The organism is Pseudobacteroides sp. (assembly GCF_036567765.1).
Lineage (GTDB): Bacteria > Bacillota > Clostridia > Acetivibrionales > DSM-2933 > Pseudobacteroides.
On the sequence record NZ_DATCTU010000031.1, the window covers coordinates 1 to 52,875 of the forward strand.

43 protein-coding genes are annotated in these 52,875 nt (G+C 35.9%); 14 read left to right on the plus strand and 29 right to left on the minus strand.

What is annotated here, in order from left to right; translation table 11 throughout:
- The 10 genes from VIO64_RS23040 to VIO64_RS04410 form a co-directional block, all read right to left on the minus strand.
- Positions 1 to 150, minus strand: a 150-nt coding sequence (locus VIO64_RS23040; RefSeq protein ID WP_414705235.1) for a WG repeat-containing protein, incomplete at its 3' end; no start/stop codon positions are given.
- Positions 151 to 252: 102 nt separating this feature from the next.
- On the minus strand, positions 253 to 1,185 hold the full coding sequence (locus tag VIO64_RS04370) for a WG repeat-containing protein (protein WP_331915542.1): 933 nt from the start codon (positions 1,183 to 1,185) through the stop codon (positions 253 to 255).
- A 41-nt stretch (positions 1,186 to 1,226) separates the two neighbouring features.
- On the minus strand, positions 1,227 to 9,317 hold the full coding sequence (locus VIO64_RS04375; protein ID WP_331915544.1) for a CARDB domain-containing protein: 8,091 nt from the start codon (positions 9,315 to 9,317) through the stop codon (positions 1,227 to 1,229).
- 510 nt (positions 9,318 to 9,827) lie between these two features.
- Positions 9,828 to 10,118 (minus strand): hypothetical protein, encoded by a 291-nt coding sequence (locus VIO64_RS04380; protein ID WP_331915546.1) that lies wholly within the window; start codon positions 10,116 to 10,118, stop codon positions 9,828 to 9,830.
- 185 nt (positions 10,119 to 10,303) lie between these two features.
- On the minus strand, positions 10,304 to 10,750 hold the full coding sequence (locus VIO64_RS04385; RefSeq protein ID WP_331915548.1) for a staygreen family protein: 447 nt from the start codon (positions 10,748 to 10,750) through the stop codon (positions 10,304 to 10,306).
- A 102-nt stretch (positions 10,751 to 10,852) separates the two neighbouring features.
- Positions 10,853 to 11,284, minus strand: coding sequence for a hypothetical protein (locus tag VIO64_RS04390; protein ID WP_331915550.1), 432 nt, complete (start codon positions 11,282 to 11,284; stop codon positions 10,853 to 10,855).
- Positions 11,285 to 11,430: 146 nt separating this feature from the next.
- Entirely contained in the window at positions 11,431 to 11,763 is a 333-nt protein-coding gene (locus VIO64_RS04395) for a L,D-transpeptidase (protein WP_331915552.1), read from the minus strand.
- 89 nt (positions 11,764 to 11,852) lie between these two features.
- Positions 11,853 to 12,758 carry a methyltransferase domain-containing protein gene (locus tag VIO64_RS04400; RefSeq protein ID WP_331915554.1) on the minus strand — a complete coding sequence of 302 codons (906 nt, stop codon included), beginning with the start codon at positions 12,756 to 12,758 and terminating at the stop codon, positions 11,853 to 11,855.
- A 117-nt stretch (positions 12,759 to 12,875) separates the two neighbouring features.
- Positions 12,876 to 13,979, minus strand: a complete 1,104-nt coding sequence (locus VIO64_RS04405; protein WP_331915556.1) for a U32 family peptidase — start codon at positions 13,977 to 13,979, stop codon at positions 12,876 to 12,878.
- 81 nt (positions 13,980 to 14,060) lie between these two features.
- Positions 14,061 to 15,851 (minus strand): flavin monoamine oxidase family protein, encoded by a 1,791-nt coding sequence (locus tag VIO64_RS04410; RefSeq protein ID WP_331915558.1) that lies wholly within the window; start codon positions 15,849 to 15,851, stop codon positions 14,061 to 14,063.
- A gap of 205 nt (positions 15,852 to 16,056) precedes the next feature.
- Here VIO64_RS04410 and VIO64_RS04415 point away from each other — a divergent pair, with 205 nt between their 5' ends.
- The 3 genes from VIO64_RS04415 (at position 16,057) to VIO64_RS04425 (ending at position 21,415) form a co-directional block, all read left to right on the plus strand.
- Positions 16,057 to 16,647: a flavodoxin family protein gene (locus VIO64_RS04415; RefSeq protein ID WP_331915560.1), complete on the plus strand. Its 591-nt coding sequence runs from the start codon at positions 16,057 to 16,059 to the stop codon at positions 16,645 to 16,647.
- 582 nt (positions 16,648 to 17,229) lie between these two features.
- Positions 17,230 to 20,211: a cohesin domain-containing protein gene (locus tag VIO64_RS04420; RefSeq protein ID WP_331915562.1), complete on the plus strand. Its 2,982-nt coding sequence runs from the start codon at positions 17,230 to 17,232 to the stop codon at positions 20,209 to 20,211.
- Positions 20,212 to 20,515: 304 nt separating this feature from the next.
- A complete protein-coding gene (locus VIO64_RS04425) occupies positions 20,516 to 21,415 on the plus strand; it encodes a cysteine synthase family protein (RefSeq protein ID WP_331915564.1) in 900 nt (299 codons plus the stop codon).
- Between the two features lie 74 nt (positions 21,416 to 21,489).
- Here the strand turns inward: VIO64_RS04425 and VIO64_RS04430 are convergent, their stop codons facing one another.
- Complete coding sequence (locus VIO64_RS04430) at positions 21,490 to 21,801, minus strand: late competence development ComFB family protein (RefSeq protein WP_331915566.1); 312 nt, start codon at positions 21,799 to 21,801, stop codon at positions 21,490 to 21,492.
- 403 nt (positions 21,802 to 22,204) lie between these two features.
- Between VIO64_RS04430 and VIO64_RS04435 the strand changes: the two genes are divergently transcribed.
- From VIO64_RS04435 to VIO64_RS04465, 7 genes are all read left to right on the plus strand, one after another.
- Positions 22,205 to 23,518 carry a hybrid sensor histidine kinase/response regulator gene (locus VIO64_RS04435; RefSeq protein WP_331915568.1) on the plus strand — a complete coding sequence of 438 codons (1,314 nt, stop codon included), beginning with the start codon at positions 22,205 to 22,207 and terminating at the stop codon, positions 23,516 to 23,518.
- Between the two features lie 34 nt (positions 23,519 to 23,552).
- Positions 23,553 to 27,110: a response regulator gene (locus tag VIO64_RS04440; protein ID WP_331915570.1), complete on the plus strand. Its 3,558-nt coding sequence runs from the start codon at positions 23,553 to 23,555 to the stop codon at positions 27,108 to 27,110.
- A gap of 18 nt (positions 27,111 to 27,128) precedes the next feature.
- Complete coding sequence (locus tag VIO64_RS04445) at positions 27,129 to 28,283, plus strand: protein-glutamate O-methyltransferase CheR (RefSeq protein ID WP_331915572.1); 1,155 nt, start codon at positions 27,129 to 27,131, stop codon at positions 28,281 to 28,283.
- Between the two features lie 462 nt (positions 28,284 to 28,745).
- Positions 28,746 to 30,686 (plus strand): endonuclease MutS2, encoded by a 1,941-nt coding sequence (locus VIO64_RS04450; RefSeq protein WP_331915574.1) that lies wholly within the window; start codon positions 28,746 to 28,748, stop codon positions 30,684 to 30,686.
- 17 nt (positions 30,687 to 30,703) lie between these two features.
- Complete coding sequence (locus VIO64_RS04455; protein ID WP_331915576.1) at positions 30,704 to 31,690, plus strand: ABC transporter ATP-binding protein; 987 nt, start codon at positions 30,704 to 30,706, stop codon at positions 31,688 to 31,690.
- A complete protein-coding gene (locus tag VIO64_RS04460) occupies positions 31,687 to 32,481 on the plus strand; it encodes an ABC transporter permease (protein WP_331915578.1) in 795 nt (264 codons plus the stop codon). Before VIO64_RS04455 ends, VIO64_RS04460 begins: the two co-directional genes overlap by 4 nt.
- Positions 32,478 to 33,275, plus strand: coding sequence for an ABC transporter permease (locus VIO64_RS04465; protein ID WP_331915580.1), 798 nt, complete (start codon positions 32,478 to 32,480; stop codon positions 33,273 to 33,275). The genes VIO64_RS04460 and VIO64_RS04465 overlap by 4 nt, the downstream gene beginning before the upstream one ends.
- A gap of 126 nt (positions 33,276 to 33,401) precedes the next feature.
- Here the strand turns inward: VIO64_RS04465 and VIO64_RS04470 are convergent, their stop codons facing one another.
- Complete coding sequence (locus VIO64_RS04470; RefSeq protein WP_331915582.1) at positions 33,402 to 34,145, minus strand: ferritin-like domain-containing protein; 744 nt, start codon at positions 34,143 to 34,145, stop codon at positions 33,402 to 33,404.
- A 165-nt stretch (positions 34,146 to 34,310) separates the two neighbouring features.
- On the opposite strand from VIO64_RS04470, the gene VIO64_RS04475 reads away from it, so the two are divergent.
- From VIO64_RS04475 to VIO64_RS04485, 3 genes are all read left to right on the plus strand, one after another.
- The gene (locus tag VIO64_RS04475) at positions 34,311 to 34,970 is read left to right on the plus strand and encodes a DUF4652 domain-containing protein (RefSeq protein ID WP_331915584.1); all 660 of its coding nucleotides are present in this window, start codon (positions 34,311 to 34,313) and stop codon (positions 34,968 to 34,970) included.
- Positions 34,971 to 35,037: 67 nt separating this feature from the next.
- Positions 35,038 to 35,331 (plus strand): hypothetical protein, encoded by a 294-nt coding sequence (locus tag VIO64_RS04480; protein WP_331915586.1) that lies wholly within the window; start codon positions 35,038 to 35,040, stop codon positions 35,329 to 35,331.
- The gene (locus VIO64_RS04485; RefSeq protein ID WP_331915588.1) at positions 35,306 to 35,557 is read left to right on the plus strand and encodes a hypothetical protein; all 252 of its coding nucleotides are present in this window, start codon (positions 35,306 to 35,308) and stop codon (positions 35,555 to 35,557) included. Before VIO64_RS04480 ends, VIO64_RS04485 begins: the two co-directional genes overlap by 26 nt.
- A 7-nt stretch (positions 35,558 to 35,564) precedes the next feature.
- Here VIO64_RS04485 and VIO64_RS04490 read toward each other — a convergent pair whose 3' ends face one another.
- On the minus strand, positions 35,565 to 36,755 hold the full coding sequence (locus VIO64_RS04490; RefSeq protein ID WP_331915590.1) for an ankyrin repeat domain-containing protein: 1,191 nt from the start codon (positions 36,753 to 36,755) through the stop codon (positions 35,565 to 35,567).
- Positions 36,756 to 36,943: 188 nt separating this feature from the next.
- A complete protein-coding gene (locus VIO64_RS04495; protein WP_331915592.1) occupies positions 36,944 to 38,419 on the minus strand; it encodes a protein adenylyltransferase SelO in 1,476 nt (491 codons plus the stop codon).
- 236 nt (positions 38,420 to 38,655) lie between these two features.
- Here VIO64_RS04495 and VIO64_RS04500 point away from each other — a divergent pair, with 236 nt between their 5' ends.
- Complete coding sequence (locus tag VIO64_RS04500) at positions 38,656 to 39,522, plus strand: hypothetical protein (RefSeq protein ID WP_331915594.1); 867 nt, start codon at positions 38,656 to 38,658, stop codon at positions 39,520 to 39,522.
- 2 nt (positions 39,523 to 39,524) lie between these two features.
- Here the strand turns inward: VIO64_RS04500 and VIO64_RS04505 are convergent, their stop codons facing one another.
- The 15 genes from VIO64_RS04505 to VIO64_RS22970 form a co-directional block, all read right to left on the minus strand.
- The gene (locus tag VIO64_RS04505; protein WP_331915596.1) at positions 39,525 to 40,463 is read right to left on the minus strand and encodes a UDP-glucuronic acid decarboxylase family protein; all 939 of its coding nucleotides are present in this window, start codon (positions 40,461 to 40,463) and stop codon (positions 39,525 to 39,527) included.
- Positions 40,384 to 41,781, minus strand: a complete 1,398-nt coding sequence (locus tag VIO64_RS04510) for a UDP-glucose/GDP-mannose dehydrogenase family protein (protein ID WP_331915598.1) — start codon at positions 41,779 to 41,781, stop codon at positions 40,384 to 40,386. Before VIO64_RS04510 ends, VIO64_RS04505 begins: the two co-directional genes overlap by 80 nt.
- Positions 41,782 to 41,863: 82 nt before the next feature.
- Positions 41,864 to 43,072 carry a glycosyltransferase family 4 protein gene (locus VIO64_RS04515; RefSeq protein WP_331915600.1) on the minus strand — a complete coding sequence of 403 codons (1,209 nt, stop codon included), beginning with the start codon at positions 43,070 to 43,072 and terminating at the stop codon, positions 41,864 to 41,866.
- A gap of 41 nt (positions 43,073 to 43,113) precedes the next feature.
- Entirely contained in the window at positions 43,114 to 44,331 is a 1,218-nt protein-coding gene (locus tag VIO64_RS04520) for a glycosyltransferase family 2 protein (RefSeq protein ID WP_331915602.1), read from the minus strand.
- Positions 44,328 to 45,551: a glycosyltransferase family 2 protein gene (locus tag VIO64_RS04525; RefSeq protein ID WP_331915604.1), complete on the minus strand. Its 1,224-nt coding sequence runs from the start codon at positions 45,549 to 45,551 to the stop codon at positions 44,328 to 44,330. Before VIO64_RS04525 ends, VIO64_RS04520 begins: the two co-directional genes overlap by 4 nt.
- A 9-nt stretch (positions 45,552 to 45,560) precedes the next feature.
- Entirely contained in the window at positions 45,561 to 46,820 is a 1,260-nt protein-coding gene (locus VIO64_RS04530; protein ID WP_331915606.1) for a lipopolysaccharide biosynthesis protein, read from the minus strand.
- A 5-nt stretch (positions 46,821 to 46,825) separates the two neighbouring features.
- Positions 46,826 to 47,527: a hypothetical protein gene (locus VIO64_RS04535; RefSeq protein ID WP_331915608.1), complete on the minus strand. Its 702-nt coding sequence runs from the start codon at positions 47,525 to 47,527 to the stop codon at positions 46,826 to 46,828.
- A gap of 22 nt (positions 47,528 to 47,549) precedes the next feature.
- Positions 47,550 to 48,506 carry a glycosyltransferase family 2 protein gene (locus VIO64_RS04540; RefSeq protein ID WP_331915610.1) on the minus strand — a complete coding sequence of 319 codons (957 nt, stop codon included), beginning with the start codon at positions 48,504 to 48,506 and terminating at the stop codon, positions 47,550 to 47,552.
- 267 nt (positions 48,507 to 48,773) lie between these two features.
- The gene (locus VIO64_RS04545; RefSeq protein ID WP_331915612.1) at positions 48,774 to 49,604 is read right to left on the minus strand and encodes an AraC family transcriptional regulator; all 831 of its coding nucleotides are present in this window, start codon (positions 49,602 to 49,604) and stop codon (positions 48,774 to 48,776) included.
- A 166-nt stretch (positions 49,605 to 49,770) separates the two neighbouring features.
- Positions 49,771 to 49,917: a hypothetical protein gene (locus VIO64_RS23045; RefSeq protein ID WP_414705236.1), complete on the minus strand. Its 147-nt coding sequence runs from the start codon at positions 49,915 to 49,917 to the stop codon at positions 49,771 to 49,773.
- Positions 49,884 to 50,129 (minus strand): hypothetical protein, encoded by a 246-nt coding sequence (locus VIO64_RS04550; RefSeq protein WP_331915614.1) that lies wholly within the window; start codon positions 50,127 to 50,129, stop codon positions 49,884 to 49,886. Before VIO64_RS04550 ends, VIO64_RS23045 begins: the two co-directional genes overlap by 34 nt.
- 204 nt (positions 50,130 to 50,333) lie before the next feature.
- Positions 50,334 to 51,380: an HD-GYP domain-containing protein gene (locus VIO64_RS04555; protein ID WP_331915616.1), complete on the minus strand. Its 1,047-nt coding sequence runs from the start codon at positions 51,378 to 51,380 to the stop codon at positions 50,334 to 50,336.
- Positions 51,381 to 51,768: 388 nt separating this feature from the next.
- Positions 51,769 to 52,107 (minus strand): hypothetical protein, encoded by a 339-nt coding sequence (locus tag VIO64_RS22960; RefSeq protein WP_333783859.1) that lies wholly within the window; start codon positions 52,105 to 52,107, stop codon positions 51,769 to 51,771.
- Positions 52,108 to 52,125: 18 nt separating this feature from the next.
- Complete coding sequence (locus VIO64_RS22965) at positions 52,126 to 52,398, minus strand: AraC family transcriptional regulator (protein ID WP_333783861.1); 273 nt, start codon at positions 52,396 to 52,398, stop codon at positions 52,126 to 52,128.
- The gene (locus VIO64_RS22970) at positions 52,347 to 52,505 is read right to left on the minus strand and encodes a hypothetical protein (RefSeq protein ID WP_333783860.1); all 159 of its coding nucleotides are present in this window, start codon (positions 52,503 to 52,505) and stop codon (positions 52,347 to 52,349) included. The genes VIO64_RS22965 and VIO64_RS22970 overlap by 52 nt, the downstream gene beginning before the upstream one ends.
- Positions 52,506 to 52,875: the final 370 nt, after the last annotated feature.

Sequence of the window (52,875 nt, forward strand, 5' to 3'; positions counted from 1 at the left end):
TCCATATTTATCATCAGTTGTTTTTACAAAGGCAACTTCATCACTAAAGTCATCCGCTCTTTTATACTGTGGTTCAATTAAAAACTTTCCATCAGCATTTATATATCCATACAGGCTTCCTATCTTCATAACAAAATATGCATTCTCCATACTTTTTCATATCCTTTACTTGTATTCAATTACAAACCACATGTAGACATAAATTCAACATGTGGTTTAATTGAATAACAAAACATTATTTAGGTATAGATCCTACCATAAGTCAAAACCTTTTGGCTTATATACAAACTCACCTTCTTTGTTTATATAACCCCATTCTCCTCCATAATTAACTTGTGCAAGTCCATTTTTAAATTCACTCGCTGGCTCAAAAACTGGCTTAACTATTACTTTTCCACTAGTATCAATATATCCTTGTCTATCCTTAACTTGGATTACTGCTAATCCTTCACTAAAATCACCTACATACTGATACTTGTTCTTAATTACTACCTTTCCTGACTTATCTATGAAACCATACTTACTCTTGCTATCCCTAAACCTTGCAAACCGTTCCTTAAAATCAAAAGCTTGGTAAAATTGGGGTTGGATTACAAAATTCCCTGTTTTATCAATATAACCATAACTTTCACCATCAATCGATGCTGTCGCTAATCCTTCTGAAAACAGGCTTACCTTGCTATATATACATTCAATGACAATATCACCTGTTTTGCTTATAAAGCCTAACTTTCCTTTATTTCTTACAGCAGCAAAGCCCTCAGAAAAAAGGGAAATTCCATCATACTTATCATGAAAAATATATTGGCCACTTAAGTCTATAACATATCTTTTCCCTTCATTCTCAACCATTGAGTAGCCATCTTGAGTATAATTATGAATTACCCAGTCAAATTCTGGATTAACTACGATATTACCATTCTTATCAATAAACCCCGATTTACCATTTATCTTAAAAAAAGCTCTACCGTTATTAAAATCTGAAAGACTCTCGCATTCCATTGATATAACAATCTCATTATCATAGTTTATATAACCCTTTATTCCATTTACTGTTTCAATTAAAGCAAGTCCATCACTATAATCATTTGCTCTTTTATAAATAGGTTCAATAATAAACTTCCCTTCATCATTTATAAATCCATACAGGTTGCCTATCTTCATTAGATAAAGAAATTCTTTCATTAAACTCCTCCTTTTATCATTACCTAAGTGGTAATAATTCTTTAATCCCAAATCCTACCTTTATATTTATACCAGTCTCGAGCCCAACCATTAATTGGATCTTTTGCAATTCGTGATAAGGGATTATATGTAATATCGATATCTGCATCAGGAATTCTAACTCTAACATAGCCATCTCCTAGAATATCAACTGTAGTAACCATACCTTTACAATTATCCCTCCTAAAAACTTCAAACGCTTTCATAAAGGGATCATTAACATCAGGCATCTGAGCAATTATATTAAATGGGCTGTCTTCTATACAGTTATCCTTTGCACCTTCAAATACAGATTTTATATGGCCCTTCTCTGCTCCCTTTGGAACAATTGCTCTGGAATATCCTGAACCTCTTACGCCTCCAGATCCTACGATATATTCGAACTTCGCAACCTTGCCATATTTATCTAAATATACTACCGTTCCTGTACTTGGCATAGATATTTTATATCTAATTCTAGTCAGATCAGTGACATTCTCAAGTGTATATGTTCCCGTTTTTATACCATCTAACAATTCCCTCAACATAACTCTTGAATAATTCTGTGCTTTTAGGAGGCTCGCCAAATCCGTCAGCTCTGCTACTGTCATTTTCCCTAATGCAGCTACATCATTTATCATGTCACCTATCTTGGGGCATCCTATATTATGCACCAACACAGACATCTCAGATACATAATATGTATGGTAATCTTCTATATTTAGATTATAAATCTTTTCGGGCTCTAAAAGCAATTCCTGTTTAACTGAAACTACCTTTTTAATATTACCATCTGCATCAAGAAGACTGTCCCCTGTTTTGAGAAGCCCTGCCATCTGCCAGCTGCCATCTGCCATGTAGAACAGGTGCCTTGGTGTTGTTCTTACAATCCTGCCTTCTATGTTCAATATGACCAATTCATTGCTGCTTCTTCTTTCAACCTGTAAAATCTTCTTATAACCACTTGCTCCTGTTTCTACATCCGTAGCAAATACGTAATCTCCCTTATTTAATGAATCTATACTTACAAGCCCATTATTGGTAAGTACTTTTGTTTCTCCTGTAAAACAGCCTGTTATACAGAATTCCAACATTGATTCTAGTATTCCTTGTGCCCTAATATATGCTTTTTCAATTAAGACTTCTATACCACTGCCATCCATTTTAAATAGTATCTTCGTTCCCTTCTCGGCGGTTTGTGATACTATATCAAATAACTCATCTCCTGTTTTTCTTAAGCAACTTATTATCTGTTTTACAGCCTCAGATGTCTTTAAAAACAACTCTGGACCTTTCGTTTTGCCTAATGTAACAAGCTTCCCCATTACTTCAGACAACATACCTGCACCCTTAAGTATATCCATGGATTCTACGAAAACAGATATGGCCTTTCCACCCGATATAAATAAGCTTAATATATTAGCTATTGCAGTTCCAATCATTTTACCTCTGTTATAGCTAGTCTCATTAATAAACTTATCAACATAGGCACTAATAGCACCTACTATTATTGTTCTAAGCATTTTTTGTTCTTCTTCATATATGGATAATCCGCTTAATGCTTTAAACAAGAATGCTAGAACTTCCACCGCCGCTTTTGGGTTATCCTTAATTGCGAACAAAGCACTCATTATCCCTGCTATAGTTTCTCTTGGATATCCTTCGAGGCTATCAAATATACCACCAAGAATTCCACCCTTATCCTGTTCAGATATTCCATAGGTTGTTTGAAGCCATAATGGAAACAATCCGTTTGGTGCATATATAGGTGCCATCCAATTCCTTATTTTATCTAAAGGTTCAACATATTTATGATAATACTCCCTAGCCTTATTACTATAATCCTTATTATTTTCCGTAATCTTTATGGGTGTAGTGCCGTTAAAAACATCCGTTACAGGTGGTTCAGGTATTTTCGCATACCAGTCTGCCGGTGCTGGGTAACAATAAAACATAACCTCTTTAAGTTCAATTCCTGTCCAGTGTTTTAAGAACATCGCCTGTATGTCCTTATTTTTAAATAATGAATATTCACTGTTTTTAAAAATACTGTATGATTCTGTTAATAGTGCAGCCCTTACATAATTATTTGCAGCTACTTCAAATTTATCATCCCAATATCCATCAATACTACCCAAACTATTTGTAATATCTGTTTTTACAAATACTCCTCTTGCCTTCATAGCATTGCCCATAAGCTTCAGCATGTTGACTTTCGTGTTGTATACTTCCTGGCTACAATAGACACTAGCATTAAATTTTTTATAAGCATATTTAATATTTCTTACCTTTGCATAGCATCTATTTTCCTTTCCACTAAAGTATAAATCAGGTATGAATATTAGCTGTTTTCCATTAGATGTGTCTTTTATATCTGTAATAACAATATTCTTGCCGTCATAGGATATATAATATCTGTTAGCAGATGTTAACTTATAGACATTTTCCAGATAAGCCCTCACATTAACACCTTTAGCTTTAAGATACGAAGGATTAATATTATATAAATATAAGTATTCATCAAGTGCTATAGCTGTTTCTTTATCTACTTTTCCATTTGCAGTTTTTTCAGATTTACCCATAAAATCGATCTGAAATTTTTTAACTGCTTCCATTGTGATAAACCCATATGCTCTGGAGCTATTCTGCATTTCTCTATATAGAGCTGCAATAACTTCATTTAAGCAACCTAATTTACTTAACACATTTTGAACCTTTTCTATGTTTTCTATATCATCAGTATTATAATTTAGACCCACTTCTGATATAACTCTCGGTACATCTCCAGGCTCTATATTTTCATCACTATCTCCTGGTGCCGAATATATTTCAGTTATGCCAAAAGCATTTAAGAAATCTTTAATATATACTACTACTTGTCCATTAACAAAATATATCTTGTTAAAGGTGTGAGTTTCTCCATTTATACTTACATCAACCGTCTTATTTGTAGAATTTTCAATATATGTGCCTTTCATTTCATATGCCAGCAGCTTAAGATATGCCTGATCAGGGCCAAGTTTTTCCTTTATAGGGTCACTTACAGTTATATAATACTCCCCTGTTCCATTCAAAAGGTCATGGTGATTTACCTCAAAACGGTATTTCTCTCCTTTCGAAAGGCTCATAAGTATGTAGAAGTTTTTGTCCCACATATTATCATCATTACTGTCACTTGATGTGAGCAGCTTACCTTTGCTGTCGTACACGCTTATTTCTGTGTCTGTTTCTCCAATGCTGCTTATACAATAAAGCTTTGTCTCTGTGGGTGTAAATTCGTAGGCATCAATGTCTCCTGCCCAATTTATGCAACCATACGTTTTATTTGGAATGGTTGAGGGAATTTTTTTAGCCGGACCTTTTTTCTCTTTTGGTTTATCTTCCTCGGATTCGATTATGTCCTTTAGCCTTTCTGCTATATCATTTATCTCAGTTTCAAGGTCAATACCTTTTAGACTTGTATCAAGAATAAAATAACTTCCCTCAGTTATGTCAGATATTTCAGATAAAAGACTGGAGTCATCACCCAACGATATGCAAAATACCCTTATGTTTTCCTGTGCCATCCTTCTAGCAGTATCGATAACTTCTGAATCAGGGTAACGATTATTTCCTCCATCTGATAACAATAACACATATCTTCTATTACTTGAGTTCATAAGAATCTTCTCACTTTCGAGAAGACCTCCTTTGATATCTGTGGCACCTCCACCTATACCCGTGTTCAATGCTGTGACAATGGCATTTTTATCGTTTGTTAAATTAATTAACCGCTTTACTATCTCGGTGAATTTTACAACTGCAAAATTGGAATCCTTTTCTCCGATATTGCCTACTATCTTGATTGGGATGCCTGTACGAGCCTTAACATCGTCACTTACATCCATACTTCCCGATTCATCAATTGTGAAAACTGTATCCTTTTTAAGGTTTATTCCACCCATATCCTTTTTGCCCGGTACATATGTACTAAAGTGGCTTACTCTTCCGGTGATGCAGTTATTAAATTTATCTACACTTACATCATAATCAGGCAGCGGCACAAGAACATTATTATCATAGTCCACCCAATAAATAGTCAGGTCGTCTTCAGATATTCCGTCAAGCTTTAATTCATTGTAGTTAAATGTAATAGTTGCCAGCTGCATATTATAGCCTTCAAGTGAGACCTCTACAGGATTACTGATTATTCCTTCAGTAGATTTGAAAATGAAATTATCCAGCTCATTAATCTTTATAGGACATGCTTCGAGGCTGCCGCTTCCATATACCTCCACTACTACACTATCTGACTGTGTACGTGCTTCTGCCAAAAACGGTGTATACTCATCCTTAACGATCGGAGATTTGCCCAGCTTTATTTCAGCACCATCGAAAACTCCATCTTCATCAGTATCTGGGTTAAGGGGATCCGTAACAAAACCCTTACCGTTTACTTCATCCCCGTCACTAATGGAATCATTATCAGTGTCCTGATTATTCCAGTCAGTTCCAATATTTTTTTCCACACCATTTTTAATACCATCGTTGTCATAATCATCTTCTTCGTCAAAAATTCTGTCTTTAGTTACTTTAACTGTCTTATCTAGCTTATTGTTTAATTCATCAATTTCACTTATCTCGTTATGCTCATCTACAAAAGCAGTTATCTTGAAACTTCCTTCGGCCATCGGCATCCATAATGATGAGTTTTTATCCCTGTCTGTTGCGAATGTATAAGATCCTTTTCCTTCTATTGTTCCTCTGAATGAATCCGCCCAAATTATATTAGCCCCATCATTAATTTTAAACCCAACCTTATGTAATCTTCCAAATGGGCTCCCACTATCAGAAACATTTATGACTTGTGCTCTAAGCACCACCTTCTCTCCTGCAATAGGATTTGGAGGATCAAGAATTATGCTTTCTACTCTAAGATCACATTTACCTTTTACCACAAACTTTTCGGTCAAGGTATTGTTTATCTCGTCACTTTCTGTAAAACAGCCAAGGTCATCAACAATTGCTGTAATTGTATGTTCACCATCCTGGGCAAACCATTTATCACTGCCTATTCCTTTATTGCATGTTAACTTTACTTCTTCTCCCGGCTTTAGTCCTGATGAATAATTGTCCGACCAATACACTGAATCTCCATCGTCAATTTTAAATCCTACCCTTATGACTTTGTTATTTCCAATTTGGCCTTCACCAATATTTTTAATATAGGCACTGAATTTAACCTCATCCCCCTGACTTAAGTCACTTGGGGTCATACGTATTTCTTTAACAGTCAGATCAGGCATTTTGTCAACCATTAGCTTTCCAAGAAGACTGTTGTTTTCCTTTCTTCCATCATCAGACTTGTCTGACGCAAAGACATCAGCCTTGATTTCATGCTCTCCAGCTACACCTATAACAGGAAGCATCTTGTTTGAATCGTATACTGCTAATGTCACAGATTCATAAGGCTTTATTTTCCCAATATATTCGTCAGTGTAATAGGTATTACCGTTCAATGTCACCACAGCTTTAATCGGCAACAAGCCATTAGTTTCTGCCAACCCGAAGTTTGCGACCTTAACCCTTAAATCCAATGGATTGTTTACGACGCTGTCATATGGGGTTATGATCTCTGACACTACAAGGTCAGCATTACCAACATTCAATGAAACATCAGTAGTATTGTTGGCATAATCTGTTTCAAAAAAATCCTTTTCCTTTTCAATACTCAAATGGAGATTGTAAGTCCCTTTCTTACTGCTAACTTCTTTATATAGACTACTATCAAGTGCAATATTAGCTACATCGCCTTTTCTCAAGGTATCTCTGTAATATTCTGTGTAAACTGTCTTGTTCAGTTCCTTAATATCAACCTTTACCCTGAAGCCGTTACCTTTGATCAAGTCTCCTAAACCTTCATTTTTTATGTACACATACGGCTGCGAATCGCTATTTAGCATTATATTTAAAGGACTGACGCCTTCTATTATCAAGTCCGGTGTAGCATCATATAATATAATCTTATATTTCTCATTTGGATCTGCACCTTTTGGATAACCCTTTGCACTTATGTAGTATTTTTCACCAGCAGCCAGTTCGCACTCAACATAGCAATATAATAACTTCTTCGCTTCATTCAATACTCTTGATGTTGCAACTAAGTTAGCTTTATTTTTATCATACATATAAAAAATGGCATCCTTTGGATTAGGCATTTCAAATCTGTATTTTGCATTTTTGGGTGGTATAAAATAGTAATAATCTTCTCCGCAGCCTTGATAAAGCTCTCCGTCTATCTCCGAATCCAGCACCATTTCCTTTGCATTTTCATAATTATCATTGGACTCATCAACTATAAACTGATACTCGTACGTATTATTCTCGTTTATCTCAGGTATTGAATTTCCATAGTCCACATGTACCCTTATGGTATGCTTGCCCAAGGTATCAGGTACCCAATACTTTGAACCGTTTATTCCGCCTGTTACCAATATTTTTTTGTTTAAATCAACACAAACATCAGAATCTACATCAGCCCAAAATACATTTTTTTGCTCGTCAACGTCAAGCATGATTCTAAAACTTCCAGTACAGTCGACATCGCCAATATTCAGTAGATTTACCTCAATGTTTACTGGCTGTCCCAAATAAGCTTTTTTTGTTGAAATCCCGTTTATTACCAAGTCAGGTTTTGAGGCTTTGGGACGTATTGTGAAACTATAATATAATGTAAATACATTTACAAGCTTCAAATAATATTTTTTTCCTGCTTCAAGATAGTACTCATTATTGCTGGATACAATCTCATTATCGTCAGAGTCATAAATAAAATTATCTATTACCAAGGTATTAAATTCCTTATACACGTATACACCTGATGTTTTAGGTACAAATGTAAAATAATCTGCATCTTTATTGTCAGTCATTGTTCCTGAAATTTCTTTTACCAGTTCAATGGGTGTTGCATTTTCCTTTGAGTCACCATGATCATCTTCTGGAGCCTGTATTTCAAGAATATTGCTGCTATCTGACATATTTTCAGAAGAATCCACTGCCTTTATATAGACCTTGTTTAATTCTTTTGGGGTCATACCACTGCATACCAGAGATGTCTCTTTGGTTACAGCAATAAGTTTATCATTACAATATATCTCATATCTATCAACCGATATATTATCAGTTGCTGCCTGCCATTCAAGCGATATACTTGCTCCTGTATTCCACAAGGCTTTGAGGTTTTGGGGGACAGAAGGCTTTTCATCATCAATCACTGCATTCACTTTTGCAACATCATAACTTGCAGGTGTAGAATTGAAGTGTCGTGCCATAATAATTACATCCGACATATTTATGCTGTTATCACCATTTAAATCGCAACTTTTGTTAAATTGACCACTTCCTGACACCCTCCCGAAGTTCACAGCTATCAGTATTACATCCGACATATTTATAGTATCATCCTGTACTCCGTTCTTCGGAATATCACCAGCCCACATTTTAACTGGATTATCTATTGCTCCAACTGACAATATGCCTTTTAGTGTCAAGTCATATATTTGCCTTTTAAGGAAGCCTGTCTTAGTTATTTGCAATATGTAGTTTGTTTGTGAATCAGCCCTTCCTGTTAGTACAAAATATCCAGTATCATCAGTTATGCTACTAAAGTCAGTTCCCAATATTTCAACCTTAAAGCCAGCATTTACAAAGTTAAAACTACTTGTAAAATCTGGTGCGATATAACCGGATATAGTAAATTTACTTTTAATATCACCAGTATTTTCATCCTCTGGTGGTGCATTAAGATTAAGCAAGCTTGAAACAGGCATGTCTGCAATTTCTTTATTTGGTTTATCCCAAACATCCTCAATACTTTCATTGCTTGCACTATTTTCCTCGCTTGGTTTTATCACAGCGTTGTCCTTCTTTTCTGCTGTTAGACTTTCATTTGTAATATATTCGCTTATTTTCCTCGAAAGCTCTGATGCTGCAGCATTTTGCGAAGCCGTGTCAATTTCTTTTGCTACGACCCCTTTCAAAGGCATGTCCATACTATATGCCGATGAAGCCCCCAGTATTATTTCAGTCATGAGCACAAAAATAAGCAGGACTGAAATAAACTTCCTTATTCCCACAAAAAACTCCTCCTTTACTTTAGAAAACAATTAAAATTAATGTTAATGCTAATAATACTGTTTAGGTAACAATATCATATTGTATATAAACATCCATATATGGTCAATGCCTAAAATCATTGATGCATGGAAAATAGTTTATATGTTATATAAGTTTATTTTATATCTTAATAACTTTTTGCATGAACTAATATAACACAATTTACTTAATATGTCACCGCAAGTAAAAACTTTACGTTCTTTGCGGAAACTAACAATTTTTATTGCGGTATTCCGCAATAGCATTATGTTGATTCCAACACTTATATACCCCACAAGCACAAACCCGCTTCTTTTTAAATTCTGCCTTTTCTATTGGTTCTATTATCCTTACTCTCAATGCCTCTGCTCCTTTCTATCAACTTGGTACTACTATCTATCACTCTAAACAGGATAGAAGTCAAGCATATTAAGGCTTAGAGCCACCTTTACAATTGAATTGTTGAAAATGCTAATCACTTAGTATTCATATTATTTTGCCTCCTTCATAATAAAAGCCGCTACCCTTTGAATGAGGATTGCGGCATTTTCACCTTTTATTGTTTTGCCTTTGACAGCATTCTCTTTCCAGTATTCCGGTGATTGTATTATACCAACTTTATGCAGAAGATTAATTTCAGCATTCAGATTTGAATTATCCGCTATGTATGGTATGTTAAAGTACTTCAATATTCCCTTTGCCAGGGCAGTACCGATTTCTTCTATATTATATATAATCCACTCTGCATCATCGGGGCTGTCATGAAAAGCTACTTCTGCCAATTGCTTATTTTAATCTGGTATTTCTTTGTACATATTGATGAATGCTCCATTTTGTCTCCTTAATATCTGACCGTTTTTAATTCACATAGAGATTATACCCTAGGAAAACATTAAAGTTAGTAATTTTTTACACCCATAAACAGCAGCATGAGCTAAACTTGACTGAAAGTGGGGCATATCGGAGATTACTTATAATCTCCGGGACTTCCCCAGTGCTCAAACCGATTATAATATGGATCATTAGAGCCAAAATGTATCCATATTGGTGCATTATCCAGACAAGGATACTCCTTAAAGAATCTTCTATCCCCATACCTGATAGCCTCTAGAGCTAACGGCAGTTCACGCCTGAAAATTTCATTTCTCACTGAGGCTTCGGCTGACCCTGACTGACCATTCACATGAACATAAACATGCAAATAGGGATATCCGTTATATAATCTCCACTCCGCAATAACTTCATCCCTCATTCTACTAATCTTATCGTATGCATACATAGGTCCTATTGTCAAAAACAGCTCTGCTGTTGTGTCAGAGTGTGTCAATGTATATCGACGCCCTAATATGGGTTCAGTAAGTGTTACACCCGATCTAAGTTCTAAATAAAGCTTTTCCGGATTTAACTTTATCACATGCATTACCCCTTATTTTTATCAGATCACATCTATACAATATGCTGCTGACATCAAAAAAGCACCTGCTGTCAGCAGATGCCTATGTTTCAATTTAACGACTCATTGCAGATATTTCTTACATTCATCGACATTTCTTTGTTCAAAAGCTAAGAGCTTATTAGCCAGATCAACTATTTCCTTATCTGCATCCTTATGTTCCTTCATTTTTTTTGTAATATCTATGATTCCCATTGTACTGCCCTGAATTAACATTTCCGAGATGTGCGAAGGGGATTTATCAGTTAATGTCTTTACGTTTATTGCAATATAGGTTCTTGCTTTTGTAACAGCACCTATGTCCTTTGGCTCTTTATCGAACGCTGCCAGTTTTTCTTTGGTCATATTATCTATCAATTTGTATTCATCCAATTGAGACCTTAAAATCTCTTTGAACTCTTCATTCTTTGATATGCCAAGCAATTGCTCCAAAGTGTCCCTTCCCATTTCAGCATTTTGATGAATATAATTTAATAGCTCTACATTCTCATCCATTAAGAGTACCTCCAATAAGTAATATTATCACTAAATTATTATTCTCTCTAAATACAATACATATGACTAAAAGTATGGAGCTTTTAAGAATTTAACAAACTTCTTTGAATAATGAATTATATTTGTTTTTAGTCGATTAGTAGTACTTAATAAATATATACCGGTGTGCCAATTGGAATAAGATTATAAAGCTCTGCTGCATCATTACTATACATTCTCACACATCCATGACTCACTGCTTGTGAAATGGACCAAGGCTTATCGGTTCCATGAATGCCATAGATCCCCCATGGAACGCTAAGCTGCATGAAGTGTCCGCCAAATTGTTCACCCCATAATCCTTTTTTAACTATTGTCCAGTTCCCGTGCGGAGTTGGAGTAGAAGGCTTTCCAACCGCAACAGGATAATGCTTTACCAATTTACTATCATTGAATAGGGATAATATCCTTTTTTGTGTGTTAATTTCAATCCTATACATAAAAAACACTCCTCTCATTACAATTTATTCACAACGAGAGAGAGTGCTAATAAAATTAACATTAAAATATTTATATTATTTAAATTGATTTATGCAATCATTGAAAACTTATCCTTATCCTGTTTTTGCTCTGCTGTCTCAATTACAATGGCATTATTCAATGTTTCAATGGGTTCTCCAGGGCGGTATTTAAACTTCACCCGCATCTCTTGTCCTGCTTTCATTTCAAATGCTTTGCAAAGAGGAAGTATTAAATACTGGGAATGCCAATCTATAGTTTGACCTGTATACGCATCCATGGTCAGCAAACTTTTTGTAATAAACCTGAGTGCATTTACATTTGAATCATTTTTGAATTGGAAAGCCACTTCTGCCTCAAAGGTTTCTACATGAGCATTATCATAGTCGATAACTTTATATACAACAGGGTCACTGCAAGGGCTGCAGTCCTCAGCAGTGTAATATGGCGACTGAAACAAAGGCACAGGGGCAAAATAACCGTTAAAATCATAGCATTGATTTACAGGCTGCACACCAAGAAGAGTGGCATTAGGAAGAATACGCGGTGCTACTCCGAAGCGTGCCAAATGTGCATCTCTGAAAGCACTGACAACATGAAGCTGTTTTTCACGGAGCAAAGCACTGTGCAACATCTCACAAATAACCAGATCCACAGGCTCCGGGGGCAGCCAATTAGTTGCATCCCCCTGTGATATGTGTACCTTGTGTGATAACCCATTTTCACTTATAAACCGGCGGCTGGCTGATACTAGAGCAGGATTAAATTCCACCGACCAGACCTGTGCCCCTTTTTTTGCAGCGAAGGAGGATAAAACTCCCGTGCCGCTTCCCAGCTCAGCCACTCTATGCTTTGGTGTGACTATTTTCTCGATAGCACTTTTAAAAGCGGTCATTCGGGATGCATCAGATAACATCTGATAGTGATAATGCAAAGGGATAAACTGCCCTATTTCGTTAATTTCTGCATTTAACATGATATATCTCCTTGTATCAAATCCTTTTGTATTTTTCAGCATCCGTACTAGTTTTTCTATCGGCATATAAAGCCTTATGCTTTATGTCAAATTTATGAAAAATAAAAATTATTGATATCAATCAGGTTTGCTTAGTTGTTCTATAAATATATCCTTTGTAGCTTCTTTCATTAAATCCATTATATCAAGAATGGCAATATCACTTTTGCTGATACTTTTTTCTGCAAAACCTTTGCAGTAATTGCATTCATTACATACCTTCGTGCAAAAACAAGGATCATCAACAAACTTTTTTAAAAACCCATCAAGTTTGGAATTGTCAATTTTGCACCCAGCTATTGTTAAAGGCTTGCTGCTTGAAAACAATTCTAAAAGGCTGATCAAATTTCCGTCATAGTGCTCCTCAATATAATGAGATACTGCTTTTGAAGGGCTGCCAGAATATACATTTGTTCTACCTTGAATTTTAAAATAGTTGATCCCAATATCATAATAATAATGAATATCTTCTGGCCTTATCCAGTTTAACTTCATATAGCTTTCCGGCCCAATATGAATATATTGGCACCTTGAGCTGAAATATGAGCATTCATCCCTATTTGTATGGGAATGAGAAAAACTGTTGTAATGGAACATCTTAAACGGACAATCATTTACGCAAAAAGAATTTATGATAATTTCCAAGTCTCCTGTATAAACCTTCCTTATACTTTTAAGGGTATTAAAATCCCTATAAATGTCTTCGTCCAGGACAATACGTTTTATACCTAATTTTTCATAATATTCAGCTTTATGCGGGCTATTTATCTGAGAAACTGTTGAAGCTTTAATCTTCAAGTTTGGAGCTGTGTATTTTGCTATTTCCATCAACGAAGGAAGTGATATTGTTACCCAACTTATTCCTATTCCATCCAGCATTTCAAAAAAATCTTTAACTCTTTTGAACCCTGATTTTGAAATTTCTTCATTAGACATGCAAGTTGCATTTATTACATAGTTAAATTGGATCCCGTTTTCATTGCAATATTTTACATAGTCTTCTAATTTACCCCTATCCACCACTGGAAGTCCTTTGGGAGCTCTGCATGAACCAAAGACTGTATCAGGTGCTAATTGTCCATAGATTTCAATTATTTTTGAATCTCCATATTTATTGTTTATTTCGCAGTATTCATCTATAGTTTCATTTTTAAAATCCGAGGGCATGCAAAAATATTTCATGTTAATTCTCCTCCGTCCTATAATACTAACTTTAGCAATACGATTGAAATGATACTTCCACAAACAATTGCATAAAATAAACTATGTATTAATTGTATTATTTGTATTATTTTTTATGCAAGCGAAGGCCAAATCATTAGCAGCTTTCATCCCGCTCTGTAAGGCACCCTGCATCCAGCGATGCACAGCCGATATGTGATCACCGGCCATAAACACCCGGTTATCATACTCAGGTAAAGCCATCCCATATGAAAACAATCTTTTTTGCTCCGGTGTAAAAAAGCATAGTGCTCCTCTCGCCCAAGGATGGCTGTTCCAATCCAATGTTTTGCTGTCCAACACTATATTATCCAAATAGCCCTTTTGCAGCCCGTGAACCATTTCAACCTCACGCTTAACCTCTTCAATACGAAGATCAGGCCTCATATTCCCCAATCTTACAGCATCCATGTTATAGTTATAAGAAGCAATCAATACTCCCGGCAGAGATACCAGATTTTTTTGATTTTGCATTGACAGACAAAGCTTTGTATAAGGGTAACTCCCATAGTTCATTATCATCTGCTTTTTACAGTACTGTGCATGGTCTGCCGGATACCAGATTGAAGTTATAGGAAGATCTGTATATGATCCCCCTCCAATAATCTGCTCATCCTCTTCCCCTTCTTCCCAAAAACGCCTTCTGCATAAAACCAGCGATTTCATAGCGTCTATATAATTTACTTCTTTTATGGCCTGCATCTTAATGCTGCTAAAGAGAGGGTTAATATCCACACTTCGCAAAGTAGAAAACGGAATTGCACATATTACATAATCAAAATTCTCATAAGAGTCCTTCCTATTTCCTTTATTCCTATATGCCAGTGAGACTCTTCCGCTTTCAGGCACTTTATAAATTCCTGTAATCCAATTTCCAAGCCTTACTTTGACCTTTCCGAGATAGTTTACCGGAATTTTAGGGTAATCTCCGGATGGGTTATTACTTATAAGTGAATTTAAAAATGCATATGGCAGCTTGGCAGTTCCTCCAGGTATCTCATACAGGAATGAGAGGTTTGCAGGATAATTGGCCTGTGCAATATCAATATAACTGTTGTATAAGTTTTGGCCTGCTAAAGGAGATAGGTTTGAAATGAGATTGATTGCTCCTTGGCTTAGTGCAGCTGCCTCCATTATAGTTCTGTTGCTTTGACAGTCCCAATAAAGAATATTATCATTATAAAGAGGTTTAACTTGAAGCAGCTCACTCCTCTTCATAGCATCAGCATATAACAGAGGCCTTTCAAGACCGTAATATACAAGCTGCTGCCATGGAGTTCTTTTCTCCCATTCATTCAGATCATATTTTGGGTATATCTTTTTCATCACATTTTCACCTTTGGCATCGTTTCTGACCCTTGTATGCTTTAGATAAATAAGAGCATTCTCATTTGTTTGTATAAACGGTCTGGTTGGCAGCTTAAAAAGGCTTATGTAGTGCCAAACAGTTTCGTGTGATACAGGTATACGCATAGATCCAAGTTCCCCATATAAGGGCATTTTTTTATCAAAATAGTAAGTATATACCCTTCCGCCAATACGTGATTCTTCTGCCTCAAATATTGTAATATCAGCTCCAGTCTTTCTAAGCTCAAATGCCGCTGACAATCCAGCCAGCCCGGCACCTATAATGCCCACTCTGATGCCCTTGAGACTTCCTGGGAATGCTATTGTTGTTATATCCTCCGGTGGTGACATGAGCCTTCTTATATATTCAAAGTCTTCAGGCCTCCCCCTCTGGTTTAATGCATATTGCTCCAGCATATGCCTCTCAAAACTGTTTGGATTATCAGGTTGTGGTGGGTAGAATGATGACATACTGTTCAAATTCATATTTATTAACCCCTTACTATAATTGGCTTGAGTTGAAAGTGTAGAATCTATCCTTATATAAATATGAATTTGGATCTCGAAAGATACTTTAATAAAGCATGTAAATTTAATATAAAATAGGAATGTGCTCTTTTTTATCTTGAGACCTCACAAATTACTCTATATAATACAGTTATGATATAATCTTATTAGCTTTATCAAGGGAGTGGTTCTCATTTATAAAATTCTAGGTATTTCAGGCAGCCCAAATAAAAACGGAAACACCGCTTACGCTGTACAATATGCTTTGAGTACACTTAAGAAACGAGGTTTTGAAAGCAGCTATATATCATTATCCCAAAAGGTAATACATCCCTGTATTGGCTGTTTCAAATGTGCCAGTGACCACAAGTGTTGGCAGCAGGACGATATGTTAGAAATAATAAATGCAATGTTATGGTGTGACGGGATTATTATTGGTTCACCGGTTTACTTCGGAATGGTAAGCGGACAGCTTAAGATCATGATGGACCGCTGCGTCGCTACAAGGGCTAATTATGGAGATACTCTCCCTATGACAGGAAAAATAGGTGGTGCAATAGCCTGTGCAAACTCACGAAACGGCGGACAGGAAACCACACTTCAAAACCTTCAAACCTTTATGCTACAGCTTAATTTTCAAGTAGTTAGTGACGGGCCATTTTATTGTCATAGCGGTGGGACCATAATGGGTGATGCCTCAAAAGATATATGGGGACTGGAGACTGTAAATAATCTGGCAAACAACTTGGGAAACTTGCTGTTAAAGAAAACATAATAGATATCCTTTATTCTATGTCAATCTATTGCTAAGTATTGACAAAGGTACTCAAGTTAAATATAATTAAATTATTAAGAGTTTAATTATGTTACAAAAATGATCGTATTCATTTCGAAGCAGTACTCAAATATTTTCTGTAAATGTTGATAAACCTTATATCACTTGAGGAGGATCGACAAAATCCAAGACCTGCATTATTCCCACATTTAATTTTTAACTGGTTTTCTATTTATAAAGCTTTTTTCAACATTAATGCTATCGGCTTTTATGTCTGCAAAAGTATTGCCAGCTGCATGTTATTTATCTTAATTATAATTTCAAATATTAATGCAATAATCTTAGCTTATATGGAGATTTTAAAAAACAAAGATCTGTATTACTTTATGTTGTATAACAATAAGTCGGCTATATTATAAGCTAAATGCTTATAGCTATAGTGACAGACTATTGATTATAAAATAACCTTAATTTAGTTTTAATGGTACTCCAAAAAGTACAAAGTTTATCAAATCTTAGGTAAGGAGGTTAAAATTTGCAAACTATAAAGTATAAGTAAGTGTGTATAGGGGGTAATTATTCATGAAATTAAAAAGACTTATGGCAGTTTTGCTTACCACATTATTGTTATTAGGTGGTTTATTCTCAAACGTTTCATTAGCTGCAACACCTGGTAGTATAAAAGTGTTTTATAGCAATAATGGAGCAAGTGCCAACTCGAACCAGATCTACGTTAACATCAAGCTTAGAAATGCATGGACAAGCGATATTGATCTTTCTAAGTTAACCATTAGGTATTACTTTACCAAGGACAACAATAAAGAACTGAAATATTATACTGACTACGTCAGCATAGGATCAGTTTCTACAGCATTCTATGATTTTTCACCGACAGCAAGTAAAGCTGATAAGTACATTGAAATAAAACCGTCTTCAGGAACTATTTCACCTGCCGGAGCACAATGGCCAAAACAATCTGAAGTTACTATCCAAGGTAGGATAGCAAAGAGTGATTGGACGAATTTTGACCAATCTAACGACTTCTCATACACCGGAGCCATATCACAGTATGTAGAAAACCCTTATATTGCTGTATTTGAATCAGGAACCCTAATTGCTGGTTCAGTACCAAATGGCAGTTCTGTATCAAATCCACCATCTCCGACAGCAACAAGAGTTCCAACACCTACTAAAGCTTCGGCTACTCCTACCAGATTTGTACCGACACCAACAAATTCAGTGCCTACACCCACTAATGCACCAGCTACTCCTACTAAAGCTTCGGCTACTCCTACTAAACCAACATCTTCACCATCTAGAGGCGAAGTATTTGTGACTCTTGACAAAACTACAGCTTCCGTTGGAAATGTCATCAAAGCAACATTAAGTGTTAAAGATTTCGACGTTGTAGCTGGTTATCAGGCAAATATTAAATATGATCCTGCAGTGTTGCAGCCCGTATACCTTGATGGAACTCCATATGATAGCTCTTCATCTCCAGATTACGGAACATTATTACAGAAGAGATACAGCGGTACAGATATGGCAGTTAACGATCTCACAAAAGGTATCCTTACCTTTGGAAGAACTTATATGGCACTGGATTCTTACAGGGCTTCAGGCGTAAAAGAAAATACAGGTTCATTGGCTGTTATTGGCTTTAAGGTATTAAAGGCTACAGCAACCAGGATTACTTTGGAGAATTCATCCAGCTTAACTAATCCGGTTTCCGGTACAATGGTGTTCGATTGGAGCGGCACACAATTAACAGGTTACACAGTAACCCAAGCTCCAGAAATTAACTCAGGTAGTTTACCATCAGCTACTCCTACCAAGGCACCTACACCTACTAAGGCATCCTCAACGCCTACTAAAGCACCTACACCAACACCTACAAAGATAGTTACATCACCTTCACAGGGCGAAGTTTATATGACAATTGACAAAACAACTGCTGCTGTTGGAGATATCATTAAAGCCACATTAAGTGTTAAAGACTTTGATGTGGTGGCCGGTTATCAGGCGAGCATCAAATTTGACCCAACAGTATTACAGCCTGTATATCTTGACGGAACTCCATATGATAATTCTTCATCCCCAGATTACGGAACATTATTGCAGAAGAGATATAGCGGTACAGATATGGCATCAAATGATCTTACTAAAGGTATCCTCACATTTGGAAGAACTTATATGTCATTGGATTCTTATAAAGCTTCAGGCTTAAAGGAAAACACAGGTTCATTGGCAGTTATTGGCTTTAAGGTCCTAAAGGTTGCTTCCACCAGAATTACTTTGGAAAATACCTCTAGCTTAACTAATCCGGTTTCCGGTACAATGGTGTTCGATTGGAATGGTACACAATTAGCAGGTTATACAGTAACTCAAGCACCAGTAATTAATTCCGGCAGTGTTCCTACACCAACACCTACTAAAGCTGCAACACCTACATTACCACCTATACCAACACCTACTAAGATAGTTACATCACCTTCACAGGGTGAAGTTTATATGACAATTGACAAAACAACCGCTGCTGTTGGTGATATAATTAAAGCAACATTAAACGTAAAAGAATTTGATTCGGTAGCAGGTTACCAGGTGAATGTCAAATATGATCCTACTGTATTACAGCCTGTATACTCTGATGGTACACCATATGATAATTCATCAGCTCCTGACTACGGAACTTTATTGCAGAAGAGATACAGCGGCACAGACCTGGCGTCAAATGACATCACAAAGGGCAGCCTTACATTTGGAAGAAGCTATATGAATATGGCAGCATACAAAAACTCAGGTGTAGCTGAAAACACTGGTTCACTAGCGGTTATAAACTTTAAGGTATTAAAGGTTGCTTCCACTAGGATTATATTGGAAAACGCATCAAGCTTAACTAATCCTGTTACCGGAACGATGGTATTTGACTGGGATGGCATTCAGCTGTCAGGTTACGCAGTAACTCAGGCACCTGCAATAAACTCCGGTACTGTTCCATCAGCAACTCCAACTAAAGCTGCAACACCTACCAAAGCACCTACACCTACACCAACCAAGCCAGCAACATCTCCTACAAAAGGTGAAGTTGCTCTGACAGTTGACAAAACAACTGCAACTGTTGGTACTATCATCCAAGCAACATTAAGCGTGAAAGAGTTTGATTCGGTAGCTGGGTATCAAGCTAATATCAAATATGATCCTACTGTATTACAGCCTGTATACCTTGACGGCACACCATATGATTCATCATCAGCTCCAGACTACGGAACATTATTGCAAAAGAGATACAGCGGAACAGATATGGCAATGAATGATCTTACAAAGGGTACTCTTACATTTGGAAGAACTTATATGAACATGTCTGCGTATAAAAACTCAGGTGTAGCTGAAAATACCGGTTCAATAGCAATAATTGGATTCAAAGTATTAAAAGTTACTCCGACCAGGATAACTTTAGAAAACTCACCAAGCCTGACAAATCCAGTTGTGGGAACGATGGTATTTGACTGGGACGGCCTACAGTTATCAAATTATGCAGTATCTCAGGCACTTGGAATCAACTAGATATTATAGCCTTATACTTGTATAACTTACCTCTCCTTCCTTGCAGGAATTAGTGAATGCAAGGGGGAGAGGTTTTACTTTTCTATAAGCAAGTAATTACTCTATTAGATTTTTCACATATTGTCCTTTCAGTACATACTATACGTAAGTCAGTTTAAAATGTTTATCTGTAATAAGTTAATATTTTTATCCGGCATATCATAGTCTGCATTATATTAAGGGTCCGCTTTTGTGGTGCTTTATATATTGTAGCAGCTATAAATACATGGTATAGTATTTATAGCAAATCGGAAGGATGATGAGCATGTATGATAACATTCTTGATACTATTGGCAACACACCACTGGTGAAGATAAGAAAATTAAACCCCAAACCTCATATTCCTTTGTATGCTAAACTTGAGGGTTTTAACCCAACTGGAAGCATCAAGGATCGTATAGCACTGAAAATGATTGAGCAGGCAGAAGAAAGCGGTATGCTGACCCACAAAAAAACAATAATAGAGCCTACCTCAGGAAACACAGGAATTGGTCTGGCCATGATAGGTGCAGTTAAAGGATATTCTGTAGAGATAGTCATGAGTGAGGCTGTTTCTGTTGAACGCCGCAAAATGATTGAGGCTTTTGGAGCAAAGATTATATTAACTGACGCTTCTCATGGGACCGATGGAGCAATCAGAAAAGCACATGAGCTTATTGCCCTGCATCCTGATAAATACTTTATGCCAAATCAGTTTTCCAATAAATACAATAAGATGGCACACTACCTTACTACCGCTAATGAAATCTGGGAGGCTACACAAGGAAAAGTCACTCATTTTGTATCTGCCCTTGGCACCTCAGGAACTATAATGGGAGTTGGAATGGGACTTAAAAGTAAAAACCCGGACATACAGATAATTGAAGCTCATCCTGTCCTGGGTCATTATATTCAAGGCCTTAAAAACATGCAGGAAGCTATTGTTCCTGAAATCTATGATCCTACAAAGATTGATCGAACTGTAATGATTGAATCTGAAGCAGCTTTTTCCATGTGCAGAGATATTGTCTTGCATGAAGGCATATTCGTTGGAATGAGCAGCGGAGCTGCCATGCTAGCTGCATTAGAATGCATCAATGAAATGAATGAGGGCTTTGTTGTTATGGTATTTGCCGATCGAGGTGAAAAATACTTAAGTACCGATTTATTTAATCAACCCATATAGTACCTGTATAGTCACATTTTTTACTGCTTTTTTGACTGGTGTAAAGCGATAGGACTTAAGGAATGATAAAATTTTCATATTTCATGATGGGGATTCTTTTTAACTGTTTCAAAAGCTTTAACGATTCTCTCATGAACCTCTGACCTGAACTTGATCAAGTAATCATTATTTTCACCTTTGTCTATAAAGTTTGAACAATAGTATGGTTTGGATTCATTGAGTACTATCGCAGCAACATCAGCCAAACAAATCCAGCAAACACAGAATTCTTTGCTTTGTTTATTCTTCGTGGTTTGAGCAAAATCATACAATTCCTGTAATACAATATTCTCAATAAGATTTTCCAGTCCTGCATTTGTATATAGATCATCCTTAAATTTTCTCATTATGATTAACTCCCATCAATATTTTTTATTTTGATTTGCATTGTTGGCATTTACATAATGAATATCGGAAAAATGCAAAGTCTGTTTTATAGCTTATTAGGTCTATTTTATAAATATAACTACCAACAATACACCAATCATGATCAAAAATCAGCTATAGAGTCGAGTTTTGCACCTAAAGCACACTTATTTATGTTATAGAAGTGTGCTTAATTTTGTTAAGAGATCCATAAATGGTGAGTACATTTTTATTTATTGCAAAACACTTTCCTATATTAATAATTTCCTAGACATGAACAATATCACCTGCGATTTTGCAACTGTTTTTTTACGCTAAGCTTGAAGAAGATTTAAAATTATGTAAATATATAAAGAGATAACTAATTTTAGGGGTGTATAAATTTTGAAAGAAGCATCATTTAAAATACTGATTGTAGATGACAATCCAAATAACCTCATTTCACTCAGAATGCTAATTGATGAATACATCAATGCTGAAGTGCTTGAAGCTGAATCGGGAGAAAGGGCTCTAGAGGTTTTATATACGCATCCGGTTGACATGGTTCTATTAGATATACAGATGGAAAAAATGGATGGCTTTGAGGTTGCCTCCTATATGAAAAAAAGAAAGAAAACTCAGGACATACCTATTGTATTTCTATCTGCAGCTTACATATCTGAGGAATTCAAAAAAAGGGGCTTTGAAATTGGAGCTGTGGATTATATAACGAAACCAATTGATGAATATCAATTAATCAACAGGATTAATGTATATCTAAAATTGATTGAAAAAGAACGTTCAATGAATATTATTTTAGAAAACAAAATAATTGAGCAGACCAAAGAACTTCTTAATCAAACTGAAGAATTAAAAAGGCAAACCGAGGAATTGCAAAAAGCCAAAGAAGAAGCAGTAGCTGCCAATGAAGCTAAAAGTATGTTTCTTGCAAACATAACCCATGAATTAAGAACGCCCTTAAATATTTTGCTAAGTTCAACTCAGTTAATAAACTACTATATAGACAGCAGTACAACTATTGAAAAGATAAAATTGAAAGAAAAAATAGATATGCAAACTCAAAATTGCAATAGGCTTCTGCGTTTGATAAACAATTTAATTGACATTACAAAAATAGATACAAGCAATTTTACTCTTTCCTATAACAAATGCAATATAGTGCAAATTATTGAGGCTATAACCATGTCAGTAGTGGATTATATAAATACTAAAGGAATAAATATAACCTTTGACACAGATGTGGAGGAAAAGTTCATATTATGCGATCTTGACGCAATTGAAAGAATCATTCTAAACCTTCTTTCCAATGCAATAAAATTTACCCCTAAAGGAGGAAGCATTTTTGTATTGATCAAAGAATACCCAAACCTGGTCAGAATATCCATAAAAGATACTGGAATCGGAATACCAGAAAATATGGTTGGAGTTATTTTTGAAAGATTCAAGCAGATTGATAGCCTTTTGACAAGACAAAACGAAGGAAGCGGAATAGGTCTAAGCCTTGTAAAAGCTCTTGTTGAGATGCATGGCGGTCAAATTAGCGTAGTAAGCGAATATCAATCGGGAAGTGAATTTATTATTGATCTTCCTACAGAAAACATATGTAAATCTGAGGAATACTCCTATAATTATCCTTTTCAAAATGAAAGCAATGTAATTAGGAAAATTGATATCGAATTTTCCGACATATATTTTTAAATATTAATTTACTTAATTCTCCAGGAGGTCATTAATGAATTTTTTAAGAAATATCAGCGTAAAGATAAGACTTACAGCTATTCTTATAGTATGGATTATCACTTTTATATGTGTGGGCATATTTGCAATTGTTCAAATGGAAAATATCTCTTCTGTAACCAAGTCTATTTATACCGATCCGATGCAAGTATCAAACGCAGCTATTGAGGCACGTGTAGATATAATAAAAATACAGAGGGACATGAGAGCTTTATTAATATTAACTAACAAAGACCAGGTGCTAAAAAGTTTACATAATATCGCACCACTTGACGAAAGAGTTATGGGCAGTTTTGACATTATTAATACACATTCTGAAACACCGGAAACTATAAACCTTGAAAAGGAAGCAAGGCAAATATTTCAGGATTGGATTAAAGGCAGGGAAGATGCAATAAACCTTTTATTAGGCGGGAATTTAATAAAAGCAACCGATGTGGTTTTGGGTTTTAACTCCAGGTACGTGATTAAATTAGAAAATATACTTGTCAAGATTGATGCAAATTCAAGAAAAATGGCTGATATTTTAATTAAAGAGGCTGATGGAGTGGAATCAACTCAAAAAAATGCTCTTATCATATTAATAACAAGTATGACCATAGTATTTATATTTTTCTTTATTCTAATTACAAACAGTATTCTAAAGCCTATTACCATGTTGACAGCAGCTATGGACAACAGTGCAAACACAGGTAATCTATCCACAGTGCAATTAAATGGTAAAAATGAAATCGTAGATATGACAAAATATTATAATGTATTAGTGTGTAAGCTGAAAGACATGTTCTGGGTTAAGGATTCCCAGAATGTATTAAGCCAGGAACTCTCGGGATGCAAAACCCTCGACGAGCTTACACAAAAAGCTGTAAATTTCATTTCAGAGATTGCAGATGCGGGAAAAGGGGTTTTATATACATACAACAGCGACAACAATATGCTGTACCTAAAGTCTTCCTACGCATTTACCCAACAGGACAAGCTACATGAAAAAATTGCAATAGGGGAAGGAATTATCGGCCAGGCTGCACTTCAAAAAAAGCCCATATTCCTTAATAACATCAACAAAAAAGAAACTTACATATCCACGGGAATAATAGACGAAGCACCATTAAACACATATACCATACCATTGATTTATGAAGATCAACTTTACGGTGTTGTTTCACTAGCTTCATTTGAGCACTTCAATAAAGCAAAACTTGAGGTCTTGGATTGCTGCAGTAATATTATAGCTGTCAACTTATACTCATCTTTCCAAACCCAAACCATTAAGGATTTACTTTACATTTCAGAAAAAACACAGGAAGAAGTGCGAGAATCAGCTGAAGAGCTCAGAGAAGCTAACTTATTACTGCAGCAGCAGCAGGAGCTTTTACAGCAGCAAACAGAAGAACTGCAACAAACGAATACCGAACTTGAAGAACAGCAGCAGCTTCTTCAACAGCAAAGTGAAGAACTCCAGCAAACCAATACACAGCTCGAAGAACAGCAGCAGCAGCTTGAGGAACAAGCAAGAGTTTTAAATATACAGAACAAGCAGCTTGAAGAAACAGGCAGAGAACTTAAAAAGAGGTCTGAGGAACTTGAAAACTCCAATAGGTATAAATCAGAATTCCTTGCTAACATGTCCCATGAATTAAGGACTCCATTGAACTCAATTATCCTCCTTTCCAAGTTATTGCTAAACAAAGCAAAAAGCAAGCTTGTAGAAGGCGATAAAGAAAAAATCGATATAATAAACAACGCAGGACAAGAACTTCTGCGTCTTATAAATGACATTTTAGATCTTTCCAAGATAGAGGCAGGGCGTATGACTGTCGATGTACAGGAATTTGATTCCGGTTTCTTGATCAGTGAAACCAAACGAATGTTCGAAGGACTGACAAGTGAAAAAGGACTAAATTTGGTTATGGAGGACATGGTAAACAATCGCCTGTGCGGTGATGTTCATAAAATATCACAAATATTAAGGAACCTTATATCAAATGCTATAAAGTTTACCAATTATGGTTATATAACTCTTAATATTGCAAGGGATGGCGTTGATTCAGCGGGAGTCGTATTCACAGTAAAGGATACAGGCATTGGAATTGCACCCCAACAACAGGCAGTAATATTTGAGGAGTTTCAACAGGGTGACGGTTCCATATCAAGGAAATACGGCGGAACCGGCTTAGGATTATCTATATCCAAAAAGCTAGCCGAGTTATTGGGCGGAAAAATAAAAGTTAGAAGTGAATTGGGCCACGGAAGTGAATTTTCACTATATATTCCAAACCTTATTCCAGATAATCCAGGAATCCATACTTCATCACTAGCTCACTACTGGGCTGCAGAAAAGGAAACTGCTGCCGGTAGTCTTGATGTTAGGTCACAAGACAAATCCGATAATGCAGTGTTAGTTATAGAGGATGACTTAATCTTTGCAGAGTACTTGAAAGATATTATTCAAGGTATGGGGTTCAATTCTATTATAGCAGCCAATGGAAAAGACGGTTTGCAGCTGGCAAAACAACACAGGCCTAAAGGTATTCTATTGGATTTAGGTTTGCCCGATATAAGCGGTATTGATGTACTGAGAGAACTGAAAAGTACTATCGAGCTAAGGGAAATTCCTGTACATGTTATTTCCGTTTGGGAGAAGAATTTTAAGCCACAAAGAATGGGGGCAGTAGGTTTTAAGCAAAAACCAATCGAAGAGTCCCAAATTGTCAAGCTGATTTCCCAAATGATAGATTTCTCAGAAAAGGACCCTAAGCAATTACTTCTGATTGAGGATAACCCTGTACAACAGGAAGCCATAAAAGAGATAATCGGAAATGGAGATATTGTTATAAAAGCTGTTGATACTCAAATAGCTGCTCAGAATGAAATATTAAAAGGCAGTTATGATGTAATAGTATTGGATTTGGCACTGAAAGAAGGAAACGGGCTTAATGTCTGCAAATTCATCGGTGAAAAAAAGATAGAAATACCCCTCATTGTTTATACGGGAAGAGAACTGTCTCTTGAGGAAGAAAAGGAAATACGGACTTATGCCGACAGCATCATAATAAAAACTGCTAACTCCGAAGAAAGACTGCTTGATGAAGTTACTCTATTTTTGCATAAGGTAAAAAGGTATAAGAAAGACGAGTATTACATTAATTCAAAAACCAAGGAAGATTATTCTCTAAATCTTCAAGGAAAAACAATAATGATTGTGGATGATGACCCAAGAAATGTTTATGTTTTGGCATCCGCACTGGAACAGTATGGAGCTAATGTTTTAGAGGCAGGAAATGGAAAAGATGCATTGGAGAAGCTTAAGGATAACAAAATAGACCTTGTATTAATGGATATTATGATGCCGGAAATGGATGGCTATGAAACTATCATTGCTATTCGGAAGACCGATTTAATTAAGGAAATTCCAATTATCGCTATTACAGCTAAGTCACTAAAGAGCGATAAAGATAAATGCATTGAGGCCGGAGCTAATGATTATATCTCAAAGCCGGTAGATTACGATACATTAGTCCGATTAGTGAAGGTTTGGAGCAATAAGAAATAGGAGCATAGGGAGTAATATATGGATTTAAATATACATTATATTCAAAATAGTTATATTAAAAATATCTCCGTTATTGGGGAAATTGAGACAAAAGAGGATACTGAAAGACTATTAAGGGAACTTGAGGCTTCAAATATTTTAGAATTTAATATCACATTTATTGGAGCAAATACGCTTAATACGAGAATTGTTGAAAAAATCAGCTACTTACGAAAAATATTAAAGTGCAAGATATATGTTTTAAAGCGTTTTCTCTACTTATACCTGCAGGATCTTGGTATAAAATGTGAATACGTATTAAAAAAATCATTACACGCTAAATTAAATAATAAAACACCAATATCTGAGTTAAGAAGCTTGGATACCGATATGGTAAACCGTTTCCTGGAAAATATCCGTTTAAAATTCGGGTATGACTATACCGGCTACCAGATTGATAGTGTAATAAGAAGGATTAATATCACTATGCTTAGAGAAAACATATCATGTTTTGAACAATTTGAGGCAGCTGTATTGAAAGAACCAGAAATATTCGAACAGCTTTTTCTTGATTTATCCATAAATACAACAGGATTTTTCAGAGATCCTGATGTTTTTCTCATGCTAAGGAATAGAATATTGACTTATCTTTGTTCATATTCTCATATAAAAATCTGGTGTGTTGGCTGCTCAAGCGGCAAGGAGCCTTACTCCCTTGCGATTTTACTTTATGAACTGGGATTGCTAAACAAAACATATATTTACGCGACTGATATAAATCCGTACATAATAGAGGAAGCAAAAAATGGATTATTTTCAACAAGTAATATAGATAAAGATATTCTCAATTACCAAAAATCCGGCGGTACAAGAAACTTTGTTGACTATTTTGATCTGAATGATTCGTACATGAAGATCAAAAGTCACTTGCAAAAGAATATCCTATTTTTTCAGCATAGTGTTATTGGGAATGGTATTCTTAACGAATTTCAATTGATTTTGTGTAGAAACGTTCTTATATATTTAACGCCTCAAACACAGGAAAAAGTACTTTTTACGCTTTCCAAATCCCTTGATTTCACCGGTTTTTTGGTACTTGGAAAAAGTGAAGGAATGCTCTTGAATGGAGGTCATTCATTTTTCGTAAATTATCTTGCCAAAGAGAAAATTTATAGGTTAAAGCAAAGTATTTGATGCAACTTGCCATTGACTAAACTTTTTAAATGTGATATTTTGTATATATCTTACAATTGAAAGGACGGTTTTGATGTCGGTAAGTTATGTAAAGGTGATTTTCAACTAAATAAAGTTGGAAGGACACAAATTAAACAAAACAGGTGATTTGCCTGTCTATTATCTGTGTCCAAATAAGGCATTACCTTACTGACTGCTTCAAAAACCATTTTCGAATTGTATTTGTAAATGCATGGCACGACAAGGTGAGTTTGTCGGGCTATTTTTATTTTGGGAACTTGCAAAGCAAGTGACCTAAAATCGCGAAGAGATTTTGTGCCGATAAATACAATTGTTTAATTTCCTTTGCACCCGCAGGAGCATTCTGCCTTTTAGAAGGAGGTATGTCTTTTGCGGGTGTTTTTATTTTGCAATCCTGATGCTATCGTGAAAAATCAAGTAAAACAAAAAGGAGACTAAACAATGAATAATAAAATGTATGAAACGCTAGAATTTAATAAAGTACTTGGTATTCTTGAGGAATATGCCTTATGTGAACGGGTTAAGTCCAAAATCAGGAATCTCGAGCCATACCTATCAGAAAGTGAAGTGAAAAGACATTTAAATGAAACAACTGAGGCAAAGCTGATTATGGAGCACTATGGTACCCCTCCCCTTTCAGCAATGAATGATCTTGATAAATTTCTGGTTTTAGCAGACAAGGGAACACTTCTAATGCCGGAACAACTGAGTAATATCGCACAGTTTTTTGCATCTTGCAGGAGGTTAAAAGCATACCTAAAAAAAGCCGAAGGATCTTTTACAGCAGTAGCCTCATATGGAAAATCTATTTACGACTTGTCAAATGTTGAAGATGAAATAAATGGGTCGGTACGCGGTTCTCAGCTTGTTGACAGTTCATCCCCACTGCTTAATGACATTAGAAGAAAAATATCAAGCACAGAAGTACAGGTTAAATCCAAGCTTGATTCACTTCTCCGCAATAATAAAATTTGGTTTTCCGAGGGTTTTGTATCCATACGCAACGGGCATTATACACTGCCTGTGAAAAGAGAATACAAAAACCAGGTGAGCGGTTCGGTTGTCGATATGTCACAAAGCGGAAGCACTTATTTTATTGAGCCATCCGCTGTAAGAAAAATGCATGAAGAGCTGGGCATATTGCACATTGAAGAGGAAAACGAGGTTAGACGCATACTGTATGTTTTGACAGCTCTTGTAGAAGAGCATTTGCCGCTTATTCATATAAATATTGAAGCCATGGAAAGCCTTGACTTCATTTTCTCCAAAGCAAAACTCAGCATAGCAATGAAGGCTGTTCCACTGCCCGTTTCCAGTGAAAGAAAAATAGTAATCAAGGCAGGCCGACACCCGCTATTGAAAGCAGAAACCATAGTCCCTCTTGATTTTCATATTGGGGGAGGTGGGGGAGGTTACAAAGGCATCATAATAACCGGCCCAAACACTGGAGGAAAAACTGTTGCACTAAAAACCATAGGTCTATTATCTCTGATGGCCCAAAGCGGTCTGCATGTTCCTGCAGAGACCGGGTGCTTCACAATGAATAGTTATGTGTTGTGTGATATCGGAGATGGCCAAAGTATTACTGAAAACCTTTCAACATTTTCATCCCATATGACAAATATTATAAAGATACTGCAGTTGGCAGATGAAGACTCACTGGTCTTGCTGGATGAACTGGGCTCAGGAACAGATCCTGCTGAAGGGATGGGGCTTGCTGTTGCTATCCTGGAAGAGTTGATAGGCAAAAACTGCCTGTTTGTTGCAACCACTCATTACCCTGAAATAAAGGAATTTGCCAAATCAGTACCTGGTCTCATAAATGCAAGAATGGGCTTCGACCTGCAAAGCCTGTTGCCTTTATACAAGTTGGAAATCGGCGAGGCAGGTGAGAGCTGTGCTTTATACATAGCAAGGTGCTTAGGGCTTCCTATGAAAATGATTGAACGGGCAAGTCTAGCTGCATATGGTGATAGAACTACAGCTTTTGTAGAAAATTCCAATAACATTGGTACTCCTCCCAAGGAAATGAAGAAAAGAGAAATGCCTGACAAAAGAATTCGGAAGCAGGATATCAAAAATACCAGGAACAACCCACGAAGTATGAGATTTAATAAAGGCGACAGCGTTATGGTTTATCCTCAAAAAATGATTGGAATTGTATATCAAAAGGCAAATGAAAAGGGCGAAATTGGAGTGCAAATGAAAAACAAGAAGCTTTTGATCAATCATAAAAGACTAAAGCTGCATGTGCCTGCAAGTGAGCTTTATCCTGAAGATTATGACTTCTCAATTATATTTGAAACGGTGGAAAACCGCAAGAAAAGGCATCAAATGGAACGCAAACATGATCCTCAAACAATAATTGAAACAAGTGACTGAGAAAGGTGCTAACTCATATGAATATAATACACACAAAAAATCTTAATAAATTGTATACTCGTTTTGAAAAGGAAGAAGGCCTGAAAGGCAGTATTAAAAGTTTGTTTGACAGGAAAAAAATCACAAAGGCTGCTGTAAACCATTTTAATCTTGATGTTAATCAAGGTGAATTTATCGGGTTAATAGGCCCAAATGGTGCGGGAAAAACTACCCTTATGAAAATTCTGACCGGGATAATCTCTCCTACATCAGGTGAAATTTCCGTATTGGGGTATATGCCTAATGAACTGAAAAATGAATATAAAAAGCAATTCGCAATTGTTATGGGACAAAAAAGCCAGTTATTTCAGGATATATCTGCCGCAGATACATTTTTGCTTCTTAAGGAAATATATGATATCCCAGAAGCTCAGTATCGTAAAAACCTTAGTTATTTTACTGAACTTTTTGCTGTTCAGGATTATCTAAATGTGCAGGTCAGAACCCTTTCTCTTGGTGAAAGAATGAAAATGGAACTTATAGCTGCACTTTTGCATAGCCCGCAGATACTCTTTCTTGATGAACCTACAATTGGGCTTGATGCTGTTGCTCAAAAACAAATAAGAAGCTTTTTGAGAGAAGTAAACCGCAATAATGGAACAACAATACTCCTTACCAGTCACTACATGGAAGATATAAAAAGCCTATGTGGGAGATGTGTAGTCATAAACAGCGGAAGCAAAATTTATGATGGAAGCCTTGAAATGCTTTTTAACAGTTATCAAACACATAAATTGATAACTGTAACATTTGATGAATCAACATCTTACCGTCCTAATCTTGATATTCAAATAATTGAGGAAAACCCTTACAAACTATCTTTTATGGCACACAGAAAAGATGTCCGCTGTATTATAGGGACTATTTTGAACAAGTGCGAAGTAAATGATATTTCTATTGAGGAAGAGGACATTGGTAATGTTGTTGAGAGAATTTACTCCGATAAAGGATGTGAAGTCCTGTGAAAAAATACTTCGAAACATCAAAGATCATATTCAAAACACAGATAGCCTACCGCTTTGACATTATAGCAAGCATGGTTTTTACAATCTCAAAAATCCTGCTTGCATATGTACTTTGGAAAGCTGTCTTCAAAACGCAAAACATTGTTTCGGGCTTTACCTTCGACGCCATGCTTTCTTATTACATCATCAGTTCATTTTTAACCCAGCTCGATCAGTCCTCAGTTACAGGATGGCAAATTGCTGAAGAGATAAAAAATGGAAGATTCTCAAAATATATTGTAAAGCCTATTGGGATTTTTAGGTTCTTCACAGCCCAGACAGCTGGCAGATCGGCTTTTCTGCTACTATTCAATTTGATTGCGTCATTGATATGGATCTTTATTTTCCATGTGAGCTTTGTAATTAGCACAAGTATTTGGAACATTCTTTCTGCTCTTGTGCTTACACTGCTTGGATTGTTATTTATGATGCAGGTTAACTATTTTATTGGAATACTTGCTTTCAAATTCGTTGATACAAGCATTTTTATGATGATAAAGGATAATATGGTGCAATTTATAACCGGCTCACTCATACCTCTTGTGCTGCTGCCCCCAGAAATAATCAGGACAATGTCATTTTTTCCTTTTTACTATATTTCATATCTTCCTTCCATGCTTCTTCTTGGCAAGAATCAAAATGAGGCTCTTTCGGGTTTTGTTATCCTGTCATTATGGAATTTGGCCTTTGGAATATTAAATTCAACTGCTTATAAAAAACTAAAATCTGAATATGATGGGGTGGGAATATGAGAATAAAAAGAGATATTAAAATAATATATATGCTGTTGAAAATGAAGCTTTCACGAAACATGGCATTCAGATTTTCATTTTTCGGCGTATTCTTTGTTGACGGAACACTATTTTTAATGCAGCTGTTGATGTTTTCAGCAATTTATTCTCAGGTTGGAAGCATAGGGGGATGGGATAAATCCCAAATGCTTATTTTCATCGGCACATTCTCGCTTATAAATGCACTTAATATGTCCACGTACTTTTTTGGAGTTATAACTATCCCTACAAAAATCAAATCAGGAGAGCTGGACTATTATATAACAAAGCCCATTAACTCGCTGCTGCACCTTTCCTTTGAAAGTATCGATCCAGGTTCGGTTCCTCTTGTGTTTGCAAGCATAGGAATACTTGTCTACGCTGCTTCAGGAATAGATATGCAAACAACTCTATTTACAGTTATTGGATATACATTCATGCTGCTCATAATGCTTATTCTATATTATGATATGATGGTAATCCTTCGTACTATTTCATTCTTAGCTATCCAAGTATCCTCTATAGAGCGGCTTGAGGGAGAAGTCATAACATTGTGTATGAAGATACCGGGAACCTTGTTTAAAGGGGCCTTTAAACTGCTATTTTATTTAATTTTACCCTATGGAATCATGGCAACAATCCCAGCACAGTTTTTTGCGGGAACCCTTTCCCCCTTAGCTTCTGTTTATTCAGTTGCAGTAACTGCAGCTTTTACGGCTTTCACACTTTTCTTCTGGAAACTTGGTATTAAGTGTTATAAGAGTGCAAGCAGCTAATACTCTTGGGATGAGACATGTATAAATAAAGGATACTGAGGTGAATGGTATTTTATAAAAAAGCATTATCACAGGTATCCTTTATCTTTATTTATCCCAACTAGTTTATTATAACTAATAACTAATCTATTGTAGTTTATTGCTGGAATTCATACTGCTGTCGCCCTTTAATTGATTGCTGCTATCCATCAAGTGATTCATACCTCTCACTAGTGAATCATCCTCAAGTACACTATAGAGATGATATCCCAAATCTTCACGATCCTTTAATACTTCTTCCAGAGTTTCCACAGTACCAAAATCCCCAAGGTCATGAGCACGTTTTATAGTCTGTCTTAACATCTGCTGGATTTTTAATTCATGCTCCAAGTCATTCCTAAGGAAGTCCCTTATACTGTACCTGCCTTCCACTTCATGCTTTATATAGGAAAGCTCATGCTGTGTAACCGGATGTGCAGTTGGGACTCCTCCAAGCCTTGTAACTCGCTCTCCTACTTCGTCAATATGCTTTGTGGTTTTTTCAATATGTTCTTCAAGTAATTCATGAAGACTTATAAATCCTTCCGCACCTTCAGACATCCAATGATGCTTGTTGTACTGGTGCAGTGCAACACTTAATGCACATTGGTGATCATCAAGCATTAAAGCCATTTCCTTACGGACTTCATAAGGAAGGTTGATTCCTGACCCCTCCTGCTTAACGGTCCTTGGCTGTTGTCTGAGAATCATATCATGGCTTGTCTTATGCCCAGGCATATTCTCATTGAATCCTGATTTCTCCAAGTTGAATCTTCCTTGAAAGTTGCCGACATTCTTCATTGCTGCTTTAATATCATTAGGTACTTGTGATGTAGTCTGTACTGGTTCCATTATACACATCTCCTCTTAATTAAATTACTTGGTTATTTTACCCTGAGAAAGAATAAATATTTATATGATTCTACTAATAAACTTGAGCATGAATAATAGCATCTTTAGTAACAGGATGATATAATATACAGGTACCAAAATTATTCAATTGTAGGAGATTGTTCAATGAGAAAATTAGCCTTAGCAATAGCATTTATTATCTTGTTTTCAGGATGCTACAAAAGTAAGGAACCGGAAGGCAGCATGGTTAAAGCAACAGGTGCAAGCACAGTGCTGGAGCATTATGGGATGGTATATAATAAACTCTACGAGTTACCTAATAATAAACAAATATATTACAATGATTATAAAAATATCCTTTTTAAATCAGGAGACAACCATATACTGCTTAATAACACTGGTAAAGATGAATCCGCATCTTCTTCACCTGTTCTGTCACCCAACAGAAAGAATATTGCATATATATCCCCCTATGAGTTTGAGTTAAATGGCAATGTCTACGTTTTTGATACAGATACGGAGATTGCCAAAAAGGTAATTCAGGTTGATATTAAACAGGAAGATTCAGCTAAAGTTGTTAAGTGGCTTGATGACGACAGGTTATTGGTAATTATCGGTTATGGTAAAGGTACAGTAAGCAGGGGAGGAAATTTGTATTTATATAACCTTAAAACCGATGAATTAAAAACCTTAAAGCGTGCCGATGAGAAGGAAGAAATAGTGGATGTAAATACCGGTAAAGGTGAGCTGCTGCTTGATGTAATTACATGGGACGAGGAATTTATAAAGTATACAACCAAACAAGTAAGACTAAAGCATGAGTAAGTTTCTGTATTACGCTATAATGAAGCAGGAAGTGAAATAATATTGGAATTTAACCAAGGAGTAGACCATGAAAGATTTAAGCTTATGGGATGAAATGCTATCCACATTACGTTATAATGATAGTATTTTTCATAATATTTTTCTTACGGTATTGATATCAGCAGCTCTTTTTATAATTATTGTAGTCATTTACATATTATACTTGATTGGCAATTCTAACCTTGATAACAAACCAAGATTTACAAAGAAAACATTTTTTATATTTGCCACCATGGGGTTTTGGATGCTGATTTTTCCATTAGGCTTGCATATAATAAGCAATGTTGCACTGACACATGATAGTGATACTAACCGCAATTGATCTTAAGGATGGTAAAAAAACCTGGACTATTGATACAGGAGCCAGTGATATTAATGAGTTATACTCAGTTGGTAAAGACTATATTCTCTTGTTCTGCCAAAACGGCTCAGGAACAATGGGAGCAGATTTTAATACGAATTTTATTCTTTATGTTTCATTGAAAGACGGAACCTGCACAGGCTATGATTTCAAATATGAAAGAAGTTTTAAACTGCCAATGCATTAAACAAGATTTATCTCAATAACTTTATAATTCTTGTATTACTTATTTTAACCGCTATATCTAAAGGTGTATTTTCATTTATATCTTTTATTAGTTTATTCGCACCTGAGTCTAACAGCAGCTTAATAATTCGGGGATGTTCATCAGTATTTTTTGTGTTTGCTGCCAAATGAAGCGGTGTTGTATTCGATACATCGCATACATTAACATTTGCTCCTTTATCAATAAGCATCTTAACCAAATCATAATCCCCTGAAAAGACTGCGTTATGAAGAGCGGCTGTTCCTGAGTTGGATCTGGTATTAATATCCGATCCTTTTTCCAGTAAATACTTTACAACCTTTTTTCTTTTATCTTTGTCTGCTATATTGAAAGCAGTTATTAATGGCGTTGAACCATAATAATCCCTTTGATTTATGTCAAAAGCATAATTTTTAAACAAAAAGCTTAATATATCTGTTGAAGACGCAAAATTAAGAGCATTTTTTCCATATAAATCTTTTTCGTATACATTAAATTTTCTTGATAACAGGTATTGAAACAACTCGAGATTGCCCGACATAGCTGCAAAATGAAGAGCTGTTTGATTGTCTAAAGTTTTTTGCCTATCATCTTTGAGTATTGATAAAAAGTATACATACAATTCTTTTGATCCGGACTTGGCAGCAAAATGCAAATAATTTTGATCGTTTTCATTGCTATAACTCTTATTGATTCCAAGCTCTACTAATTTCTTTATCATTTCTATATTCGAATTATGTATTATTGCTGTTGTCATGGCATTTCCTGATTTATAGCTTTTTGCATTAATGTCAAATCCAAGTTTAATCAGCTTACTAACCATGCTTATATTATTATTCAAAACAGCAAGCTCAAGTATGTTTCTATAATTTTTATAAACCGGCTTACGTATATCAGCACCATTTTTAACAAGAATCTCCGCCATCGTCGCATATCCTTTTTCCACCGATGAAAGCAACGGCAGCTCTGTAAATAAATTTTCGTCATTTAAATCTATGCTGTTTTCATTCAATATTTTTTGAACTTTTTGTATATCATTATTTAAAACTGCATGGTGCAACTCCTTATATACACCAATCATCCTATTTGAGCTTGTTGGTTTTAAAAACATACATCCCGAACAAAAGAATATGCTTATTAAAAGGATTAATCCTAGAGCCTTTATCATTTTACTTGACATTTTAATTCCCCTGTTTTTGTTTAATGCTGCTTCTATCGCTACTCCGATTACAATACCATACACACATTCCAATTTATGTATATATGTTAATATATCATAATTTTAGCTTTTTGTCACTTACAGCAGCTTTTGCTCAGGGTAGCTTTCATATGTCACATTAAAGTGTCTTGCAATTACCTCTTACTCAATCATGTTCCGCAAAAGGTTCGGTAAGGACAGGATGATGGAGCAGGCAGTGTAGAATACTCAGCCTGCTCTTCTGAGTGAGCGTAGGGATTTGCAAGAACATTAAGCAACTGCTCCATTACTTTATAATCTTCCCTTTCTACAGCAGCCTCCAAAGCCTCTTCTACTCTGTGGTTACGAGGTATTAATGCAGGATTGTTACTTTGCATCAACTGTTTTGAGGCTTCCCTTGACTCTTTCTGACTTTCTAGCCTAGCCCGCCACGATTCATACCACTCATCGAATTCCTGAGTTCCGCTTAGGGAAGTTTCTTCTGGTTTATCAAAAGTTAGTGAACGAAATGTATTGGTATAATCCAAATGATTCTTATGCATCATATCAAGCAGTCTTTCAATAAGGGATTCATCCTGAGGCTCTTCATTGAATATTCCCAGTTTTGCTCTCATTCCTTTAAGCCAATTCTTACGATATAGCTCACTAAAACTTGAAATTTCATCCTGGGCCAATTTAACAGCCTGCTCCTCATTGTCATGGAGCAGAGGCAGCAGAGCTTCAGCGAGTCTTGCAAGATTCCAACCTGCTATATACGGCTGGTTGCCGTAGGCATAGCGGCCGTGAATGTCAATAGAACTGAATACCGTTGCCGGGTCATAAGCATCCATGAAAGCACAGGGGCCATAATCAATGGTTTCTCCGCTGATGGTCACGTTATCGGTATTCATAACCCCATGGATAAATCCAACCAACTGCCATTTGGCAATCAGTGAGGCCTGACGTTTGATCACTTCCTGCAGCAGCGATAGGTATGGATTGCCACTCTCCTCAATACTGGGGAAATGGCGGTTTATTGCATAGTCAGCCAGAGCTTGGAGCTCCTCAAGGGCACCCCATCTTGCCGCATATTCAAAAGTTCCCACTCTCAGATGACTTGATGCCACACGAGTCAGAATAGCTCCAGGAAGTTTAGTTTCCCGGATTACTGTCTCGCCCGTTGTCACCACCGCCAGACTTCTAGTGGTTGGAATCCCAAGTGCATGCATGGCTTCACTAATGACATATTCCCGCAGCATCGGCCCAAGTGCTGCTCGTCCATCGCCCCCACGGGAATATGGGGTTCTACCTGAACCCTTTAGCTGAATATCAACACGTTCACCTAAAGGAGTGATTTGCTCTCCAATCAGCAACGCTCGACCGTCCCCTAACATGGTAAAATGCCCGAATTGATGCCCTGCATAAGCCTGAGCAAGGGGTAAAGCTCCTTCGGGAATCCGGTTGCCTGCAAGTACTGCTACTCCTTCTTCACTCTGAAGTGCCTTAGCATTTAAACCAAGGGATTCTGCCAACTGCTCATTTATAATAATCATCTTTGCTGATGGTACAGGAGTTGGCCCCAGCTTGGTAAAAAACGATTTTGGAAGCTGTGCATAACTGTTATCCAACTTCCATCCTGTTTCTATCATTAGTATATTATCTTTCATAATTATCGCCTCTATCTTTTTTTATCCAAAATAGCACTATGTGAAACAAAAACCAAAGGTATTATATGATTTTTGTACTGTTTTATAATAAATGTTGCCGTATTAGTGTTTACATGCGTAAATTTATTATACAGTTCGCAGACAATTAGCTGAATGACAATTCTTTTGGCAACATATATATATTATGACTATAATTTTTTGATATAAGCAAAATCCTATGAAAGTCAGGGAATAATATGTTAAGGAAAGAATCGTTTATTATTTTTATAGCTGTAATATTATCAATGATTTTGTGTTCATGTGGAGGCAAAAATATTTTACACAATGAAGAAGGCTCACAAAGAGCCGATTATAGTATTTCTAAAGTGTCCTACTCAGAAAAAAATGTTGTGATAAATTATCCTCAACTATATAACCTTAGTGATATTAACAGGCAGAATTCAATTAATAGGCTCATTAAGAATGAAGCCTTGAAAGTGTTAAATTATTATAATTCCGATATTGACTCATTGACTCTTGAAATAAGCTACGATATCCACTGGAAGGGAAATAACCTTTTGAGTATACAATACTGGGGAACAGGCTTTAATGAAGGTGCCGCTCATCCCAACAACCTGCTCTATACCACCAACATAAATATGGTAAGTCCGAGTAAGGTAATACTTGCTGATGTCATAAATATTGATGAAAGGTTTATAAAAAAATTCCGAAGCGGTGAGTTCAAATTATTTAGTCCTCAACTTCATGATAAAGCATTTATTATTTCATCGAAAGATATGTATTCACTTGAAGAATTAATTGGTCTATTTAAAAATGCCGATTCATTAGACTATGTAGGAACAGAAAAACAGTCTGATATATTTAGTTTTTTTACTAAAGATGCACTTTGTATAAGCATTCCGGTTAGTCATGCAGCTGGAGATCATGCAGAACTGGGATTTGAGTACAAGTCGATTTCCGATATAATAAAAGGCGAAAACAACATTTGGCAGGACTTTAAAAAAGAGGATATGATAAGTACTGGTACCATCACATCCTCCTATATAAAGCTGAAAAACAGAAGCGATACAGCTAAATCTTATTTGTGCTCAAAATATAATTAACTTTACAGTGCCCCCATAATGCCTATAAAATAGTTTATAGTACTTACAACTCCCTCTTCAATTTGTATTTTGGGTGCCCAATTCAACTGCTCTTTAGCAATGTAAATATCCGCCTTACGCTGTTTAGGATCATCCTGAGGCAAGGGCTTATATACAATTTGGGACTTGGAACCTACCTGACTGATAACTTTATTTGCCAAATCAAGGACTGTAAATTCATTTGGATTACCTAAATTCACAGGTCCAATAACGATATCGTTTTTCATCATTTTTATTAAGCCTTCAATTAGGTCATCTATATAACAAAAGGACCTGGTTTGTGTTCCATCGCCATAGACTGTTATGTCGTCATTGTTTAGGGCTTGAACAATAAAATTGCTGACAACCCTGCCGTCATCTGGCCTCATATAGGGTCCGTATGTATTAAATATCCTTACTATCCGAATATCGGTACCAAATCGCCTATGGTAATCCATAAACAAAGTCTCGGCAGTTCTTTTTCCCTCATCATAACAGCTCCTGATACCAATGGGATTGACATTCCCCCAATACCTTTCAGTTTGGGGATGCTGGACAGGATCTCCATAAACCTCAGATGTCGATGCTTGAAGAATTCTTGCTTTTGACATTGTAGCCATTTCAAGCATATTAATTGCACCCAATACACTGGTCTTAACAGTCTTTATGGGGTTCCTCTGGTAATAGACCGGGGAAGCAGGACATGCAAGGTTATAGATTTCATCCACATCCAAAGAAATAGGCGTTTCAATATCATGAAATACAAAATTGAAGTTTTCCTGTCCCAATAGATCATTTATGTTGGATTTTCTTCCCGAATACAGGTTGTCCATGCATATTACTTCATTTCCCAGCTGAAGCAACCTGCGGCACAAATGGCTGCCGATAAACCCTGCTCCTCCGGTTACCAATATTCTTTTCATATCTTTGCTTCCTCCCCACAGAATAATATTTAAATCCTATACTCTCCAATAAGTCTCTATCATATTGATTTCGCCCATCAATTATGATTTTATCCCTTAATTCGTTCTTGACTACTCCAAAATCAGGTTCTTTAAACTCACTCCATTCTGTAAGCAATATAAGTGCACTTGCCCCATTCAACGCATCGTACTGATTTTTACAATAGTTAATGCTCTCCCCAAAGATGCTCCTTGCTTCATCAATAGCCTTGGGATCATATACGTTAACTATGGCATTACGCTGCAGCAAAGCATTAATCACATTTATTGCCGGAGATTCCCTCATATCATTTGTACCCGGCTTAAATGAAAGCCCCCATACCGCAAACACAAGCCCCTCGGTATCATCATAAATATTATCAATAATCTCCACCACTTTTCTCTTCTGCCTGTTATTCACACTTTCAACAGACTCCAAGATCCTCGGCTCATAACCTACATCCTTTGAGATATTGATAAGTGCCCGGACATCTTTCGGAAAACACGATCCACCGTAGCCAATCCCCGCGTTTAAAAACTTTTCACCGATTCTGTCATCGGTACCTATACCCTTGCTTACAAGTTCCACATCAGCACCCAGTTTTTCGCATATATTGGATATCTCATTAATAAACGAAATTTTTGTAGCCAGCATTGCATTGGCAGCATATTTCGTCATTTCTGAAGACAGAGGGTTCATAACAAGAACCGGATATCCATCATTAATAAAATGATTGTACAGTTCCTTCATCATTTTTACAGCACGTTCATTTTCTGCCCCTATTACAATTCTGTTTGGCTTCATAAAGTCATCAATCGCAGAGCTTTCCCGAAGGAATTCAGGGTTGGATACAACATCAAATTCTATATCCTTCCCTCTTTTTCTGATAGCTGAATTTACAACTTTTTGGATTAGATTTACAGTACCAACAGGTGAAGTTGATTTATTTACTATAATTTTGTATGAGTCAATGCTTTGCCCGATACTTTCGGCAGCCTCCAGTACATAACTTAAATCCGCAGATCCATCAGGTTTGGATGGAGTTCCCACTGCAATAAATATAATATCCGATTCCTTGACACCCCAATTACATACATGTGAAAATTTTAATCTTCCGCTGCTATAGTTTCTCCTTATCATTTCTTCAAGACCGGGCTCATAGATTGGTACAATACCATTTCTGAGGGATTCTACCTTAGATAAATTATTGTCTACGCAGATCACTTCATTCCCTAATTCAGCAAAACATGTGCCGGTTACCAGCCCCACATATCCTGTTCCAATAATACAAATTTTCACACTACCCACTCCCTTTCAAATACGAAATTTGTTTTTATCTAAAAAAATTAATATGAATGTAACTAAACGCTTTACAGTATGCTTATCGCCCAGCTATAGCCTGCCGGTACTCTTCTACGGTTTGTATAAGCGACAGGTTCCAATCAAAACTGTTCTTAACATATTCCTTGGCTTCCCTGCCCATTTTGTTGGACCTTTCTGGATCATCCAGAAGTGTCCCAATTGCTTTTGCTATTTCATAGGGGTTTTTGCTGTCCACTAGTAACGCCGTTGGATTCTCTGAAGATCCTCCAAATATTTTTGAAAAGCCGCTTCCTAGAATAACCGGTTTACCTAGGGACATGGCTTCTAAAGCAACAAGCCCGAAAGGCTCGTACAGGGAAGGAAAGATACATATATCAGACATTAAGTAATGTGCTGCCACTTCGTTAACTCCTAAAAACCTGTGATAAGCAAAAACATTATTTGATAAACCCAATGTATGTATCAGCAAATCTACTTTTTCCTTGTCTCCAGCTCCGACTAAAACAAGCTTTATTTTCGGGTTTGTTTTCACAACCAATGGCATAGCTTTCAGTAATTGGAAAATTCCCTTTGAATAAATAAGCCTGCCAACAAACAAAAGTATTTTTTCATCAGGTAATGCATTTATTTTAGATCTGATCTCACATGCTGATGACACCGGACTTTTCTCACTGGAGAATATAGCTGAGCTGTTATCATGTCCATATGGCACCACTCTTATCTTACTAGAGCTCCATCCGTGTTCCACCAGCAATTTATGCATTTGTTCACTAGCTACAATAATTTTAGAAGCCCGGCTTGCCATTAGCCGTTCAAAGACAGCAATAATCTTGAAAAGAACATTTTTTTTATTCCACGGCACCATTGTATTTTCTGTACTGTGAACATGAAATACAACAGGTATTCTAAATGTCACAGTGCACAATATGCCTACAAGGCAGTTCATCCAATCATGTACACTGATAACATCGATTTTAGTATTTTTAACAATTTTCCTGAGCTGCATGTACGATGCAATATTATAGTATATTATCATTAAGCCCCTTGAAACACGCCATGGAATAATAGCTTTCATTAATCTATTTAACGGCCTGTATAACACAAGGTTTTTATATTCCTTTTTCTTTTCCAGTTTTCCCGTATTGCTGGCAAAAGCCCATATTTTATGTCCGTCTTCAGTAAGATGCTTTGTATAATATTCAACGAAACGTCCCAGTCCACCGTTAATAAATGGGGCAAATTCCCAGGCGAATGCTGCTATATTCAAACCTTTCTCCCTCCTCATTAAACTGATAAATTGACGCTTTACTAGCCAAGCTGCCTTTGTTGTCCCTTTCCAATGAACTTTTGTATAGATTCCTTTAAAATTAGGTTAACACCGAACAATGCTCTTAAAAACATGTATAAAAGTGAGATAACAACAATTGAGAGGCTTTTTCCGCACCTTGATATGGGGTAGTACCTGATCATGCAACTGCTGCTATTATAGAGTTGAATTAATATATCTATGTTTGTGTTTTCCATATAGTCATAAATATATATCAGGCTTTTTTCACCCTTAATAGATGCTTTCTCTTCAAGCATTTTTAAAATTTTCTCAAATTCAGAGTTATTCTTTAGACTCAATTTATATGTTTTTCTGCTTCTAGACTTCTTTGAAACAAAAGTATGTAGTCTAAACTTCTGAAAAATATAAAACCGCTCTCTTTTATAATAGAAGGGAATAATTTGTTCTATTTCTCTGTATTTCTCATAAAAATAATCTTCGTTACTTCTAATCTGATTAAATTTATTATGAGACCATGAAAAGAATACTGAAGAATCCCCATGATACTGGTGAATCGCCTCCATTTTATGATTTATGACTATTTTTATTCCCCTCTTATACAGCCGATATCCAAGATCTACATCCTCGTACCCCCACCCTTTATAGTTTTCATCAAAACCTCCTACCATTTCCAAATTCTTTCTTGATACAGCCAGATTGCAGCTGTAAGTAAAAAGCCATGGAGTTTTGAGAACATTAGCATTATATGAGGAACTATTAAATACAACATGCCTGTTTTCCAGGTGTTTGACCCTACAGCCTTTAAAGTTGTACTTGTTAAAAACTGTTTTGACAACAATCTCAGAAGATTGAATTTCTCTGTCTGCATATAGACGTGTAGACATGAGACAAATGTTTTCATCTACCTTAAAATATCTTTCTACTTCAGACAGGTAATTTTCATTTACAAGCATGTCCGAGTCTATAAATATAACCACTTTTCCAATTGCTATTTCCAGGCCTTTATTCCTGGCCCCAGCCCTGCAGGAGGATGGCAACCTGTCAATATAGATATACTTTAGCTGATAGTTCCATGGAACCTCTTTAATATAATCAAAGAGTCTTTCAGGTGAACCATCATCTATGACTATTACTTCATAATCACCTACCCCATAGCCTTTTTGCATGTTCAATGCAAGTAGGGTATTCGCCAATAATCTTTTATTGTTGTAGGCTGGTATAATAAAGCTGAATTTCAATATACTCCCCCCCTATCCCGGGAAAAGCCTGAATATAATTTTTGATAAACATTCAATGCAATTCCGTTTAAGATATACAAGAAGGAGAACACGGCTATTTTAAAGTTTTTCCCACTTCTTGACCGAGGGTAATACCTAACCATGCATTTGCTGCTTTCTATAAGCTGAATCCATATATCCAAATCAGAATTTTCCAGATAATCATATATACATATCAAATTGTTATCATTGCTAAAAGTGAGCTTTTGATGAAGCATCTCTCTTATGTCCTTAATCTTGCTGCTTTTTGTAAGAAATATTTTGCATGTCTTGCAATGGTCGGGCTTTTTTAAACCGAAAAAATTTAATGAAACAAATGTGCTCTCCTGAAACTTCTGCAGAAGGTAAAACCGCCTTTTTTTGTAAAGAAGCGGAGCAACTTCTTCTATTTCTTTATGCCTTTCCAAAAAGTCCCATTTGTTGTTTTTAAGCTGCTTTGATTTATCCATAGACCATGAAAAAAATAATGCAGTTTCCCCATGATACTGATGAATTGCCTCCATCTTATGATTTATAACGATTTTGACTCCATTTTTATAGAGCCGGTATCCAAGATCAATGTCTTCGTAGCCCCAGCCTTTGTAGCTTTCATCAAATCCACCTATCTTTTGGATATTCTTTTTTAATACAGCCATGTTGCAACTGTAAACAAAAAGCCAAGGCGTTTTGACAGTACTCGCATTGTATGAAGAATTATTAAAAACAACGTGCCTGTTTTCAATATAATTGATCTTACAGTCCTTAAACCTAAAGGTATTAAAAACCGTTTTATTGATAATTTCAGGAGCTTCAATCTCTCTGTTCGCATACAATCGAGTGGATATCAGGCAAATATTTTGTTCCAGATTAAAGCCTCTCTCTACTTCAGATAAATAATTCTCATTTACAATCATATCTGAGTCTAAAAATATAACTATATAACCCTTTGCCATAGATATACCCTTATTTCTGGCTTCTGCTCTGCAGGAGGAAAGCGTTCTGTCAAGATAAATGTACTCTAACCGGTAGTTCTGAGGGATGTGACTTACAAAGTCAATAAGTCTTTCAGGTGACCCATCATCCACGACAATAACTTCATAATCTCCTATTCCATAGCCTTTTTGCATATTCAGTGCTATAAGAGTATTGGCCAATAAATTTTTATTGTTATATGCAGGTATGATAAAGCTGAATTTTAACATACTTTCCTCCTATCCATTAAAACTGAATTTCTGTCTTGTCCAAAGCCGACGTACCAGTAGCAGCAGAGTGAAAAGCAGTATCAGATTTACCAACATATTGGCTATAAATGCTCCCGATATACCCATGAACTTTGTAAGGATATATTGTATAAAGATAATTAATGGAAGCGGTATAGCCGCTGCTATCAGGTTAAATTTTGTTTCCTCGGCTCCTCCCATAGCTACAGTGAAGCTGAATAACTGGTATATTGACATAATTCCTAATGTTACCGATGCCAATATAATGTAGAGCAGGTTGAATTCATATTTCTTCCCATACATTAAAATAGTAAATGAAGACCAGAGGACACCTGCTAAAAACAGAACTGAAAATATAGGCAAGCAGTATTTTGCAATCTTCTTATATATTGCTTTCTTATCCATGACGGCAATTGTAGGCAGAAAAACAACACTAAATATTTCATAAAAGAAAAGTCCGAAAAGATTTCTTGTGTTTCCTATATAAACCGAGTATAGGCCTGTCTGATATGGATCACAGAAGCATTTAACAAAATACAGATCACTGCTTGTTAAAAACACGCTGAGCCCTGCACATAGCATATTAACGAAGCCGTAAGAGTAAACAAAAGCAACTGTTTTCTTTTTGAAAGCAAACCTTTTTACTCCTGTCAAAGCCAGTGAAGCAATAATAAAAAGTGTGAAAGCTATATAATTAGTAATCAGGTATGAATCTAAAGTTTTTCTCTCCATAATATAAAATTGAACTAACAAGGACACTGTAAATAAAATGACAAAGAATAATTTTGTTATACAAACCTGAATGTATTTCTTTTGCCCCCTTAAAAAGGATTCACTAATAATGTAATATGCAGTCAATATACCTAGAAGAATCGAATTTAATAGGAGCCATTTTGGGATATTGAGCAAACTACAGATCATATTGGAGAAGATATAGTATATTGCTATAAAAACAAGTGAAATAGGAATATTGCTTAGTATGGTAGTTGATATAACTTCTTCTTGATTTTTCTCATCCATGGCAGGCAAGTATTTATTCATGGATATATTTATACCCATTACCAAAGGAATCGCCAGAAAACCCGCTATGCTATTAATTATTGCAAAATCCCCTATTCTAACAGGTCCCAGCTCTCTTGCTGCTACTATAGACATGGCAATATTGACTGCCTGTGTAAAAATCTTAAATATAAAGATTATGCCCAGACTTTTTAAAAAACCGCTTAAAAGCTTATTTGACAATACATCCATACCTATCAGTCACTCCCCAGGCTAACTCCACGAGATACAGTTTCATTTTTGGGAGTAAACAATCTGGCAAACCATGAATCCACAGGCAAGTATAAAAGTAAAAGCATTAAAGGAATATGGCATAAGCAAAAGATTATGCCCTCAAAATATGTAGGATAGTGTCCGATTATAACCTTTATGTGGTGTGCATACTGTATAACCTCAGGTATCCCAACAGGATTAACAAGGTACCACATCAAATCAAGAAAGCCTGAGAAAAGAATTATTACTCCGCTTGCACCGATCTTAAAACAATTTCCCGGTGTTCCTCCACCTACTCTATAGGCAAAGCATACTGACATGATTATTGCCGGATAAAGCAGCAGATACAGTAACGTATAATATTCACTGAAGGTAGTTTCAGTAGCTTTGGGCATTTCAAGGAATCCATAATAGCTTATCCTTGGCCCCAGGTAAGCGGTATACCCCAGCAGCGGTAATAAAAGCAGTAAATATGCTTTTTTAGATTTGTTAGGGAAGTAACTTATACTTAGAATCAGGAACATAAAGCTTGTTATTTTAAAAACCACATGCCAGATCGAATCAATCTGCTGCTTATGCGGCATGACAAACCAAATCACAAGAAAGCATGCAAACCCTAATGCTCCAAACAAAACCCATAATAAATTCTCGAAAATCAAAGATTTTATATCCTTATTTGTATTCATATAACTGTACCCCATTCTATTTTTATTTCTTTTGCGACACATTCTCAACTTCTTTATCCACCTTATCGATATTGGCTGTTGATTTAACAGCATATAGAGGTCTATGTTTTACCTCATCGTATATCCGCCCTGTGTATTCTCCCAAAATTCCCAATGCAATCACACCCATTCCACTCATCATAAAGTTTATGGTAAGAAATATCCCCTGCTCACTATGATTACTTTTTAGAAAAACCAAGCTGATAAAGTTATACACAAAGATTAAAACCCCAAGGTAATACACAAATTTTAAGGGTTTGAATGAAAATGACATAATGGCATCTAATCCTAGTTTTATCAACTTCCATGGGGAATAATGGGTCTTCCCTGCAAAGCGTGCATCTCTATAATATTCAACGCTTGTAGTTTTAAACCCCAGCCAGCTTACCAATCCTCGAAAGTACCTGTTTTTTTCCTTCATGGTTTTCAACAAATCACATACTCGTCTGTCAATCAGCCTGAAATCTCCCACATCTGTAGGCATATCAATATCAGTCATCTTTTTTAACAGCCTGTAGAATGTAAATGTGGCAAATCTTTTAAAAAGAGATTCCCATTCTCTTCTTATCCTTTTCCCATAGACCACATCATATCCGTCTTTCCATTTAGCAATCATTTTTGGAATTACTTCAGGCGGGTCTTGCAAATCCGCATCAATAACTACAATTGCATCTCCTTCACAATGATCAATACCGGCCGTAACAGCCAATTGTTGACCGAAATTGCGGGATAGTTCAATTAACTTTACACTCTTGTCATATCTGCAAACATTATGTACTATGTCAGATGTCCTATCCCTGCTGCCATCATTGATGAATACAATCTCATAAGCTTCTTTTAGTGAGTCCATAGAAGACTTGATTCTCTTGTATGTGTCCAGCACTACTGCCTCCTCATTAAACAACGGTACAATAACCGAATAACGAATGGGCTTGCTCATTTTCATATCTCCTTTCCCATGATACAACTATAAATTTGCACCATGCTAATTTTAAATTTAGTTTGTTCCTAATTCATTTGTTTTTTAAATAATATCAAAATATTGACAACTTAATAATGTCTAAAAGACACAACAATGTGTCCTAATGTCAACACTTTTAATGTTACTTATTGATTTAAACACAAGCCCCAATTTGACCATAACATCCATACATAAAAAACCACCCGGCTTTAGTCAGGTGGTTTTTACACGTTTTATTTAAATTTATCAACTGCATTTTGACTTATACTCTTTTGGCGAAACTCCAATTGATTTTTTAAAAGCCTTGGAAAAGCTTCGAAAATCATTGTATCCGACATCGTACGCTATTTCATTTATTGTACGGCTGCTATTGATTAGAAACTCACATGCCTTTGATATCCTGTATTTTATAAGAAACTCCTTCGGAGAAATATTTAAAGCCTCTTTAAAAATTTTTGACAAATACTTTCTGGATATGCATATTTGCTTTGCAACACTGTTGATGTTAATTGGATAAGGATAATTTTTAGTTATATAATCAACAGCTTGTTTTATATATACATCATAAGCATTTTCTTTTAGATTAATCATGCTTCTCTTAGCTGAGTCCTCAATAATCTGCGACAATAAAAAATATACCAGGCTTAAGTATTTCAAGTCTTTTCCTATTGTTATCTGATTGCAGTTGCTCATTGTGTCAAATACATTTTCGATCAAATCAATATCTTTGAAGTAAAATATAGGGTTTTTTCCACTTATATAAGCCTTGCTTAAGCACAATGATGCACTTACCCCTGTAAACCCTATCCAGCAAAACGTCCATGGGTTTCCATCGTCTGAGATATAGTATGAATACTTTTGAGGAGTTATTAAAAAACCAGTGCCTCTAGAAATTTCATATGACTCGTTATCATAAAATAATGCACCGTTTCCTGATAGAACAAAACACATAATATAATAATTATTTTGCCCCGGTATCCAGAAATGCCTGGGAATACATTTCTCCTTGCCAAAATAATATATCGAGAGGTCAATATTTGATCTTAAGAATTCACTTTCTACCGCATAGCTGTACATATAAATTCTCTCCCAATGAAAAATCATAATTTGCAACTTCTTTAAATTATTTACTAAATTGTTCGCAATTGTTTGATTCTTTCAGAGGGTGATTCAAAAATTTTTTCAGCAACAGCTGCCCTTATTTGATATGCAAAAAGTTATGCCGTTTCAAGCTTTTGTCTTGTCATTTTGTCAAATACTTGGCTATTTTAGAATCATATTGTATGCCGCTATTATTAACAATTTCATCCAAGGCTTCCTCATGCAGAAAAGTCTTTCTATAGACCCTTTTTATGATTATAGCGGAATACGAATCTGCAACTTGAAGAATCCTTGCTTCTTTTCGATATTATCATCAGATGGAGAAGAGTTTGCCTGCCCAATGGCTAACGAAAGGTTCATAGGATCAATTTCAGGGTCAATTGTAAAAACCTTGCTTTTGACAAACGTCAAAAGGCTTTCACTAATCCCCTGCACTCTTTTACTTCCATCATTCCTAACAACAATAACAAATTCATCCCCGCCCAGCCTTCCAATAATCATGGACAGAAAAGGTAATCAGATTGTTCTGGACAACTTTTAAAAAAGCCCCATGAGTATTGACTCTTCCCTCAATATCGGTTTCTTTTATAATGAAACTTTTTATAGTTTTAGATCTACAAGTACAATGAAAGACTCTGTATATTACCTGGGGCCAGGATAATGATATTAATATTGAAGAATTACATGGTTGAGACAGGCTCAATATTATAGTATATTCTGAATAAATACAGTTCTCTCTTTGCCTAAATCTATGTCTTTTGGGGAAGATAAGCCTCGATTAACCTTATTATAATAAACTCTTACAATAGGACGTGCACCTTGGTTGTTTCTTATGTTGACTACTACTCCAACTTCTCCGGTAGATAATCTAACCATTGAGCCCAAAGGGTAAACTGCTAGATTATTCACAACTGCTTTAACAATGTTGCTATCAAAAAAATAATTACCGCCACCATACAATAATTCAATTGCTTGGTATCTGGGAATGTTATCAAAACGAACAGCCCTGTCAAAAGTGTCGCATACACATATTATTCTGGACCCTAGCGGTATGGATTCTCCTGATAGCTTACCAGGAAACCCATCACCATTCCACTGCTCATGATGATGCAGAATAATATTAGAGATTTTGTCTGCAACGCCTGCTTCCTTAGCAAAGTAATATCCATAAAGTGAATGCTCTTTAAAAAGGGCTTCCTGTTGGAAAGTTCTTTGTGTTGCACTAACTAAATGGGGCATTTCACATAAACCTAAATCATGAATCAAAGCAGCTGAACCTATGGTAACCATTTCCTTTTCACTTAAGTCAAGAGCTCCCGCTACTAACATGGAAAGTGCACAGACACTTACTGAATGAGTAAATAAAAATTTATCATCTACAATTTTCATCTGAACACAAAATCCAGCCAGTACACTATCATCAATAATTTCTAAAATTAAATTTCTAGCAAGCCTTGATACTTCTAGCATTTTATCTGATTTATTAGCTTCATTTTTATCAGGGCATAACTTTAGTATTTCTTCATTCAAGCTGCTTTTCAGTGTTTTCCTTATATTATCTATGGGATCGATACAAAGAGTATACAATTCCTCAACCAATATCTCCTGAAATTGGCGGGATTTAATCTGATTGATAAATGATTCGGTAAGCTTTGTACCTTTATTCAACAATACCTTTTTGGTTTTTGGACATAATATTGCTTCAGCTAAAATCATTCCTTCTGATAATTCAGAAACAGCGACTTTTTCCACTTAGCCACCTTCTTTCAAATATTACATATTACAATAAAACTTAAGGGAAACAAAATGCAAATAAAGATATGATTATTACATATGATATATAATCATATTATACAATATTTACAGTAAAGATTCAAATCTAGTCCCTTTAGTTTTTGCCTGGAAAGAAAACCATATAGCTGATTTCAATTCCTTATGCGGCTTTTAAGTATAGATTTATCAGCTTTATATAAAGTTGTACCACTTTCTTACCAGCAGTATGGGTAAATTTATGCAGATAGGATATCTTATCTCAAACTAAAAAGCAGTAGGTAGAGATATTTCTAACTACTGCCTTTCTCAGTATAACCAATGTAGTTTACGCTCCTGCTAAAATGTGTTTTACATGATATCTGAAATATTACTTGATGTTTATTTGCCTTGCTTCTATATAGCCTCTATATCCTTGGGGCTCAAGTTGAAATCTTGGAGCCTCGTCATCCGCCCAATCAAAGCCATAAATCTGAGGATTGTATTTTTTTATCACTTCCCATAATTCTTCAATTGCTTCACCAAACTTTTCATCGTCAAATGGTTCTCCCTGGAAAACCATCATTTTACAAGGCGGCAGGTCAATGATTTCAAACCCATCCGGTATTAGTCCAGCATAATCTTGAGGTACTTCTACACCTTGAACATATTGTGATGTCCCAGGTTTAATCAAATTCTTTGGCAGCCACATCCCAGCTGGTTCATACATCTTTTTTCCTCGGGCATTTCAATCTCTCCTTTTTGCATTGTGAAGGTAATAATCACGAATACGCTGGGGCATAAACAGCTGTATCGGTTCAGGACTATCACTGTATTTTTTGGGCGACACTCCGAACTGTTTAATAAAAGCTCTTGTAAAGCCTTCATGAGAGTCAAATACAAAATCAAATGCTACATCAACAACTCTTGGCTGTTTATCTCTAAGCAATAATGCTGCTCTACTTAACCTTAAAGCTCTAATATATTCAAAAGGTGTCTTACCGGTAAATTCCTTGAAAATCCTTGCAGAATGCCATTGTGAATATCCTCAGCTTTAGCAAGCTCGCTTAGCGTAATTTGAGTATTAATGTTTTCATTTATATAATCCTGCATACGCTGTGCTGCCATCAGTGGTCAACCTTCCATGGAAGCAAGTAAAAAGATATTGAGATAAACTATGGCTTTTGGCGTATTCATTGAATCCTGTTTCCAAATACTTCTATGCAGCTATAAAACACTACGCCTGCACATTATTAACAGATGTCGCATTGTTTTTCAATTATTCAGAAATAGGAGTGTTAAAGTTATGGCAGAGTGGACTTAAATTCATATTTGGATTAAAATTATATATATTGAGATGTATAGTTTCGAAAAGTAACTGGTAATTGGCTTGAAAACAAAAATTCAGGTTTGATTCATAAAAAACAAGGTAAAAAACCTTATTGAACTTTGAAAAAAGTATATTGTTACGACAGAGCAAATAAAAAAGGGCATGGCA

Bases quoted from the DNA above. Each gene is read 5' to 3' on its own strand.
- VIO64_RS04425 (WP_331915564.1), top strand. From the start codon at position 20,516: ATGTATGATAACATTCTTGATACTATTGGCAACACACCACTGGTGAAG.
- VIO64_RS04395 (WP_331915552.1), bottom strand. From the start codon at position 11,763: ATGTATAGGATTGAAATTAACACACAAAAAAGGATATTATCCCTATTC.
- VIO64_RS04490 (WP_331915590.1), bottom strand. From the start codon at position 36,755: ATGTCAAGTAAAATGATAAAGGCTCTAGGATTAATCCTTTTAATAAGC.
- VIO64_RS04500 (WP_331915594.1), top strand. From the start codon at position 38,656: ATGTTAAGGAAAGAATCGTTTATTATTTTTATAGCTGTAATATTATCA.
- VIO64_RS04430 (WP_331915566.1), bottom strand. From the start codon at position 21,801: ATGAGAAAATTTAAGGATGATCTATATACAAATGCAGGACTGGAAAAT.
- VIO64_RS04530 (WP_331915606.1), bottom strand. From the start codon at position 46,820: ATGGATGTATTGTCAAATAAGCTTTTAAGCGGTTTTTTAAAAAGTCTG.
- VIO64_RS04420 (WP_331915562.1), top strand. From the start codon at position 17,230: ATGAAATTAAAAAGACTTATGGCAGTTTTGCTTACCACATTATTGTTA.
- VIO64_RS04370 (WP_331915542.1), bottom strand. From the start codon at position 1,185: ATGAAAGAATTTCTTTATCTAATGAAGATAGGCAACCTGTATGGATTT.
- VIO64_RS04405 (WP_331915556.1), bottom strand. From the start codon at position 13,979: ATGAAATATTTTTGCATGCCCTCGGATTTTAAAAATGAAACTATAGAT.
- VIO64_RS04535 (WP_331915608.1), bottom strand. From the start codon at position 47,527: ATGAATACAAATAAGGATATAAAATCTTTGATTTTCGAGAATTTATTA.
- VIO64_RS04465 (WP_331915580.1), top strand. From the start codon at position 32,478: ATGAGAATAAAAAGAGATATTAAAATAATATATATGCTGTTGAAAATG.
- VIO64_RS04485 (WP_331915588.1), top strand. From the start codon at position 35,306: ATGATAGTGATACTAACCGCAATTGATCTTAAGGATGGTAAAAAAACC.
- VIO64_RS04410 (WP_331915558.1), bottom strand. From the start codon at position 15,851: ATGAATTTGAACAGTATGTCATCATTCTACCCACCACAACCTGATAAT.
- VIO64_RS04470 (WP_331915582.1), bottom strand. From the start codon at position 34,145: ATGGAACCAGTACAGACTACATCACAAGTACCTAATGATATTAAAGCA.
- VIO64_RS04550 (WP_331915614.1), bottom strand. From the start codon at position 50,129: ATGATTATTGGAAGGCTGGGCGGGGATGAATTTGTTATTGTTGTTAGG.
- VIO64_RS04400 (WP_331915554.1), bottom strand. From the start codon at position 12,758: ATGTTAAATGCAGAAATTAACGAAATAGGGCAGTTTATCCCTTTGCAT.
- VIO64_RS04455 (WP_331915576.1), top strand. From the start codon at position 30,704: ATGAATATAATACACACAAAAAATCTTAATAAATTGTATACTCGTTTT.
- VIO64_RS04495 (WP_331915592.1), bottom strand. From the start codon at position 38,419: ATGAAAGATAATATACTAATGATAGAAACAGGATGGAAGTTGGATAAC.
- VIO64_RS04525 (WP_331915604.1), bottom strand. From the start codon at position 45,551: ATGTTAAAATTCAGCTTTATCATACCTGCATATAACAATAAAAATTTA.
- VIO64_RS22960 (WP_333783859.1), bottom strand. From the start codon at position 52,107: ATGTATGAACCAGCTGGGATGTGGCTGCCAAAGAATTTGATTAAACCT.
- VIO64_RS22970 (WP_333783860.1), bottom strand. From the start codon at position 52,505: ATGGCAGCACAGCGTATGCAGGATTATATAAATGAAAACATTAATACT.
- VIO64_RS04540 (WP_331915610.1), bottom strand. From the start codon at position 48,506: ATGAGCAAGCCCATTCGTTATTCGGTTATTGTACCGTTGTTTAATGAG.
- VIO64_RS04445 (WP_331915572.1), top strand. From the start codon at position 27,129: ATGGATTTAAATATACATTATATTCAAAATAGTTATATTAAAAATATC.
- VIO64_RS04440 (WP_331915570.1), top strand. From the start codon at position 23,553: ATGAATTTTTTAAGAAATATCAGCGTAAAGATAAGACTTACAGCTATT.
- VIO64_RS04505 (WP_331915596.1), bottom strand. From the start codon at position 40,463: ATGAAAAGAATATTGGTAACCGGAGGAGCAGGGTTTATCGGCAGCCAT.
- VIO64_RS04450 (WP_331915574.1), top strand. From the start codon at position 28,746: ATGAATAATAAAATGTATGAAACGCTAGAATTTAATAAAGTACTTGGT.
- VIO64_RS04475 (WP_331915584.1), top strand. From the start codon at position 34,311: ATGAGAAAATTAGCCTTAGCAATAGCATTTATTATCTTGTTTTCAGGA.
- VIO64_RS04480 (WP_331915586.1), top strand. From the start codon at position 35,038: ATGAAAGATTTAAGCTTATGGGATGAAATGCTATCCACATTACGTTAT.
- VIO64_RS04390 (WP_331915550.1), bottom strand. From the start codon at position 11,284: ATGGATGAGAATGTAGAGCTATTAAATTATATTCATCAAAATGCTGAA.
- VIO64_RS04545 (WP_331915612.1), bottom strand. From the start codon at position 49,604: ATGTACAGCTATGCGGTAGAAAGTGAATTCTTAAGATCAAATATTGAC.